Origin of the sequence: Promicromonospora sp. NPDC057138, from assembly GCF_042670845.1 — a bacterium.
GTDB lineage: Bacteria > Actinomycetota > Actinomycetes > Actinomycetales > Cellulomonadaceae > Promicromonospora.
The window spans coordinates 3,650-61,320 of sequence record NZ_JBHUUX010000006.1 but is presented as its reverse complement, the minus strand read 5'-3'; the positions used below and the strand labels follow the sequence as shown (position 1 = coordinate 61,320).

50 protein-coding genes (1 of these 50 cut by a window edge) are annotated in these 57,671 nt (G+C 67.6%); 26 read left to right on the top strand and 24 right to left on the bottom strand.

Translation table 11 applies throughout. From position 1 onward, the window contains the following. Window positions 1–1,120, bottom strand: partial view of an RAMP superfamily CRISPR-associated protein gene (locus tag ACFT2C_RS06110; RefSeq protein ID WP_377206129.1) — the 5' portion only. Its footprint begins 980 nt before the window's first position; only the first 1,120 of its 2,100 coding nucleotides appear in the window; it begins with the start codon at window positions 1,118–1,120; its stop codon lies off the left edge, out of view. A 975-nt stretch (window positions 1,121–2,095) separates the two neighbouring features. Between ACFT2C_RS06110 and ACFT2C_RS06105 the strand changes: the two genes are divergently transcribed. From ACFT2C_RS06105 to ACFT2C_RS06085, 5 genes are all read left to right on the top strand, one after another. Next, window positions 2,096–2,734: a nuclease-related domain-containing protein gene (locus ACFT2C_RS06105; protein WP_377206128.1), complete on the top strand. Its 639-nt coding sequence runs from the start codon at window positions 2,096–2,098 to the stop codon at window positions 2,732–2,734. A gap of 9 nt (window positions 2,735–2,743) precedes the next feature. Beyond that, on the top strand, window positions 2,744–5,932 hold the full coding sequence (locus tag ACFT2C_RS06100) for an FtsK/SpoIIIE domain-containing protein (RefSeq protein WP_377206127.1): 3,189 nt from the start codon (window positions 2,744–2,746) through the stop codon (window positions 5,930–5,932). Continuing rightward, entirely contained in the window at window positions 5,929–6,576 is a 648-nt protein-coding gene (locus tag ACFT2C_RS06095; RefSeq protein ID WP_377206126.1) for an LPD29 domain-containing protein, read from the top strand. Before ACFT2C_RS06100 ends, ACFT2C_RS06095 begins: the two co-directional genes overlap by 4 nt. Window positions 6,577–6,759: 183 nt before the next feature. Beyond that, entirely contained in the window at window positions 6,760–7,233 is a 474-nt protein-coding gene (locus ACFT2C_RS06090) for a hypothetical protein (protein WP_377206125.1), read from the top strand. Between the two features lies 1 nt (window position 7,234). Then, window positions 7,235–8,197 carry a hypothetical protein gene (locus tag ACFT2C_RS06085; RefSeq protein ID WP_377206124.1) on the top strand — a complete coding sequence of 321 codons (963 nt, stop codon included), beginning with the start codon at window positions 7,235–7,237 and terminating at the stop codon, window positions 8,195–8,197. A 171-nt stretch (window positions 8,198–8,368) separates the two neighbouring features. On the opposite strand, the gene ACFT2C_RS06080 is transcribed toward ACFT2C_RS06085, so the two are convergent. Both ACFT2C_RS06080 and ACFT2C_RS06075 read right to left on the bottom strand, forming a co-directional pair. Continuing rightward, window positions 8,369–8,749, bottom strand: a complete 381-nt coding sequence (locus ACFT2C_RS06080) for a hypothetical protein (protein WP_377206123.1) — start codon at window positions 8,747–8,749, stop codon at window positions 8,369–8,371. 95 nt (window positions 8,750–8,844) lie between these two features. Then, entirely contained in the window at window positions 8,845–12,804 is a 3,960-nt protein-coding gene (locus tag ACFT2C_RS06075) for a helix-turn-helix domain-containing protein (protein ID WP_377206122.1), read from the bottom strand. A gap of 322 nt (window positions 12,805–13,126) precedes the next feature. On the opposite strand from ACFT2C_RS06075, the gene ACFT2C_RS06070 reads away from it, so the two are divergent. Next, window positions 13,127–13,972 (top strand): hypothetical protein, encoded by an 846-nt coding sequence (locus ACFT2C_RS06070; RefSeq protein WP_377206121.1) that lies wholly within the window; start codon window positions 13,127–13,129, stop codon window positions 13,970–13,972. Window positions 13,973–13,976: 4 nt separating this feature from the next. Here ACFT2C_RS06070 and ACFT2C_RS06065 read toward each other — a convergent pair whose 3' ends face one another. The 13 genes from ACFT2C_RS06065 to ACFT2C_RS06005 all read right to left on the bottom strand — a co-directional run bounded on the left by ACFT2C_RS06065 (window position 13,977) and on the right by ACFT2C_RS06005 (window position 26,729). Next, window positions 13,977–15,089: an AAA family ATPase gene (locus ACFT2C_RS06065; protein ID WP_377206120.1), complete on the bottom strand. Its 1,113-nt coding sequence runs from the start codon at window positions 15,087–15,089 to the stop codon at window positions 13,977–13,979. A 45-nt stretch (window positions 15,090–15,134) separates the two neighbouring features. Next, window positions 15,135–15,500, bottom strand: a complete 366-nt coding sequence (locus ACFT2C_RS06060; RefSeq protein ID WP_377206119.1) for a hypothetical protein — start codon at window positions 15,498–15,500, stop codon at window positions 15,135–15,137. Window positions 15,501–15,505: 5 nt separating this feature from the next. Further along, window positions 15,506–16,876, bottom strand: coding sequence for a VWA-like domain-containing protein (locus tag ACFT2C_RS06055; protein WP_377206118.1), 1,371 nt, complete (start codon window positions 16,874–16,876; stop codon window positions 15,506–15,508). Between the two features lie 300 nt (window positions 16,877–17,176). Beyond that, entirely contained in the window at window positions 17,177–17,770 is a 594-nt protein-coding gene (locus tag ACFT2C_RS06050) for a hypothetical protein (protein ID WP_377206117.1), read from the bottom strand. A 98-nt stretch (window positions 17,771–17,868) separates the two neighbouring features. Then, complete coding sequence (locus tag ACFT2C_RS06045; RefSeq protein WP_377206116.1) at window positions 17,869–18,423, bottom strand: hypothetical protein; 555 nt, start codon at window positions 18,421–18,423, stop codon at window positions 17,869–17,871. Beyond that, window positions 18,420–19,406 carry a hypothetical protein gene (locus ACFT2C_RS06040; RefSeq protein WP_377206115.1) on the bottom strand — a complete coding sequence of 329 codons (987 nt, stop codon included), beginning with the start codon at window positions 19,404–19,406 and terminating at the stop codon, window positions 18,420–18,422. Before ACFT2C_RS06040 ends, ACFT2C_RS06045 begins: the two co-directional genes overlap by 4 nt. A 70-nt stretch (window positions 19,407–19,476) precedes the next feature. Further along, on the bottom strand, window positions 19,477–19,737 hold the full coding sequence (locus tag ACFT2C_RS06035; protein WP_377206114.1) for a hypothetical protein: 261 nt from the start codon (window positions 19,735–19,737) through the stop codon (window positions 19,477–19,479). Then, on the bottom strand, window positions 19,730–20,617 hold the full coding sequence (locus ACFT2C_RS06030; RefSeq protein ID WP_377206113.1) for a hypothetical protein: 888 nt from the start codon (window positions 20,615–20,617) through the stop codon (window positions 19,730–19,732). The genes ACFT2C_RS06035 and ACFT2C_RS06030 overlap by 8 nt, the downstream gene beginning before the upstream one ends. Beyond that, the gene (locus tag ACFT2C_RS06025) at window positions 20,614–23,397 is read right to left on the bottom strand and encodes an FtsK/SpoIIIE domain-containing protein (RefSeq protein ID WP_377206112.1); all 2,784 of its coding nucleotides are present in this window, start codon (window positions 23,395–23,397) and stop codon (window positions 20,614–20,616) included. Before ACFT2C_RS06025 ends, ACFT2C_RS06030 begins: the two co-directional genes overlap by 4 nt. A gap of 400 nt (window positions 23,398–23,797) precedes the next feature. Next, a complete protein-coding gene (locus ACFT2C_RS06020; protein WP_377206111.1) occupies window positions 23,798–24,628 on the bottom strand; it encodes a hypothetical protein in 831 nt (276 codons plus the stop codon). A 2-nt stretch (window positions 24,629–24,630) separates the two neighbouring features. Continuing rightward, window positions 24,631–24,987: a hypothetical protein gene (locus ACFT2C_RS06015; protein ID WP_377206110.1), complete on the bottom strand. Its 357-nt coding sequence runs from the start codon at window positions 24,985–24,987 to the stop codon at window positions 24,631–24,633. Between the two features lie 15 nt (window positions 24,988–25,002). After that, window positions 25,003–25,911: a glycosyltransferase gene (locus ACFT2C_RS06010; RefSeq protein WP_377206109.1), complete on the bottom strand. Its 909-nt coding sequence runs from the start codon at window positions 25,909–25,911 to the stop codon at window positions 25,003–25,005. Beyond that, window positions 25,908–26,729, bottom strand: coding sequence for a GntR family transcriptional regulator (locus ACFT2C_RS06005; protein ID WP_377206108.1), 822 nt, complete (start codon window positions 26,727–26,729; stop codon window positions 25,908–25,910). The genes ACFT2C_RS06010 and ACFT2C_RS06005 overlap by 4 nt, the downstream gene beginning before the upstream one ends. 653 nt (window positions 26,730–27,382) lie before the next feature. On the opposite strand from ACFT2C_RS06005, the gene ACFT2C_RS06000 reads away from it, so the two are divergent. The 11 genes from ACFT2C_RS06000 to ACFT2C_RS05950 all read left to right on the top strand — a co-directional run bounded on the left by ACFT2C_RS06000 (window position 27,383) and on the right by ACFT2C_RS05950 (window position 38,454). Further along, window positions 27,383–27,637: a hypothetical protein gene (locus ACFT2C_RS06000; RefSeq protein WP_377206107.1), complete on the top strand. Its 255-nt coding sequence runs from the start codon at window positions 27,383–27,385 to the stop codon at window positions 27,635–27,637. After that, a complete protein-coding gene (locus ACFT2C_RS05995) occupies window positions 27,634–28,008 on the top strand; it encodes a hypothetical protein (RefSeq protein WP_377206106.1) in 375 nt (124 codons plus the stop codon). Before ACFT2C_RS06000 ends, ACFT2C_RS05995 begins: the two co-directional genes overlap by 4 nt. 59 nt (window positions 28,009–28,067) lie before the next feature. Continuing rightward, window positions 28,068–28,913: an HAD family hydrolase gene (locus tag ACFT2C_RS05990; RefSeq protein ID WP_377206105.1), complete on the top strand. Its 846-nt coding sequence runs from the start codon at window positions 28,068–28,070 to the stop codon at window positions 28,911–28,913. Beyond that, window positions 28,910–30,151 carry a methyltransferase, FxLD system gene (gene fxlM, locus ACFT2C_RS05985; protein WP_377206104.1) on the top strand — a complete coding sequence of 414 codons (1,242 nt, stop codon included), beginning with the start codon at window positions 28,910–28,912 and terminating at the stop codon, window positions 30,149–30,151. Before ACFT2C_RS05990 ends, fxlM begins: the two co-directional genes overlap by 4 nt. Window positions 30,152–30,209: 58 nt before the next feature. Further along, entirely contained in the window at window positions 30,210–30,404 is a 195-nt protein-coding gene (locus ACFT2C_RS05980; protein ID WP_377206103.1) for an FxLD family lanthipeptide, read from the top strand. A gap of 116 nt (window positions 30,405–30,520) precedes the next feature. Continuing rightward, complete coding sequence (locus ACFT2C_RS05975; protein WP_377206102.1) at window positions 30,521–33,571, top strand: lantibiotic dehydratase; 3,051 nt, start codon at window positions 30,521–30,523, stop codon at window positions 33,569–33,571. After that, a complete protein-coding gene (locus ACFT2C_RS05970) occupies window positions 33,568–34,815 on the top strand; it encodes a lanthionine synthetase C family protein (RefSeq protein ID WP_377206101.1) in 1,248 nt (415 codons plus the stop codon). Before ACFT2C_RS05975 ends, ACFT2C_RS05970 begins: the two co-directional genes overlap by 4 nt. Next, window positions 34,788–35,645, top strand: a complete 858-nt coding sequence (locus ACFT2C_RS05965; RefSeq protein ID WP_377206100.1) for a thiopeptide-type bacteriocin biosynthesis protein — start codon at window positions 34,788–34,790, stop codon at window positions 35,643–35,645. The genes ACFT2C_RS05970 and ACFT2C_RS05965 overlap by 28 nt, the downstream gene beginning before the upstream one ends. A 76-nt stretch (window positions 35,646–35,721) precedes the next feature. Then, a complete protein-coding gene (locus tag ACFT2C_RS05960) occupies window positions 35,722–36,783 on the top strand; it encodes a hypothetical protein (protein ID WP_377206099.1) in 1,062 nt (353 codons plus the stop codon). Between the two features lie 97 nt (window positions 36,784–36,880). Then, complete coding sequence (locus ACFT2C_RS05955) at window positions 36,881–37,690, top strand: endonuclease/exonuclease/phosphatase family protein (RefSeq protein ID WP_377206098.1); 810 nt, start codon at window positions 36,881–36,883, stop codon at window positions 37,688–37,690. Beyond that, the gene (locus tag ACFT2C_RS05950) at window positions 37,687–38,454 is read left to right on the top strand and encodes a GNAT family N-acetyltransferase (protein WP_377206097.1); all 768 of its coding nucleotides are present in this window, start codon (window positions 37,687–37,689) and stop codon (window positions 38,452–38,454) included. Before ACFT2C_RS05955 ends, ACFT2C_RS05950 begins: the two co-directional genes overlap by 4 nt. Before the next feature lie 86 nt (window positions 38,455–38,540). On the opposite strand, the gene ACFT2C_RS05945 is transcribed toward ACFT2C_RS05950, so the two are convergent. Next, window positions 38,541–38,828, bottom strand: a complete 288-nt coding sequence (locus tag ACFT2C_RS05945) for a hypothetical protein (RefSeq protein ID WP_377206096.1) — start codon at window positions 38,826–38,828, stop codon at window positions 38,541–38,543. 103 nt (window positions 38,829–38,931) lie between these two features. Here ACFT2C_RS05945 and ACFT2C_RS05940 point away from each other — a divergent pair, with 103 nt between their 5' ends. Continuing rightward, window positions 38,932–39,324, top strand: coding sequence for a hypothetical protein (locus ACFT2C_RS05940; RefSeq protein ID WP_377206095.1), 393 nt, complete (start codon window positions 38,932–38,934; stop codon window positions 39,322–39,324). A gap of 62 nt (window positions 39,325–39,386) precedes the next feature. Here ACFT2C_RS05940 and ACFT2C_RS05935 read toward each other — a convergent pair whose 3' ends face one another. Beyond that, window positions 39,387–40,766 (bottom strand): hypothetical protein, encoded by a 1,380-nt coding sequence (locus tag ACFT2C_RS05935; protein ID WP_377206094.1) that lies wholly within the window; start codon window positions 40,764–40,766, stop codon window positions 39,387–39,389. Between ACFT2C_RS05935 and ACFT2C_RS05930 the strand changes: the two genes are divergently transcribed. Together ACFT2C_RS05930 and ACFT2C_RS05925 are read left to right on the top strand one after the other, a co-directional pair. Then, window positions 40,765–42,105 carry an AAA family ATPase gene (locus ACFT2C_RS05930; RefSeq protein WP_377206093.1) on the top strand — a complete coding sequence of 447 codons (1,341 nt, stop codon included), beginning with the start codon at window positions 40,765–40,767 and terminating at the stop codon, window positions 42,103–42,105. The genes ACFT2C_RS05935 and ACFT2C_RS05930 overlap by 2 nt on opposite strands. Continuing rightward, complete coding sequence (locus ACFT2C_RS05925) at window positions 42,102–42,593, top strand: hypothetical protein (RefSeq protein WP_377206092.1); 492 nt, start codon at window positions 42,102–42,104, stop codon at window positions 42,591–42,593. Before ACFT2C_RS05930 ends, ACFT2C_RS05925 begins: the two co-directional genes overlap by 4 nt. A gap of 5 nt (window positions 42,594–42,598) precedes the next feature. Here the strand turns inward: ACFT2C_RS05925 and ACFT2C_RS05920 are convergent, their stop codons facing one another. From ACFT2C_RS05920 to ACFT2C_RS05910, 3 genes are all read right to left on the bottom strand, one after another. Continuing rightward, a complete protein-coding gene (locus ACFT2C_RS05920) occupies window positions 42,599–43,156 on the bottom strand; it encodes a hypothetical protein (RefSeq protein WP_377206091.1) in 558 nt (185 codons plus the stop codon). 62 nt (window positions 43,157–43,218) lie between these two features. After that, window positions 43,219–44,385, bottom strand: a complete 1,167-nt coding sequence (locus ACFT2C_RS05915) for a hypothetical protein (protein WP_377206090.1) — start codon at window positions 44,383–44,385, stop codon at window positions 43,219–43,221. Beyond that, on the bottom strand, window positions 44,310–44,762 hold the full coding sequence (locus ACFT2C_RS05910) for a hypothetical protein (RefSeq protein ID WP_377206089.1): 453 nt from the start codon (window positions 44,760–44,762) through the stop codon (window positions 44,310–44,312). The genes ACFT2C_RS05915 and ACFT2C_RS05910 overlap by 76 nt, the downstream gene beginning before the upstream one ends. 236 nt (window positions 44,763–44,998) lie before the next feature. Between ACFT2C_RS05910 and ACFT2C_RS05905 the strand changes: the two genes are divergently transcribed. The 4 genes from ACFT2C_RS05905 (at window position 44,999) to ACFT2C_RS05890 (ending at window position 48,666) form a co-directional block, all read left to right on the top strand. Beyond that, window positions 44,999–45,556 (top strand): hypothetical protein, encoded by a 558-nt coding sequence (locus tag ACFT2C_RS05905; RefSeq protein ID WP_377206088.1) that lies wholly within the window; start codon window positions 44,999–45,001, stop codon window positions 45,554–45,556. Between the two features lie 216 nt (window positions 45,557–45,772). Then, window positions 45,773–46,288, top strand: a complete 516-nt coding sequence (locus tag ACFT2C_RS05900) for a hypothetical protein (protein WP_377206087.1) — start codon at window positions 45,773–45,775, stop codon at window positions 46,286–46,288. A 541-nt stretch (window positions 46,289–46,829) separates the two neighbouring features. Continuing rightward, a complete protein-coding gene (locus ACFT2C_RS05895; RefSeq protein ID WP_377206086.1) occupies window positions 46,830–47,285 on the top strand; it encodes a hypothetical protein in 456 nt (151 codons plus the stop codon). Between the two features lie 835 nt (window positions 47,286–48,120). Further along, window positions 48,121–48,666: a hypothetical protein gene (locus ACFT2C_RS05890; RefSeq protein ID WP_377206085.1), complete on the top strand. Its 546-nt coding sequence runs from the start codon at window positions 48,121–48,123 to the stop codon at window positions 48,664–48,666. Between the two features lie 10 nt (window positions 48,667–48,676). Here the strand turns inward: ACFT2C_RS05890 and ACFT2C_RS05885 are convergent, their stop codons facing one another. The 3 genes from ACFT2C_RS05885 to ACFT2C_RS05875 all read right to left on the bottom strand — a co-directional run bounded on the left by ACFT2C_RS05885 (window position 48,677) and on the right by ACFT2C_RS05875 (window position 54,361). Next, window positions 48,677–50,158, bottom strand: a complete 1,482-nt coding sequence (locus ACFT2C_RS05885; RefSeq protein WP_377206084.1) for an N-6 DNA methylase — start codon at window positions 50,156–50,158, stop codon at window positions 48,677–48,679. Between the two features lie 121 nt (window positions 50,159–50,279). After that, complete coding sequence (locus ACFT2C_RS05880; RefSeq protein WP_377206083.1) at window positions 50,280–51,590, bottom strand: hypothetical protein; 1,311 nt, start codon at window positions 51,588–51,590, stop codon at window positions 50,280–50,282. Continuing rightward, complete coding sequence (locus ACFT2C_RS05875; RefSeq protein ID WP_377206082.1) at window positions 51,587–54,361, bottom strand: DEAD/DEAH box helicase family protein; 2,775 nt, start codon at window positions 54,359–54,361, stop codon at window positions 51,587–51,589. The genes ACFT2C_RS05880 and ACFT2C_RS05875 overlap by 4 nt, the downstream gene beginning before the upstream one ends. On the opposite strand from ACFT2C_RS05875, the gene ACFT2C_RS05870 reads away from it, so the two are divergent. Both ACFT2C_RS05870 and ACFT2C_RS05865 read left to right on the top strand, forming a co-directional pair. After that, the gene (locus ACFT2C_RS05870; protein ID WP_377206081.1) at window positions 54,306–54,842 is read left to right on the top strand and encodes an SLOG family protein; all 537 of its coding nucleotides are present in this window, start codon (window positions 54,306–54,308) and stop codon (window positions 54,840–54,842) included. The two genes, ACFT2C_RS05875 and ACFT2C_RS05870, sit on opposite strands and share 56 nt — an antisense overlap. 243 nt (window positions 54,843–55,085) lie before the next feature. Then, a partial coding sequence (locus tag ACFT2C_RS05865) for a tetratricopeptide repeat protein (protein ID WP_377206080.1) occupies window positions 55,086–57,671 on the top strand: 2,586 nt, incomplete at its 3' end.

Here is a 57,671-nt window from a genome sequence, read left to right as displayed (position 1 = left end):
GGCAGCTCGGGCACAGACTCTTCATGTCGTGGCACGCACGGTAGTGCTCTGGGACGCGGTCGGCCGCCGTATCCGCCGGGCTGTGCCGCCAAACCGTGGACAGCGCGACGCCGAAGATCTCCGTTGTCGCGTCGTCAAGCAGGTCGCACTCGACCCACACCATCTGCCCCAGCACTAGTCCGCGCTGCGCGATGTGCCGGCGGCCAACCTTGACGACCTCGGTCTCGAGCCCGTTGTCATCGGTCTCGGTGAACTCCTTCGAGACCTCCACGAGCGAGTTGCCGGAACTACGCTTCTTCACGACGTCGTCCGAACCAGCAACCGCGTAGAGGTACGACTCCCAGGCCCCTTCGGCGAGCACGACGTCACGGTCGTGACTCAACTGCCCCGCCGTCCACCACACGGCGCCCGTGCGGGTTGTCGGCTCCGTGACGAGGACAGCCCACGGCTGCTCACCACGCGGCACATCCGCCGCCTGGATAACGACCTTCAGCCCCGCAGGGTCCTCTACCCGATCCGGGCCGAGCCCATTGCCTTGTCGCGCCCACGGTGCTACCAGAACACAAATCCCGCTCGCCGGAAGCACTGGCCTGCCAACCCCCAGTTTCAGAGCCGCGAGGAGGGCCGCATGGTCGATCCGGATAGTCTTCCGGTCGCACACGTTGAGTCGCGTCGGACGACCGTCCACATCGACTCCCGACACCCTGGCCAGCCGCCAGCGACCACGGCGCCGCACGACCTGGTCCCGGTATCCGGGTCGGAAGTCCGCGTTGAAGACCCGAAGGCAGCCGCCCGTGATCGTCTCGTGGAGCGACCGGACAGCTCCCGCCAGGGACGAGCCGGGCAGGTAGGGGACAAGCCCGCCGTCGAACTGCCCCTCGAACACCCTCCGCGGCGCCCCATCGCCCTCGGCATCAACATTGCGGATCAGCAGCGGGCTGCGGGCCGTGATCGTCGCATCGATCGTGCCGCTGTACCGGTCCTCGCCGAACCGGTCTTTGCCGAGCTTGGCGTGACCGGCAGGTTCGAAGCGCCACTCCGGTGACCCCTCGGCCGCGAAAGACACGAACGTATACGGATTGATGAACCGGTCCGATCGGTGCTCAGCGCTGCCGGGCATCGTGCTCCCACTCGTCGACGGGTAGGGACTACCTCATTGCATGCCGTGTCGGACCACAAGGGCAGAACAGGGTGAACCCTGCATACGTCGAGACGGAACAGCGGGACGCGGATCACGATGGGAGGCGGGGTACCGCGCATGGAGCGACTAGTTCCGGGCATGCATGCGCTCCCGGCGTGCTGCAGCGGCTATCACAGGCGCGCTCGACCTAGGGCTTGATCATGGCGACTTGGTCGTGAGTCGGACCTGACGAACAACGTCTGGTCGGACCTGTTCCTATGCCCTTCGGGCTTTGGTTCCGACGGAAGACGGAAGTCGTCTTGTGTGCAACCGCATGCAATCTCCAGTTTCTATGCCCTACGGGCTCTAGTTCCGACAGAACCCTTCGCATTGGAAGGCTGCCGTGACCTGTGGCGATGCGGTCCGGCTGCGCCGGGTAGATGCAGGAGACGCTAGCACGGGTGTGAGCCACGCTCCAGGGGCGGCGACCATATCGACTGACCTGCGGTGATGTTCCGCGGGCGATCAAGCGCATTGCCGTCTCCGGGGGGAGCTCGGTTGCGGATCTCGACGGCGGATGCTCGGCATGGAACTCGGCGTCGGTAACCACGCAGCCAAGTCCTCGAGTGATCAGTGCGCGGTCGCCGGCAGCCTCCAGGAAGCGTGACAGCGCGGACAGGACCACCGATGTGGCTGGGCCGTGATCGTCACATCGATCGTGTTGCTGTACTGGTCCTCGCCGAACCGGTCTTTGCCGAGCTTGGCGTGACCGGCAGGGACACGAAGCGTTCTGTGAGGTGGGCGATCGCCTCTGGCCCTGCGGACACCTCGTCGCCGCCGCAGATTTGCTCCTACCCGAGCACGACCCGCGAGTCGTAGTCCACCGCCTCGAGTGCCGTCGCCCGGGGTGTCGCTGACCCAGTGTCAGCGGCTGGCGTGTGTACCCCGGCAGCGCCGGTGCGCATGTTCGGCAGCATGGAACAGCGCATCCACAGCGAGGGGCAAATCATCGGCCGACCGGGAGCAGGGCTCACGGGGGTGCCGTCATGGGCAGCGAATGCCGACGTCGCCCGCATCGGCCAAGCTGGCGAGCTCCGCACCGCAGAGATTCTCGACGAGGCCTCACGCCGCCACGGCATTGCCGTGCTGCACGACCTCCGCATTCCGATCCCTGGCATCAAGGCCAACATCGACCATGTCGTGGTCTCGGGCCGCCGTGTGCTCTTGGTCGATGCCAAGGTCTGGCGACCCGGGGTTTACTGGACCGTCGCTGGCCGCACATTCCGCGGCCTGCACCGGTTCTCGCACGCCGAGAAGAAGACAATGCAGATGGCGGCACGCGCGCTCCGCGCCTTCTTGCAGAAGCAAGGTATCCGGGCGGATATCGTCTGGCCGCTCGTCGTGGTGTGGCCATCTCGGGCCGGCACGTTCCGTCGAGCGCTGTTGCGCGTGCCGGGCGCCCGGGTGATCCCTGCTGGGCAGTTGGCGAGAGCGGTCGCGCGCTTCGCTGGCCGCCGGATGGCTGACCGGCGCATCGTGGACGCACTTTCGGCGCTCGTCGCCGCGCCGGCCTCACCCGGCCGCCGCCATCAGGACGCCCGTCGGGCAGCGTGAGCCGACCCCATGGCTACCAGCGCCTCGGTCCAGCGCGACATCACGCTCCCGGTCATTGCAGTCGCCACCACGCTCGCCGTCGGGGCTCACATGACCGGGTACCCGGCGACACCTGCGGTCTGGCTCGGCCTCCTCGTCGCAGGCTGGACGGCGATGCCCCCGCGGCTCAGCGGCCGCAAGAACGCCGATGGGCGGCTGACCCCGCTCGGACCCACCGAGCGGAAGGCCATGCTGAGCTACCGACAGGTGTCCGAGCTGCGCTGGCGGCTGCTGCTCCCGAACCCTGACTGGCTCCCCGGCTGGCCGATCCTCAGCTCCTGGCTCACCGGCATCGGCGCCGGCGTGCTCGCGACCTTCCTCCCACTGAGGACAGGCATCCCCATCTGGTGCCCGTGGTTCAACGCCGCCGCAGCGGCCATCGTCGTCTGGCAGCTCGCAGCGTCCCGACGCCGCCACGCCACTATCGACGAGGCAAGCCCCGGAGTCCGTCTCAACTCTCTGCCCAAGCTGTTTACGACCTGGCCGAAGGCGCTCGCGTACGGAGTCCTGGTCGCCGTCGCCGGAACGACCGCCGCGTTCCACGCTCTCCGGCTGCCGATCGCCCCGTCGGCTCACGAGCTCTACGGCCCGGCGGACGCTGGGGTTCTCACGGCCACCGCGACCATGATGGCCGTCGTCCTAGCGCTCAAGATCCCGTGGACGGCGACCGCTCTTGCGCCGTGGATCACCCTGATCGCGGCACGCGAGGTCTGGGCCACTCGATGGGCGGCCCTAAAGCAGGATCCAGCGCCGTACCTGGTGGCCTACGAAACGATCGGGCCGTTGGTGCTCTCCACATTCGAGGCGCCGGCGTCACACGGGGCCGCCGCGTTCTACCCGCTCGGCCCACGGTTGCTTCCCTCGCTGGGCGCCAACTCCAGAGCCGCGGTACTCGAGTCCCCAACCACCGACTCATCAGGTGCGCCCGTGCCCGGGTCCGCGCACCCAACGCGGTTCGAGATCCTCACCTGGGCCGACGACGCGATGCCCGACATCGCGGCGCCCGGTACAGACCCCCAGATCACACGCCTCATGGTGCGAGCCGCCTTCTCCGCCGCATCCGGCGGCGGCACCACGTTCCACTCGATGGCGCTCACCAGCATCGAGCGCCTCACCGCGCCCGACTCCCCCGCCATCTGGGCAACCCGGTGGGCGCCGCTCGGCGTCACCACGCTGCAGAACTACCGGCAGTCCCCCGCCCGCGGATCGGTCGGAGCCTCGATCGACGTCGGCGAGGTGGTCGACCACCGGATGAACGGCGGCGTGATGTTCCTCGGCGCGGTGTCCGACGACAACGTGCGGCTCCGCGACGATGCCGGAGTCACCCTGGACGACCTCGCGTGGGCGCTCGGCGAGGACCAGTGGCGCTCGCGATGGGAGCCGGTGCTGGGCCAGAGCGTCAACGCACCGACGCCGTACAAGGGCCTGACGGCGACCGCCCGGCTCGCCGACGGGCAGGAGCTGCACCTTCAGCCGTTCACGACGCTGCATGGGGAGTCGTCGGAGATCTACATGCAGCCCAAGTATGAGAAGGCGATGGCCGCGGCGATCCCCGGGTCGCCGGCGTTCTGCTCCTTCGCGTACTGGCCCCGCCCCTCGGCGGGCCACGGGAACGAGCGACACAACCAGGCCTTCGCCGTCGTGTGGTCCCAGGATCCCATGCCCGGACTGGCGGACCTGGCGCCGTGCCCGGGGGATGCGCCACGCTGGGTCGCCGCTGGACACGTCAGCCGGGCGTTCACCGACGCCCGCCTCGCCCGACCTGAGGTGCTCAAGGTGGCAGCGCTGACCGCTGCGGCGTCGCGTCACCACATCTGGCGGATCGATATCCGCCTGTACGGCGGTGTCACCCTGGCCGACGTCCGCGGTGCCGTTGCGCGGCTTCGGCAGTCGCTCGGGGTGCCCTGGCTGCGTGTTGCCACGTCCTCGGACGGGTGCACGCTGTATGCCGGGGCGGCGCCACGGCGGGCCCGACTGGCACGACCGCAGCGTGACGAGGCCACCTTGACCTCGCTCGACTGGGAGCAGGCTTGGCTGGACTCGGGCGTGACCGGCGCCGGCGCGCTGACCCCGTCCCTCACCGACATGAGCACGCTGCCCCACAACACCGACGTGCAGGTCCTGAACTTCTCGCTGCCGCCCGGGCTCTCGGTACCCGAAGTCAGGGACGGAACGAACCGGCTCAAGACCGCCACCGGGAACTCGTTCCTCGACGTCCGCGAGGGGCCCGCCGGAGCGTCGTCGGCCCGACTGCTCGTGTCGGAGCGTGACCCGCTGCCTGCCCGAGCGGTGTACGACTACGACCTCGCAGCGGACCTGGAGGGGCTGCCGTTCGCGACGGCCGTCGACGGCACGCCGGTCTGTTTCGACCCGCTCGTCTCGCCGCATCTCCTGGTCGCTGGTGCGACTGGTGGCGGGAAGTCGGTCACGCTTCAGGCGCTGTTGTTCGGCGCCATCGTCCGCGACTGGGACATCGTGATCGCCGACCCGTCGAAGGAGGCCGCGGACTTCGGCTTCGCCAAGGGCTACGTGCGGGCGATCGCGACCGACATCGAAGACGCGCTGGAGGCGATGAAATGGGTCTACGCAGAGGGTTCACGCCGCAAGCTGCTCAACGCCGAGCATGGCGTCGGCTCCTACCGCGAGCTACCTCCCGAGGTGCGGCCGAAGCCGCTGATGATGGTGATCGACGAGTTCACGTCCTTGATCACCCAGGACGCCGTGCCGCGGCTCCCCAAGGAGCTCGACGACCCGGACGCCGAGGTCGAGCGTGACCGGATCATGGCCGAGAACGCGGCACGCCTGCAGATCGGTGGCCTGGCCGGCCGGATCGCACGGGAGCTGCGTTCGGCCGGCGTCATCCTGGTGCTCGCGACACAGAAGCTCTCGGCGAAGATCCTGGACGGCATTCCGGGCAGTACCGACCTGCGATCGAACCTGGCCAGGATCCTGCTCGGGAACGCGTCCAACGGTGACCGGATGGCCGCTCTCCGACTGCCGTTCGAGGCTCCCGTGCTCGGCGAATATGTTCCTAAGGGCCGCGGCCTATGGGAGTCGGTCGACGCACCTGCGAAAGTGGTCCAGGCCTGGTACGAGCCGGGAACTCAGCCGGAGCTGGCACGGCGGCTGGCCGCGGCCCGCACTTCATCCGCGGCATGAGCGATCCCGCCCGCCGTCCACGCGGCGCACCCGACTCGGCCGGTGGCCAGTTCGCGCCGAACGCACGAGACGAGCAGTCGATCGAGCTCCCACGGCCGGTCGAGCGGATCGATGCGAAGCGCTCCGCCGCCGCGCTACGCTCCGACCTGCGCCGACGATTCCCCGGTACCCAGGTCTCGGTCCGGATGGCCACCGGCACCGCCTACGGATGGGTCGACGTCTCCTGGACCGACGGCCCCCGAGAGCTGACTGTCGGCCGCATCGGATTCGAGTACCAGTCCGAGCAGTTCGACGGCTCAGACGACGCCTACCGCCAGGTGAACACCCACCAGAGCACCCGCTACGGACTGTCCGGCGTGCTCACCCGGCGCGAGATCGGCACCGCTGGACAACTGGCGATAGACGCCTGGTTCCAGGCCGCGCGCATCACCTCATACGAACGCTTCGACCCCGTCAGCGGGGAGCGGGCAACTGGAGAACGCGGCTACGACAGCGAGCGGCCCCTCACCGAGGCTGAGTGCGCTCGGCTGCGCCTGCCGCAGAAGGTTATCGACTACTACCCCACGATCGGCCTCGCGGTGTCTTGGTACCACAGGCACCTAGACTTCACCGGTGACCAGCCCGTCTTCGAAGACTCTCTCTGACGTCGTAGGGCCGCGCCGCACTTCATCCGCAGCATGAGTGGACCCGCCCGCCATCCACGCGGTGCACCCGACTCCTCCGGCGGCCAGTTCGCGCCACACCCCCGAAGTGAAGGGGCTGTCGAGCTGAGGCAACCCACCGAGGTTGCCCGCGAGTCACGGTCGAGGTCCGCGTTCCTTTCCGACGTGTTCCGCCGATTCCCCGGCACCGAGTTCGCGACCCACCTGGCTTCGGGGTCCGCCGAGGGATGGGTCGAGCTGTCGTGGGACGACGGCCCTCGGGAAACCGCGATCCGGAGGATCGGGCTCGAGTACCACGGCGAGCACCCTTACCGCTCGGACCAGTCATCCACCCAGGACAATCTGAAGGGTCTAACCACGTTCCGTCGGATCGGAGTCGCCGGGCAGCGGGCAATCGATGCCTGGTTCCGCGAAGCGCACGTCGACGGATTCGAACGCTTCGACCCCGCCGGCAACCGACCGGCCCGCGACCGCGGCTACGACATGGGCCGAACGCTCACCCGCGACGAATGCACACGCCTACGCCTCCCGAAGGAGGAGGCACGCGGCAGACCCACGGTCGGCCTTGCGATCAACTGGTATCACATGCAGCTTGACTTCACGGGCCACGAGCCGGTGTTCGACGACAGCGAACCGTGACATGCCCGCACACCACCACGACATGACGGATCTCCCACGACGCCCTGCAGGTGCGCCCGACTCCTCCGGCGGCCAGTTCGCGCCCAACGTCCGCAGCGCAGCGGATCTCGACCTCGATGACGACACGGCCGCGATCTCGATCGAAGCGCTCGGGCTCGCGCCTGGTGCGACCGAGCATGTCGACGGGTACGACCTCCAGTCGCCGTACTTCGAATGGGCCGACATCGTCGCGGACGAGGACGGAAGCTGCTTTCGCGTCCGCGCGGGCGTCGCCCTCGGGGTCCGCGCGGGTCTCGCCAACCTCCTCGACGGCCATGATGACTCCGCCGCAGAGGGCTGGCTCACCGACCACGCGCTCCCCATCGAGGCATGGTTCGCCGACGAGTACGGCGTCCAGGAACTGTCTGGAGACGACTGGGACTTCCAGGACGCCGTCGTCGTCCTCGAAGGACTCGATCCGACCACTGGAACCGACGAGCTCACGGACCTCCTTGAATCGAGAACTAAGGCTGTCGCGCTGCACGATGACGCCGACCCGAGCAGCCCGGCCGGCCTGTGGCCGCGACTCACCGCACATCTGCGCGAGTTCGACCAGCAGGTTGACGACGCCATCTGGGCCTACACGAACGCGGCACTCTGGACCGACGGCGATCACATCGAGCAGAGGACGGACGGCGGCTCGTGGTCGCCTGACGACCTCGACCCCGCCAGCCGCGCCACGCTCGAGCACGAGGTGCGGCGCTTCCTGACGGTCCACCGCGAGTCGATCGCCCAAGCACGAGAGGCTGTCGCGGGATACGACGGAGCGCAAATCGGGCACGACCTATGGCTCACCCGCAACGGTCACGGAACCGGCTTTTGGGACCGAGGACTCGGAGACGCCGGAGACCACCTGAGCGACGCCGTCCGGGGCCACACCGTCGACCTGTCCGTCTCGAAGGACGGCGCGCTCGTCATCGAATGACCTCCGCACATCCGCGGACCATGCCCACGAATCAGACCGCGGCGACCGACCAGTGTCCAGCCCCAGACGGCCAATCACTGGTTGCCGCAGGGCTCAGTCTCAGGGAACTTCTTGACGCCGAAGGCTTCGAAAACCCCTGGTTCGACCCCGACGATCCGTTCCAGGCCGATCTCATCGAGAGCGAGCGAACCAGTACTTGATGCGGGGCTTGCCATCGACCCACTCGACAACAGGCCGTGGTTCTGACCGGAACGGCAAGGTCGTCCCTACCGACCAGCCGGCAGCAGCGGACTCGCGAACAATCTTCTCCAGGTCCACGCGGGTCAACTGAACGTCACCATCTGAGTCCCCAGCTTGGTCGACGGCCTCCAGGCTCTCGTTTACTCGCTCCGTGGCGTCGCCAAGTTCCACCTCAAAGCCGCCGGCCTTCGCTCGCCTGAGGCGAGGAAGAACGTCTGCGATCGGATGGCGGTACACAACCAGGACCACCACAAGGATCGCGGGCCAGATGAGGACAGTGACGTAGTCGAGGACCATGCGCGCGACGTCCATGTCTGAACGCTAGCCTCATCGTGGCCTCAGCCTGCGGGCAGACCGCACGATCGCCCGACGACGCGCGACAAAAGGCCGAACTGCTCAGCATTCCCCTAGCCGTCGTCGCCGAGACGCTCGGCCTCGGCATCGTTCCTACTGGCTTCTCGCTGGTAGTTGTCGGCGATGCCACGGAGCACCCGAGCGGTGCGTGGCCACTTGGTCGAGATCCGCGCGGCCATGTCGCGGTACTCCTGCTCGAGAGTGCGTTCCTGATCGCCCCCGTCAAACATGCCGCGACTTGTGACGCCGCGCTGATTCGTCCGGCCGATGTGGAGTCCGGTCTCGATCCGCGTGTTGACGAGGTTTTCGATGATGTCCCGCACCTCTTCGGCGGGCCAGACGCCGTCCGCCCCGTGTGGGCTTGAGGCAAGCACTTGTCCCACCTGCTCGTCCCCGATGGCTGCGCGTCCGACATCAGCCAGGGCAAGGCGGGCGCCGCGAACCCATTCCGTCAGGTGGTCGCCGTCGATCGTCCCGTCGTCGCGAAGGCCCGGCAGCGCGGGCCATTCCCTAAGCACGCTCCAGGCCAGGTGGCCATACGCCTGGTCCTGCGCTGTGAGCTTGCGCTTCGCTTCCCCATCCCCGCGGAACACGGCCTTTACTAGCTCGACAAAGTCGCCAGGGTCGCTTCTGAGCGCGCGGTAGAGAGCACCAGATGGCTCATGGTCGTGTACGAGTTCGAAGAACATGAACTCGAACGACGGTAGGTCGGAGTCGTCCGGTGCTTCGCGCTCCATGTAGTCGAGCAGCATCCCGATGAAGTAGCTGCTCATCTGTCGGTCATCAGCGGGACCGGTCGCGCCGATCACGGCGCGCAGCGCCCTCTTGACGAGCTCAACATCGGGCGCCTGCTTGCTGTCGAGCATCTCGCTAAGCAGGCCGACCGCCTGCCACGGGCGATCGTGCTCGAGGAGCAGATCGACCGCTTCGGCACGATCAGCCTCAGGAACCTCGTAGTGCACGACACGCTGCCAGTAGCCCGCCGAGAGTGACTCGTCGAGGGCGTCGACCTCTGTCCAGAAGGCCTTGGCGAACGGGACAGCAGCCATAAGCGATTCGCGAGCACCACCGCTAGCCAGGTGCGTGCTGTCCAGAGCGGACCGCAGCCAGTTCATTCCTTCTTCGGAGATCTTCCACCGCGCATAAGCGAGGGCGGCGTCTCGAAGGCGCGATACATCGGTCGCGACCCACGCGAGGATGTCCTCCTCAGGCGCGCCAGTCATCGTCGCGAGGTGCCTGCCAACAACCGTCGGGATCGGGACGTCCGCGATCAGTGCCTCGAGCTGGTCCAGGCCCTGAGAGAGCACCTCACCGATCGCTTCCCGCTGAAGTTCCGCGAGCTTGACGTCGTACCCGTCATCGCCGCGCTTCAAGCCGGATACGGGCACGCGCCATCCGAACAGCCTCGAGTAGCGGCGCGGATCGTTGGTCGGCGCGATCTCGGTGGCGACGTCCTTGAAGGGCTGGAGATCGTCCGCTGACATTGCCCAATAAGAGTCGGGGAACTCCTCGTGGCGAGCGATCTCACGGGTGAAAGCGTCCCACAGGTCATGCCGATCCTTCTCGGACCAGCTCACAGTCGAGGAGACCCGCCGGAAGGCATTGATGATCCTGGTTCGCTCGTGCGACGGCACGTTGTCGATCTTCGGAATCAGCTCTATCCAACGGTCAGCACGATCACCGACAGCGTCGACTGCGAGCCGAACCAACTCGCTCACGAAGCGGTCCCAGTCGGCATACGACACTGATTGCTTCTTCGGCGCCCAGTCACGGAAAATCGGCCCGCGAGGAGCGAATGCGCCCGCGTTTCCACTGGGCCACACGTTCAGAACCAGAAACCACCCCACGCTCGGCACGACCTGCAGCGCCCGTTCGATCACGGCGACTTTGTCTTCGACATTCCCGCCGCTGTGCGCGACCCACCCGGCCGTGACCTTCTGCAGGCTCTCCAGTGGTCGGTTGCTCAGGTGACCACCAGGATCGATCGCGGCCACCCGCGCCAGCAGCCCAGCCGCGCGGCCGAAGTGGTCGGGCGACCAGCAGAGCGTTTCGAGCGCCCAAAGCAGATTCAGATGCGGCGACGACGGCCCGAAGAAGTCACTGTCCCCGTCCTTGTCGCGGAACAGTGTCTTGAGAATCGGCTCTGGGCGTGCGAGGTCGACGTCGACGGCGTCCTGGAAGATCTCGGGTGCCGCCTCCGCCAGCGACGGAAGGAACGGAGCAAGACGAAGCCAAACCTCGCCGGCCGGGTCCTCGGACGCGCTCTCTAGCAGCCGCCCGACGATCTCGTCGACATGCGCCTGCATCTGAAAGCGCGAGGGAAGCTCACCGGCCGTCGCAGCCGCGAGGACGAGCCCCTCCGCGAACTGCTTCTGCAGCGTGCCCGAGTAGGCGGGAGCGGTCCCTGCCGCGCTCGCCGTCAGCCGGGCGACAGTGTCCATGCCGCTGAAGGGATCCTCAGCCAGGAGCACCTCGAGTACGACGTCCCGCCAACGCTCGAGGTCGGACAGCTCCATCTCGCGCAGCAGCAGGTACGCCGCTTCAGCCGGGGACGTTAACCGCCACATGCCACCCGACATGACGAAGGGAGCATCTGAACGCTTGGCGAGCGTCTTCAGAAGTCGCTCCACCTCACTCGCAGAGGCACCGGTCAGTTTCTCGAGGATCGCGGCATCACCGGGGTGACCAGTCCACGAGCCGGCCAGCACCAGGGGGGCCAAGATCGACGCGGTCCGGCTGTCCTTCACCCACTCCGGCGTCGCGAGCCGCGGCTCGCGAGCTATGGAGCGGAGGAATGCCGGCATGCTGCGCCGTGCCAGCGCGACCATGCCGTCGGGGGTTCCGGAGTCGAAGTCGATCCCCTTCAGCGACGCTGCGGCAACTCCACGGTCGATCTTGGGCAGCTCGATCGCCTCGCCGTTGCGGACGATGTCGTCGCTACCAGCGACCAGGATGACGCGGTGTCCTCCGTCTTCCGCTGCCTTGAGATCGACGCGGTCCTCGAACAGCGGGACGAGGATCATCTTCTGCGGCGAGGCCACCAGCCGGTTCCATGCCGAGGCGTCCGTCACCACAATGGTCCGGTTCAGCAGCGCTGGATCGGCGTCGAGCGCGGCGTAAATGAAGGCCAGCGATTCGTCACGCCACGGCGCCTTCACTGTCGCCACCGGATCTGTGGGACTTCCTGACTTCAGGAGGGTGATCAGCTCGCCGACCTCCTTGGTTCGTCCAGCCGCGAAGAAGTTCGCCGGGATCTTGTACCGGACGCGACCCTGGAAGGCCTCCCACCACTTCGATATGGTCTGCGCGTCACGTGGATGGCGTCCGAGGCGCTCGGAGATCCAGTAATGGACCGAAGGCGTCGCACGCAGCCAGCCCTCGAGGACATGTGCATCGATTGCCTTGACGCCTTTGAACTTCTTCTCCTTCGTGCGGTCCGCGGCCCATCCGCGTCCACGAGCCCAGTTCCGCGGCGTCGCAACGATTAAGACCGCATCCTTGTCCGCAGGAAGCCCCAGCACACGGTTGTCGTAGTCCGACTGTGCCTTGCCCTTGGAGTTCTTCTCGGTGCCAAACTCGAACCGGAGCTCGCCAGCCGGCAGGAACGCATTGCCCGCCGAAGTAGCGGAGCCGTCCCACCCGGGAGCGGCGACCCCCTCCTGGGCGCGGATGTCAACGTTCGAGATCCCCGGTGTGAGGGCCAGTAGTCGGCGTATCAGGTCAGGAAACGTTCCCTTGGCATCGCTACTTGCCGCCCACTGGTCGAGCTCCATTGCGGACACCAACTCGGGCTCGACCCTGCGCAGCTGCGGCGCGATCGAAGACGCGGGATTGCCTCGCTGCGCTACCAAGCGCATGACCTCCTCACGGGCGAACCTGTGCTGCTTCGCCCCGGGGAGGCGGGCCGACACCAGCGTTCCGCCGGTCACCCAGTTTCGGACGGTGTTCTCGTGCACGCCGAGCAGCCGAGCTGTCTCGGCCACGGTGAGGAACGGCTCCTCGGCCTTGTTCATTACAACAGCGTATCAGGCTGTGGACTTTGTGGGCTTTGTGGACTTTGACTGGCTGGCTCACGAGTTCCACGCACGGCCGACGCGCCAGTTGGCCTCACCAACGGCACGGCCTAACCAACCGCCACGGCGAGGTCACCATCGCCCACTGCGAGGTAGCACTCCTGCGGGCCATTGCCTGTCGCCCAAGCGATTAGGAACCACGTCCTGGCCATTTCCCGCCACGCCGCGCTCCCCGCTGGCACGTTCCCCTCCGTCATGTGCAACCTGTTCGCGCAGCACTTCTCTGCGTCAGAGCCGCGTCATCGACATACGGAGGCCGCCCATGCGCTCACTCGTACCAGCGCTGCCCTCCGCCGCGGTCCTCGCCCTCGCCGCGTGTGGCACCGGCCATGGGTCGCCGGCCGACGTCGCGGGGGGCCTCGGCAACGCCGCGGCGTCGGCGAATATCGAAGCGTTCGACGAACTCATCGTCGAGCCATCGGATCCGCGCGAGGCCGCCGTCGCCGACGAGGCCGTCACCAATGTGCCAGCTCTGGTCGACCCGGACTTCTCCGTCTCCAGCGACACCGTCCTGCTCGGCGGTGAGCCTTTCGGCACCGTGTCGGAAGACGGCGTCGTGCTCGGCTCGCCCGCAGTCGTTGTCGTGGACCCAGCCATGGGCTGGCAGATCGAAGGCGCTACGGCCGACCGCGCCGGCGACTTCGTGCTACTCCCGGGTGGCACGTACCGCCTGGTAGACACCAGGTATCAGGATCTCTTCGCTCCTGTCCTGGACGGCACACCAGTCGCGACCGATTCGGTCGAGCTGACGGTGAGCGCCGCGGACAGGATCTCACTGCGCTGGGAGCCTACGCAGAACGCCATCGCCGCCGCCCGCGGCGCCGCTGCTGCAGCCCTCACCTCATGCGCGGACGGGTGTCCGACGGCTGACGGTGTTGATCTGACGGCATCCCGCGAGGTCGAGGCCACAAGCTTCGTGCCCGAGACCGATCCTGATACCAGCACGACGATCACCATGACCGTCACTGGCGTTCCCGTCACCTACGATCAGCCGTTCACCTCGGCCGCCGACACCACCGAAGGCACCGCGACCTTCACGGTCCCGGTCACCTTCACCTTCACCGACGCCGACGCCACCGCCGGTGACGTCGTCGCGACGCTGGAGTAACTCGTCAGACGGCAGCAAGTTGGCCCGTCCGAGTGAACAGGTCAGCGAAGGCCGCCTTGAACCCGCCAGGGAGACCGTGCTGCGCATGTCGGTGATTCGCCAGTCGGCGCGCAAACGGCAGGGCGACGTCGGGCCTCCCCCCGTTCGCGCATGCAGTGGCCACGGCCATCCCCTGCTTCCACCTCTGCACGGTGCCGTCGAGGTCCACCACGGCAGCGATCGCATTCAGGAGGCCAAATAGCCGGTCCGGCCGCTGGCTGGACCAATCCACGCTCGCCGGGTCGGCGAGCACCTTGACCGGGTCAGCGAGGTCCGCGATAGCGAGCCAAGCAAGCAGTTCCGTGGCCGTGCCACTCCCGACCAGTGACCTGAGCAGCAGGTCTCGCAGATCCTCGTCGTGGGGCGGAACGAAGGAAAGCGCGTCGATCGTGTTCGCCCAGGACCGCTCACTAGGCCAAGCACCGGACTGTGCCACCAGGTCGTCAGGAATGGCGTCGAGCAGATCGGGTCGGTGCTGCAGGAACCCAGTAACCAGTGCGACGGCGCGCGCCCGGTCCGCCGGACTGCCATCGGTCAGGTACGAGTCAATGCGATGCACCGGGACCTGCGTAAACGACGTGCCCACATGAGTCATCCATTCGTCCCGGTCCACGTACCAGTCCAGGTGCGCGAACCGGTTGGCGACAGGGCCCGGCAGGTCTATGCCGTCGACCGCGATCTCGGGCGGGTTCCCGATCGCAATGATCGAGACCGAGTCCGGCAGCAGGAACTCCCCCACGTACCGCTCCTGCAGGATCCGCAGGAACGCCTTGAACGTCGACTGTGCCGTCGTGATCTCGTCAACGACGAGCAGGCCGGACGGTGCGTCAGCAAGGCGCACTGCCCACGACAACGGCGAGTAGACCACCTGGCCGCCGTCCTCCATCGGCAGTCCCATGAAGTCGACCGTCTCGCGCGCTGACGCGGAGATCGTCTCCACGTGGCGACCCCAAGCACGGCCGATGCGTTCGAGCTTCTTGGTCTTGCCTTGCCCTGGGTTGCCCATAATCAGGACAGGTACGTTCGCCCGAACCAGCGCGGCAAGAGCCCGCATCATGACTGGCGGCGTGCTCGGCATGAGTCCTCCTGATGAGTCACCCTGGGCCGCTGTTCGGCCCGTTCATCAGGACGGATGTGCGGCGCAGGCAGCGCGCGCGGCCCGGATCCCAGTTGAGTGCAGCACTTCCCGGACGAGCGCCCGAGCCCGCTGGATGCACTCAGTCCGCTCCGTGACCCCAGCGGCTCGGACCTCGTAGCCGTTCGCGGCAACGACCACCTCGATCCCGCCGGCCTGCTCCCACTCGAGCTGCACCACGCCGCCCTCGGTGGGGTAGATCCACGGCTCCGGCAACTGCTCCCGCTCAACCCACTGGATCATGCCTCGCGTCGCCGCCAGAGCCGCGTGCGACACCTCCGCTCCGCGTCCCTCACCCAGCCATCCAGGCATCAGCCCGGCCAGCTCTCGAAGCCGTGCGTCGTAGTCACGCATCGCGGTCACTCCTTCGTCGCAGGGACGACTACCGTCCGTATCCAATCGGGCACCTTGGCCACGACGTGCTCAGGGCTCGGGTGCACGATCGCAGCAACTACCGGGACGCACGACGTCTGCTGCGAGGGCCATGGCGTCTCGCCGTCGGTCATCACGACTATCACGCTCGGCCGGGGCTGCGCTCGCAAGGCATGGTCGATCCCAGTCCGCATGTCAGTTCCACCGCGCCCGCTGACCTCCGCCAGCCCGCTCGGCCTCCGGTAGCGGCGCGTGTCGTGGACGGCAGCGTCGACGTCGGCGATCACCAGGTCGTCTCCACGCACCCGGAGCCGCCTAGCGATGCCGACGATCTCACTGGTCACGGCGCTCAAGTCGGCCTCCGACATCGACCCCGACGTGTCCCGCACGACGTGAACGCGAGGTACCGGATCCATTAGCGCGGGTAGCACGACGCGCCTGCCACGCCCGTCCGACGTGAGAACTCGCGCATCGTGCCGCCGCCGGTTGCGCCGCTGGTACGACTCCGACATCGTGCCCGCCCGAGCACGCACCGCACCGCGCAGCACCCGGCCCAGCACCTGCTGCCACGGCACCTGGGCCGGAGTCAGCACCAGGTCGGCGTTCTCGACGAGCCCACCAGGCACCGTCCCGCGCGCCTTCGCAGCCGCTTCCCGGATCGAGACGGCCACGGCCACCCGGACGCGTTCGCGCTCAGCAGTGGTGGCCGGAGGCGCCGCACCCGTGAGGTCGTCGCCCTCGCCGAGTTCACACGGCGCAGGTGCGCCCCCGGAACCTGAGCCGCACCCGGCCCACCCCCCTCCCTGCCCGACGGCGTCCGCTTGGCCGTGAGTACCGACGTCACCTGGTCCGCGCCCCACCTGGGCGTCCGGGTTGTCGAGCAGTGTGTGCAGCGCGCGGAAGTAGTGGTGCGGCGTCCGGTGGTCCGGCTCGCCGAGCGTCGAGGGTAGGACGTGACCGTAGGGGTTCGCGTTGTCGAACATCTCGCAGCCGCCGTCGCGCAGGTCGTCGTTGATCGCCGCATCGGCGGCCACGTTCCATACCTGCCGCATGGCTCGGTCAACGCCCATGTCTTCGGCGAAGGTGGCGTGGTCGGCGAAGAGGTGGGAGCACTCGTGCAGCAGCGCTTGCCCGCAGTAGGCAGGACCGCGCGACGCGACGGCGTCGAAGTCGATGTAGCACCGGTATCTGCCGTCGACCGCGAACGTGCCCAGCCCTGGTGCGTCGACGAACCGCAGGTTGAACAGCATCGTCGCCATGTAGGGCATCCGCTCCAGCGCGAGTGCAGTCCACGCTTGGACCTGCTCGGACTGCTGACGAGTGAGCGGCCGCACGCGGGACTGCGATGCCATGGTCATGAGGTGCGGATGTGCGGCGTAACCACTTGTCGCTTGCTACCGAGGCGAGTTTCGAGAACGCTCGGTGCCGAGCGGGAGAAGCACCGCTGGCCGCCGTTAGTCCAACCTGAGACTACGTCTGGTTGGCTGCACGATCTACATTCCGGCTGCGGCCTGGAGATCGTCCCGCGTCAGGTTGCGTAGGTTGCCCAGCGCCCGCTGGAACTCGTCGTTGGCCTCCGTGACCACCGGCGCCGCCGGCGGGTTGCTGGCGTTGAGTCGATGCAGACGTTCGGCGGCATCGCACGACTCCGGTGTGGGCTAGGGTGCCGGATCTTCACCGCCGCCGGCGACATATGCGCCGTCCTCCAGCGCGCGCAGCACGCCCTTGTAGTTGAGCGCCCAACGCACGCCAGCAAGGTCCCGAAAGACCCACATCATGTCAGTTGGATCATCGTCACTGACCACTGTCGGAAACACCTCGTACTTCAGTGATTCTCCCGGTGGGAGCACCGGAGCCTCGGACGCCATCGCACTCGGTCCCCTGTCGGTGGGACTCAAGGTGACACCGGGACCGACATCGAAGATCGGAAGCCCGCTGTGGTTCGTGACGTTGAGGAACGTCTTGGGCGCCTTCGGCTCCTGCCCAGTGTCCGGCTCCCACTCCCACGACACTGGGACGTCAGTGTCAACCCAGACTGCAATCTGTCGGGCCTGCCGTTCACGCTCCCGACGAGCGTCTAGCTGTTCGGCCGTTCGCTGCGCTCCGCGCGCTATGTCACGCTCACTCTCTGCAGCCTTGCGGTCAACTCGTTCACGCGAAGCAAGCAGAACCGCGATACCCGCTGCGGCAGCCGCACCAAGGGCGCCGACTATCTCCCACGCGTCGTGGAACCATGCCCAGAACCCAGTCATTACCGCATGCTTCCACCCATCAGCCTTAGTGGAGGCTGCGCGTTCGGGTGAACACTGCTGAGCGCCCTCACTAGGTGAGCCGACAGACCAGCCCCTCCCTACGCGCTGAGCGCTGACTCGCGGCCAGCTACCTCAGCGGCCGACGGGCCAGGGTCAGACAGGACATCCCATTCGCCAAACCTCGGGACTTCCACCCAGTACGCGTCGTTGGCACGACCCGAAAACTCCGAGAAAGACTCCTGCCTCTGCACTACGTTCTCAATGCTGAAGTGTCCGGTGCCGTCCGGCAGCACCTCTGCCTCAGACTCAACGACGACATCGCTAAGACCATGGCGTTCGTCCGCGTCGGCGTACGCGTAGTCAACAGTCGTCAATCGCCACAGCCGCCCATCGAGCGGTTCATAATCGACTACTCGCGTCTTGGTGCCGTGCTCGTCGTAGAACTGAACGCGAGGCCCAGCGGAGCTCCAGCCGATGACCCATCGAGGCCGGGGGACGCCATCCGGGTCCATGCTGGCGCCATCGACGATCTCGATGTTGTCCCCCGCATCTACGCGCTGACGAGCAGTTTCAGGGTCGATCCACGCGTGCCCCGCGATCGGGCGCCGGTTCTTCTCGTTCCAGCGTGTCGTGTACAAGACGGTTCCGCTCACGACGGGCCTCCTGCGCTCTGGTTCGGGCTGTATGGACGGATCTCGACGCCGCGCTTCTCACCATAGTCAATGAGCCACTGAGGGATCGGTTGATCCTGAGGTGGCACGCCAAGAACCATGTCACCGCGCAAACGGCGTCCGATCAATCTGCCACCCCAGGCACTGATCTTCCTCTTGTTCCCCTCCGTGCCAGCAACGATGAGGTCACGCTGGAGCGGGTTGTACTTCCTGAGCATCTCGTTGACGTACCCCTTGGCCGTTGCCTTACTGACGTCCCATAGCTGAGCGTTCTTGAGGGAGACCACCTCACGTCTAGTCATCCCGTCCAGGAAGAACCGCTGCTTGATCTCACCCCTTTTGCCCACCTTGTTGATCGTGACTTCTGTCGCCAGGAAGTGGTGGGCGACGTCGTAATGGAACGCCTTCCCCCGCAGGATCCGACGCATGTGCTCAGGAACGTTCTCGCCGTCAGCCGCCGTCCGATACCAAGAGGCTTTGGCAGTGTCGGGAGCGTCGCGCCCCGGATAGGTGGCGAAGACCTTCTGCCAGCGTTCCTGCTCTGGCTTGGGGAGCTTGGCGACCTCTTCTACGAGCTCGTCGTCGGGGTCCAGGCCGGGTAGCAGGGACTCGAACGGCAATGGCTCGGAGACCGTGGGTCCCGCGCCGACCGGCCTGGCGGGAACGCGGTGCCCCGAGGCGGTGTCGAGGACAGCTTGTCTGGCCCAGCCCAGGGCGATACCGCTGGAGTCTTCGAGGAGCTCCGCGGCCCGGCGCACCGCTTTGGATGCTTCGGCAAGCTCGACGGCAGCGGCGCCGACGTAGGAGCGCGTATCACCGGCGGCGCGGTGAGACAGGACGCCCAAGAGGTTCGCGTTGCGGATGGTCGCGTTGTGGATCTCGACGAGGACGCCGACCTCTCCCCTGGCCTGTTCAAAGTAGGCAACCAGGTCGGCGGCGATGCGCTGCAGATCTGACTGCGCCACTCCTAGGCCCCCTTCTTCTCGGACGATCAGCGTTCAGCGTTCCGGCATGATCCGGCGACCTGTGTGGTGGTCAGAGGCCGTTCGCGTAGTCCCGGGTGCGGCGTGCAGCGGTCTGCAGGGCTGTGACGGCCTGGCTAGCGGCATCGCGCGCTGCGGCGAGGGTCGCGACGACTTCTTGGTCTGCGCGGGTGGAGGTACCGCCAATGAGTTTCTCGACCTCGGCGATGTGCCGGGAGAACTTGGTGCCGAAACGGTCAACGGTGCCGCCGGCGTTGTCGGCCTCGGTGGCCAGGGCGGTGAGCTGTTCCTTGAGCTGGGAAATGTCAGACACGAGAACCTCCAGAGTTCGGCGAAGCAGGACGGGACAGACCGGGACGACGACGCCGGGGACGGATCAGGACGATCAAAACGATCACGGCCGCCAGGATCAGGACGATCGTGGCGAGGATCGGTCCGACCAGTGTCACGGTCAGCACGACCCCGGCCAGCGTGATGGCGGCCGTGATTCCGGCGGCCAGAGGGCCGCGGCGGCGGCCGAGCATGGTGGTGGCGAACACGAGCAGGACGGCGGCAATGGTGGCGAAGGTATTCGTGCCCAGCAGATTCATCCAGACCAGGGTGGTCACGGCCGCCAGGGCCACGATCCCGGTCGCTAGCAGGCCACGCCGGCGGTCGGTCTGTGCGGCGCGGGCGGTGGCCAGGTCGGCGGCGGCACGGTTCAGCTCGCTGGTGATCTCGGCCATCGTGGCCCGGGCGCCAGCGACGTCGTCGACCTGGGCAGTGATCATCCCGGTCCCCGCACCTTCGGGTGTCACGCCCGTGGTCTCCAGGACGCGGTTCACGCGCGCCTCGAACAAGCCCAGTTCGGTCTCGAGCGATTCCCTGTCGGCCGTCGCGGCGGCAACGTTCCGCTCCGCCTGGTGGACGGCCTCGGCGCCGGCGCGCTGAACCGCTTCGTGTTCCTCTTGCGCAGCAGACTCGGCGCGGCCCAGCCGGTTGAGCCCAGTCTGGTAGGCAGCCCAGACCGCCTCCACATCCACGCCGGCACCAGCGTTCGGGCGCGGGACCTCGGCCGTCGCATCGGCTGGTGCCTGGGGCCCACCGCTGTTCCTCCCTGCCTGATCGGCCGGCTGGTGCGCATTGTGGTTGGCGGCCCCGGATGCGTTAAGCGGGGAGGGCTCCGGGTTCCACGGGTTGGCTGGCCGGTTCATGATTCCTCGCCCCCGTTCTCCGTAACTTCGGGGACGTGCTGCAGGCGCCTGATCAGCGCGGTGGCGTCCTGGTCGGTGAGGGGTGCGAACGGGACGACGTGAGTGGGCTCGACGCCGATCCCGTCCCAGACCAGGGCTCGTGCCGGTTGGGAGTCCCATTTCAGCAGCGGCAACCCGGTGGCCTGGCGGACGCCGTCGGCGGGGTGGCGCAGGAAGACGTAGGCGGCGATGTTCGCCCGCCGGTAGCCGAGCTGGTCGGTGATCACATGAAGCCGGTTCCACCACGCGAACGTCACCACACCCGCTGCGGGTCCGTCGCGAAGAACTTCGTCCAGGGCATCGGCCGGGGTCTCGATCCGGTCCTCGGCGCTCTCCTTCATCCCGGGCAGGGCATGCATCCCGATCCCGACCAGGATCATGCGCCCGGGCACAATCCGAGCATGCACCTGCTCGGCCAGGGCGAACAGGCGCGCGGTGATGGCGGCCGGGGTGGTCAGGTGCTCGACGTCGCACCCGGCAGCAAAGGCAACATCCACCAGGGCACGCTTCCCCGCCGCGGTCGACTTGTCTGTGGCGGTGGCGTCCAGGATCACGACTCGTGGCCGCGCACCGCTGGACGCGTCTGCGGCGCCTGCGCCGGTGAGAATCGCGGACAAGGTCAGCCCGGTCAGGACACCGAGCGCGTCGGTAGGCCCGTCGCCGACGACCATGACCCCGGCCCCCGGCTCGTGCGTGACGGGGATCGCGGTGGGCTCCTCGGTCACCGCAACCGGCAGCCCGGCCCAGGCAACCGCTGGCCCAGGCAGGCTGACGCTCGGAGTGCCCCCACTGGGTGCGCTCACAGAAGTGCCGCGCAGGGACGTGGTCAGGGCGGTGGGCAGGTGAGCGGGATCGGCCAGGTGGAACACTCGCGGCGGTCGCATGCTGCTCCCGCCCGCACGTTCCCACAGCTGGCGTCGCAGGGCAGACAGGCGTTGGTGGTCGGCGTAGGCGATCTGGACCAACTGGTTGTCCTCGAGGTGCCCGTAGTTCGTGTTCACGATCGCCTGCCCGGGGAACCGCAGGCCCGCCGCGGCCGTGTTCCCGTTGCCCAGTACGACCTGGGAGTCCGAAACGGTGGTCTTCAGGGCGATCCTCGTGGGGACCTGCCCGAAGATCGCGTCCCGCTTCATGGTCAGCTTCGGCGTCCCGTCCAGGGTCTGCGTCGAGAACTCCAGGTGGATGCCGTAGGCCCGGCCGAGGCGCGCCAGTCGTTCCAGCAGGTTGATGGCTTCCTCGGCGAGGTCGTCGTCGCCGTCCAGGAGGACCTGGAACTCGTCCAGCACCGCCACGATCCGCGCGGGACGCGGCACTCCACCGAAACCCTCCTGGGGAAAGTCGGCCAGGTCGACGACGTCGGCGGCCTTGAACATCGCCGCGCGCCGGGCAAGCTCCTCGTTCAGGTGCCGCAGCACCGCGACGCCAAACATCCGGTCGGCGTGGATCCCGAGGACCTTCACGTGCGGCAGGAAGTACTCACGGCCGGCAGCAGGGCCCAGGCGCGCGAACTCGACGCCGTGCTTGAAGTCCAGCAGGTACAGCTCCAGGTCTGCTGGGGAGTACCGCACCGCCAGACCGTGGATCAAAGTAAGCAGGAAGTTGGACTTGCCCTGCCCGATCGCGCCGGCGACCAGGAGGTGCGGCAGGGGCGGGTTGCTGGTCCGCAACCGCACCGCGACCGGGTCCTGGTCAGTGAACCCGACCACCGTTTCGAGCCCGTCGACGACCGGTGTCCACCACTGGTCCGGTGGTGGGAGGGTGTCGTCGAACGCGAGGGTGGGCAGCTTCGCGTCGGACGTCCGGGCCAGGACCTGGCGCACGACGGCGGGAAGATCGCTGATCGGGTCGTCGGGGATCACCGGGGTATCGAAGACGTCGCTGACGAACAAGTCGTCCGTACCAGCGACGATCCCGGTCAGGTGGTCGAGCAGAGCGTCCGGGTCCACACCAGGTGCCGGCTCGGCGGTCCAGTCGTACGTCACCAGCAGGCTGATCCCCCGCTGCGCACCCGTCGCGGCCAAGCGGACCAGGTTCGTCTGCGCGGCCTGGTCGATCCCACGCGGGTAGTCCAGCACCACCAGCAGATGGTGCGCGTCCGCGCCCCTCGATCGCGCCTGGAGCTCCTGGAACGTCGCAGCACCGGCCTGCGCCATGCGGTGCCCACGCGCCGCGGAGGTCTCCACCAGCCGGGTCAGCACCCGTCGCACCTCGACGTCGTCATGCACTGCGCGGCCCACAACCTGCGGGAACTGTGCCGTCACCCCACCCAGCACGCCCAAGATTCCCGACACGGCCGGGTCCAAGCAGTCCACCCGCACCCCGAACGCCGACGAGGCGGCAACGGTCCGCAGCACGGCCTGCTGCACCACCCGCAACGCCGCCCTCCGGTATGCCCCCGGGTCCGAGTCCCGGTGCGGTTCCTCGGCACCGGCGCGTCTCGACGACGGCGCCGTCGGCCCATAACTGGTCCCGGCCCGGTGCCCTTCTCCGGAGTCGTGCTCGGCAGCTCCGGGTGCATCCGGTGCGGGCGAGTCCTCTTCTTCTGGCACGACGCACCAGCCCGCCGTTCCCAGCAACGGGACCACCACGGGTACCCCGGTCGTCGTCTCCCCCACCCGGACCTGTCCCGCCCAGCCTGCTCCCGCGACGAAATCCTGACCGCCCCAGCCAGGGTCGGTCGGTGCCAGGCCTGCGGCTCCCGGCGCCAGGATCCGGGCACTGTCGATCAGATGCTGCTCCACCACGTTCACCGGTTCATGCGCCCGAGCACCATGTAAGTCGTCGTTCGCCCTTCCGCTACCGCCGTTGGCAGCGTCACGGGATCCATGCGCCTCACGCAGGCGAACCTCCGCAGCTCGCTGGGCCTCGAGCGCGACAGAGCGCCCGTCCAGGACAAGCTGCCGGGCCGCGCCCGCCAGGCCACGTATTCGTTCCTCGACAATCCGCACCGGCTCCGCCTTGCCCGATCCACCGCCCGGGTTGTCGCCCGCCGTCGTCGTCCCCGGAACTTGCTGACTCACCAGTGCCGCCCCCGCGCCTGTCCTCGTTCCAGCATCACAACAGCCCATCAGGGCTGCGCAGGCCCAACACTCCCATATCACCTACCCGCCGTCGACGGAACGCGAATGCCAGGATCCTGGATCAGCGGACCGTCTGCCGGCTCGCACCATTCAGGTGATCCGCCCAGGCGCGTGCAGCGTCGACCATGAGCGCGTTCCAGGGTTGGGGGTCTTCATCAAGGATGTGGTTCCAGAGACGTAGGTACGCCTCAGCGAAGTGGCAGACCGCTCTCTCGGGGGCCGTCGCCCAGGCTGGGAACTCGCTGCGTGCCCATTCGTCGGCAGCCGAGGGCGTGTGTCCAGCTTCGACAAGTCGCACTGCGAGCGTGGCGATGTCGGCCCAGGCTGGGCCTCGGGTTGGCCAGGCCCAGTCGACTACGTGCACGGTGTTGTCACCAATGAGGACGTTGTCCTTGCCCCAGTCGGTATGCATGATGTCGTTGCCGGCAAAGAGCGAGACATCAACGCCGTCGCCGTCGAAGTCCGCGAGGCGCTTCTCGAGGCGCAGCATCTGTGGCACGTCTGGGCACGGGATCTTGTGTAGCCGCCGCACGGCGTCGGCCAGGAGAGGGAAGTCCAACGACCCCGGTCGGTAGTCAGCGCGGCGACCATCGACGTATTCGTAGCCCAGGAGGGACCACCCAGCCGTGCCTATCTGCCACAGCAGGCGTGGCGCAACGTCGGTGACGTACGGGTTGATCTCGACCTCCCGCTGCTGTTCGTCGACCTGGACGTGGTCCAGCGCGATGCCTTTGAGAAACACGCGCCCGCCGTCGGTGTGGAGCGTCGTCGCGATGGCCGAGTTGATGCCCGCGCCCGCGGTCTCGGCCCGGGTCACGGTTCCGATGCGAGCCTCGACGGCGCGGCGAGCCAGGGCCGGTAGGTCGATCCATTCGCGGCGGGACATCGACATCGTTACGTCTCCTGACGGGCTGGTGCGCTTGCGTCGTCGCTGCGCGGATGGGGATCGCGGACGCCAAGTATCTGGCGGACGCAGTGGTCGTCCATGGTCGGCCCACCGACGGCCTCGGCGAACGCCGTGCCGTCGGGAGTCTGGCTCCAGGCCGGCGCGTGGAGGATCGTCGCGTGGCGCCATGCGTGTTCATAGAGGCGGCGGGCGTGCCCGCGCCGCCGATGGTCGCGGTCGACTTCGATATTCAGGATCAGGCCCGAGGTGTGCACGGCAAGCTCAGCGACCTGCCGACCTTCGATGTGGAGCGACCAGAGGACGGCGTCGTATCCGTCAAAGCATTGCTCGCTCCGCGTGATCACTGATCTCCCCGGACCTCAGGCGCCGGTTCCGAGCCGGTCAGGTAGGCGGGTCAATGCATCGGTGAGGATGCGAGCCTCGAACCGCTGGGGGTCGTCGACGTCGGGGGCGTATTGCGCCATCAGCCGGTGCATCTCCTCGAACCAGTCTTCCAGCATGAAGCGGGTCCGGGGGTCGAGGCGACCGTCGCGAATTGCCGTCGTGACCAGGAGCTCGAACTCGGCTCGCATCAAGTCCGGCTTGGGTCGTTGCGGGTTGACCCAGTCGCCAGCCAGGACCGGCCGGAGTCGCTGTGCCTGCCGGTTCCAGTGCAAGAGCAGGGCCAGGTCGACCGTGAAGTCGTCGGGCAGGTCGGTCTGCCAGAGGTGACGCAGGGCAGCTCGCTGCCCGGACCAGGGCGTGTTACCAACCTTGGGCAGCATCTCGGGGTAGAGACGGCCAGCCAGTGGGGCGAAGAACCCGCACATCCACAGCTGCGGGTACAGGGGGCGCCAGTACAGGTCGGTGATCGTCGCGTCGGCGATGCCTTCGAGGATGGGCTCCACGAGCAGCGCGACCAGCGGCGGGTCACCGTAGTAGCGCACGTCCCCGTCTACAGCGCACACGACATCGTTCTCGGCGAGGTCCACTCCTGCTTTCAGCGCTGCGCCCTTACCGATCGGCGCGTCGACGACCCGTGCGCCGGCCAGCCGTGCGTTCTCGGCGGTCTTGTCCGTGCAGCCGCTGGCGGCCACGATCACCTCGCCTTCGACGCCGAGCCTGTCCAGGCTCGCGAACGCTTCGGTGACTACGGCTGCGATCGTCGGTTCCTCGTTGTGGGCGGGGATCACGACGCTGACTGACAGGTCGAGTCGGTGCAATGTCGCCTCGGGCCTCAGGTCGAGGCCAAGGTGGGGGTCGATTTCTGGTCGAGCAACGGCGTTCACTGGTCTGCCTTCGGAAGAGGGGTTACGAACTCCATCTGTGTGCTGTCCGCGGGGTACTGCGACAAACTGACGCACACCACCCTGTCCTGGGTGTCACGCATCAGGTCGCGGCCGACGAGAAGCGGTTCGCCCGGCGACATGCCCCACCGGGCGGCTTCCACCGTGTCTGGCGCTCGCGCCGTGATCGTGTCGACGACCTCGGCAATCTCGATGCCTACGGTCGAGAACTGGTGCTGGGTAGAGCCGGGCCACGGCTCGTTGGACGAGTCCAGGAGGTCCGGGTTGGACGAGATGAATGCCAGCGGAATCCACGAGACCGACCAAGCGATCCGGTTCCCGCGCTTCCCAGTGGTCTCGTACTCGCGACGCAGCAACGGCGTGCCAGTCTCGAACTCCGGAGTGGACTCGTCGGCAACCACTTCGCGGTACGTCACGTTCAGCGTGGCGTCGTGGAGGCTGATGCCAGTCGTGTCCTCCAGGGGGCCTTGGACCCGGCGCTCTTCCTCAGGGAGGCGGATGCGCTCCTTCTCCAGGTGGTGCTGCCGGTTACTGCGAGTGACTCGGGTACGGCTGCCGCGGACGACAGGGCGTTTTCCCTGGGAACTGGTGATCAGGCCCTGCGCCTGCAGAACGCTGATCGCGCGTCGCGCAGTCTGCTGACCCGCGCCGTACTTCTGCACGAGCTCGCTGAGCGACGGCAGTTCGTCGCCAGCCGCAAGCTCTCCGTTCTGGATCTGCAGCCGCAGGTCATCCGCTATCTGGATGTAGCCGTGCTGCTCGGCGGGCGTGCGCTCTGGAGCGCTCTGATCTGTAGCCACAATCGCATCCTAGACCCTTGTCGACAAAGCGTCGATGTGCTGTTACGTTGAGCACACATCGACGCTTTGTCGACAAAGTTGCAGGTCTTCTGGTGGGAGATGCTCATGGGAGTCAGGCCGGATCGTGAGTTTGTCGAGAGCCTGCGCGTTGCGTTCGAGGCGCAGATTCGCCTCCATGCGGCTGGGCAGGCGCTGGTCACGACGCACGGCTACGTCGAGCGCTCGGGGTACACGATGCCGACGACCAGCTCCACTCGGGGCGCTGTGCTCAACGTAGTCGTGATCGAGGCTCTGTCCGGCTCCCACAGCGGAGCAGCCACCATGGCCCAGCACCTAGGCCTGGATCGTCGCGATGACACGGCGGGTCCTGGCGCAGCACTGGCCGTGTGGGTCGGCTGGCTCCCCGAGGACTCACGTGTCCACCCCACCTCAGTGCGCCTGTACGCACCGTCACAAACCGACGAGGACGCTCCGGACACAGAGAGCAACCACACGTCGGCCGACACAAGCCGAGGTGTGCGATGAGCGCCCGCGGCATCCCCGGTACGAGGAGAGGGCCGGCGCGAAGCGCCCCAAAGGAGAAGAGCCCGATGGGAGTTCAACCTCACCAGCGCGACGAGACAACGGGCACTGCGGACCAGCTCACGTTCGCCATGGACGTCGCCGATGACGCCCTCCGGGCCGTGGGACCGGACCACATCGAGATCGTCACCTTCAGCCGTGGTCGGATCTGTCTGCAACCCGTGAACCTGGATGACGGCGAGCAGATCGCGCGCACCCTCGGTTGTGACTTCCCGCTTGATCACCGCATGTTCGTCCCTGGGCACACCCTCTGGACCGGACAGATGGGGGGCCTGGAGGTCCAGGTTCGGTCGGTGCTGCGTCAGCCGACGGTGGTGGCTCCGTGAACGAACCGAAGCCGACCGCCGTCGGGTACGTCTGTGGTCCTCCCGGTCGAGAACTTGAGCAGCAGCACACAGCCATAGCTACGTATACCGAGGTCGAGGGCCTGGCCCTGGCGGATGTGCTGCATGACGAGTCCGACGCCTGCACCATCAGCCAACTCGCCGACGCCGCACGTCTCCACGACGCCACGCGCGTGATCCTTCCCGCCGGGGTCCGCCTCGCCGAAGCCCGCCAAGGGATTGACCGGGACCTGGCGGAACAACGTGCGGTCTGCGTGGTGGTCGGCCTGCCGGATGCCGACCGTGCCGCGTACCCGACGCTCACCTTCCCCGTCCTTGCGCGACCACCACGCCATACGGAAGTGATCCCATGACCACGACGAACACCACGTCAGCGCCCGGCGCCGAGGCCCCACAGCTGAGGTCGGCACCAATGGTGGCACCAACCGCGATACCTGCACTGATCGCGTCGGATATCGACGGCACCCTCCTGGTGACCGGGCAGCCGCCGTCGTCCGCGGTCGTCGAGATGATCGCCGCCGTCCGACGCGTGGGCCACCGCGTGGTGCTCACGACGGGGCGTTCACTATCCGGCGGACTGGCCGCCGCCCGGGAGCTGGGCATGGCCGACGGTCAGATCATCGCGTCCAACGGCGCCGTCGTCGCCGAGCTGACCGGCGGCTCGTACCAATTGATCGACGTACACGGGGTGGACGCCAAGGCTGTCGTCCGTCTGGTCACCGACACCCGGCCGGACCTGCGGATCGCGGTGGAGATCGTCGGTGTCGGCTACCACGTCAACATGCGCTTCCCGGCTGGGCAGCTGAACGGTGACCAGGTTACGGTCATCCGGCCCCGTGACCTGTGGGCCGAGCCAACGCCCCGCGTGGCGCTGTACGGCGACGACGCCGACCTCCTTGTCCCCACGCTGCGTGCGGCGGGCTTCACCGCGATCGCGACTCGTCCTGACTGGGTCGACATCACGGTGCGCAACGTCTCCAAGGCCACCGCCGCCGAACGCGTCCGCCGAGACCTCGGCATCCCGATCGAGCGCACCGTTGCGATCGGCGATGCCGAGAACGACATCGAGCTCCTGCAGTGGGCCTGGCGCGGCGTGGCCATGGGCCACGCCGACATTCGGGTGCGAGAAGCCGCGGACGAGGTCACCGAGAGCATCGGGCAGGAAGGCGCCGTGCGGGTCCTGCGGTCACTGTTGACCCCGGGCGCCGCAACAGGAACCGCCATGCAGAGAACCGCAACCACGAGAGGGATGAGATGACGGAGCAGACGTACGTGTCCGACGGACCAGTTGACAGCGAACAGGCCCGGGACCTGCGGGATGGCATGGTCGCCGCGTTGCAGACGCAGGGTGTGCTGCACAGCCCGGAGGTGGTCGCCGCAATCCGGACGGTTCCGCGGCATGTGTTCGGGCCGGAGGACGGGCTGGAGTCGGCGTACGCGTTGCGGACGGTGCTGCATCGCACTCTGGACGAGACCGGTGTCGCGGTCAGCATGATCTCGGCCGTCGATATCCAGGCGTTGATGCTCGAACAGGCTCAGATCGGTCCCGGCATGCGGGTGCTCGAGGTGGGGTCGGGCGGGTACAACGCGGCGCTGCTGGCCGAGCTGGTCGGCCCGGACGGGCAGGTCACCACGGTCGACATCGACCCGCGCGTGACGGAGCGCAGCGTCCAGTACCTGGCTCGGGCCGGGTACGAGCGCGTGAATGTGGTGCTGGCTGACGCGGACGCGGGTGTCCCGGAGCACGCACCGTACGACCGGATCGTGGTCACCACGTCGGTAGCCGACCTGCCGCCGTCGTGGATCGAGCAGCTCGCACCCGAGGGCCGGATCGTGGTGCCGCTGCGGATGCGGGGCATCACCCGGGTCGTCGTGCTGCGCCGTGAGGGCGCCGGTCTGGTCGGTGCCGAGTACGAGCTGGCGCAGTTCGTGCCGATGCGTGGCGCGGCCAGTCCCGCCGAGCGGTACCTGGAGCTGGCCGACGGCGTGACGCTCCTGATCGACTCCGACCTCCCGATCGACCCCGGCGCGCTCCGCGGCTCCTTGGCGCAGCCGCGCGTGGAGGCGTGGGGCGAGGTGACCGGTGTCGAGCGGTTCGACGGGCTGCACCTGTGGCTGATGGTCAACGAGCCGATGTTCGGGATCATCACCGCGACCAAGGCCGCCGCCGAGGCCGGGCTGATCGCGCATGCGTGGCCGCTGGGCCTGCCGACCGTCCTCGACGAGAGCGGCGCCTCGTTCGCGTATCTGTCGCTGCGCAGGTTCGATGACGGGCTGCGGTTCGGCGCCATGGGGCAAGGGCCTCGCGGGCAGGAGATGGCGGACCGGCTCGTGTCCCTTATCGGCTCCTGGGACGAGAGCAACCTCGACGCGACGATCGCTGTCTACCCGGCCGGCACGCCCGACGACGCGATCAGCATCAGCGGTCGCGTACGGGTGCTGGACCGGCCCCGAAATCGTGTGGCCATCACCTGGCCCACGCCGCAGGAGTCCTGACCCGGGCATCTGCGCGATCCGAGCACCACCCCAGCAGTACCGAACAAGGAGAACAAACATGGTGATGCCCCTGAGCGCCGCTCCCGCGTACTCGCCGCTGAGCGGTACCCCGGTCACGCCCGTGGCCAGCGGCGGGTTCGACCTGGACATCCGGGTCGTGGAGTCCGGCCCGATCGTCGAGGACCTGTACCAGCTCACCAACGACAACTGTGGCACGACCTGCGAGACCGCCTGCACGAGCTGCCCCAAGTAGTTCCGCTCGACGTAGTTCGGCAGTAGTTCGGCGGTAGTTCCGTACCAGTTCCGCACTGACCCAGGCGTGGGAGCCGGCCCCAGACCGGCTCCCACGCCCTGTGAAGGGAGCGAGTCATGTTCAAGGCAGTGGACGCTGCGTTCATCCGGATCGGAACCTGTTCAGCACCCACCGCGCCGCCTGCCCCTGGCTCGCCCGCCGGCGCTGTGCGCGCGTGGCTGACCGACGCCTGGCGTGAGCCCTTCGCCGACGCGGTCGAACTCGCCAGCCCGTCCCTGGCCAGCCGGGTACGGAAGATGCTCGACGACCCCGCCACTGCGGTCAGTGACTTGGACCGCGTAGTCCGCGCCGTCGGACGCTACGCACGACGCGCGACCAGCCGCGTCACACCGTTCGGCTTGTTCGCCGGAGTCGCGCCAGTCGCATTCGGCACGACGACGAAGGTCCGGGTCGGAGACGAGCACACCGCTCACCCACGGCCCGACGGCCAGTGGATCGCCGACGTCGTCCAGCGCTTGGAGGCGGACCCGACCATCCTCCGGCGCCTGATGATTCAGGCGAACGAGCTGGCCTTCGTGCGCGACGGTCGCCTGGTGCTCGACCACCGACCCGATGGCGGAAGCCCCCGGCACCCGAACCTCACCGAAGTCTCGGTCGCCCTGACCGAGCCCGTCCGGCAGACCATGGCGGGCGCACGAGAGCCCATCGGCTTCGTTGACCTCGCCCACGCAGTTGCCGACGCTGTCCCGGGCGCGCGGCGTGAAGACGCTGAGCGCATGATCGCGGCACTGGTCGAGCGTGGGTTCCTGGTCACCGGTCTGCGCCCGAGCGCTGCCGCAACCATCCCGTTCGCCCACATCGCTGCACAGCTCGACGGAGCAGAGCCGCAGAACGTGTCGTTGGTAACCGAGGCGCGCAACCTTGCCGAGCGCTTCAGTCCGGCACCCACCGTCACTCTGGGCCCTTCCTGGCGGAAGCTAGCCAATCAGATGCGCGCCTTCCAGCCTCACGACCGACCGGTCGGGGTCGACACCTTGGCCGACGTCGACCTCACGATCCCGGCAACGGTGATCGAGGAAGCAGAGCGTGCCGCCGACCTGTTGGTGCGCCTGGCGCCCGAGCCGGACGGCCACCCTGAGTGGCGCGACTACCAGTCCCGGTTCCTGGAGCGGTACGGCCCGTATGCCGTCGTGCCGTTGCTCGAACTCCTCGGAGACACCGGTCTGGGCTACCCGGCCACCTTCCGAGGCACCCGCCTGCCCGCACCCCGGCACTCATCGACCCGCGACCGCGATGGCGTCCTCGCGGCCCTCGCACAGCGCGCCGCCCTGGACGGCCAGGTGGAGATCAACCTGGACGACGGGTTGATCGAGCGTCTCGCGCCTGAGCCGCCGCGCGCTGTGCAGACGCACGCCGAGCTGCGGTTCGAGCTCCAGGCAGCCACAGCCGAACAGGTCGACGCGGGAGACTTCACGCTTGCCGTCGCTGGGGCTTCGCGCGCGGCCGGGACGACGACCGGCCGCTTCTGGCACCTCCTCGGCGCTGACCCGGCCACGATCCGGGACGCCTACCAATCCCTGTCGACGTCCACTCGTGGCGCCGTGGTCGCGCAGGTGGTGGTGCGCCCACTGAATGTCCGTGCGGAGAACGTCTCGGCCAGCCCGATCGTCCTGCCCTACGTCATCTGCCCCGACGGCGTGACGCCACCCGGTGTGGAACCGATCCGGCTCGACGACCTCGCCGTCACAGCCGACCGCGACGGCCTGACCTTGATCTGGGCCAGCCGTGGGGTGGCGGTCGAACCGGTCACGTTCACCGCGATCGAGCTGACGCAGGCCGCACACCCCCTGATGCGGTTCCTCTGCGAGCTCCCGACAGCACGGGCGGCGGCCTGCACCGCGTTCGACTGGGGTATGGCCGCCGCGCTGCCGTTCCTGCCGCGCGTCCGACACGGACACACCGTCCTGTCGCCGGCCCGCTGGATCGTGACGAGCGACGACATCCGAGGCACGGTGTCCGACGACCCGCAGGTGTCCTTGGACGGGTGGCGTGACCGGATGATGGTGCCCTCCGGTGTGCTACTGGTCCACATGGACCGCCGCCTTCGTCTCGACCTCGACGACGTCGTCGACCGTGGCTTGCTCCTGGACCACCTGGCTCAGAACGACAGCGCCGTCCTGCACGAGGCACCGCCACCCGGTGCCCTCGGCTGGATCGACGACCAGCCCCACGAGCTGGTCGTCCCGCTCGGTTCCGACACTCGTCCCCGCCCGTTGAACGTTCGTACCGCACTGACCTCCGGTGGAACGACTGTCACTGCGCCGCACATGCCGTTGGGCGGGGACTGGCTCTACGCCAAGATCTACGGCTATCCCGACAAGATCGACGCCGTCCTGATCGACCACCTTCCCACTCTGCTGGACGACCTCGGTCCGGGGACACGGTGGTGGTACCTGCCCTACGCCGACCCGGACCCGCACCTGCGTCTCCGCCTCGAAATCACCGAGAGCACAGCTGCACACGTGGCTCAGGAAACCAGTCGGTGGGCTCAGGACCTGCGCGACCGGGGCCTGGTCAGCCACCTCGTGCTGGACACCTACCAGCCCGAGACCGGCCGGTTCGGCACCGGCCCCACCCTCGCGACGGCCGAACGGTTCTTCGCCGCCGACTCAGCCGCCGCCCAGTCGCAACGCGCCGCCACCGCCGGGATGCCGCTGGAGGTCCGCAAGGCCATGACTGCCGCGAGCCTGGTCGGCATCACCGCGGCCCTGACTGGCGGGCCGGACGCGGCGGTGTCCTGGTTGCTGACGAACGTCCCGCGAACACCGATCGAGGCGCCCGAGCGCACTACCCGCGCCCGCGCGATCACCTGGACCTACCACGCCCTCGACGAGCACCCGAGCTCCGACCTGCCGCATCGCGATCCGCAGATCGCGGCGGCATGGCAGAGCCGACAGGCCGCCGTGGCCGAGTACCGGTCCGCGCTCCTGGGACTGGGTGCCGACCCGACGGTCTGGATTCCGGACCTGCTGCATCTGCACGTCATCCGCATGCTCGGCCTGCTGCCCGGCGCCGAAGAGGAGTGCCTGCACCTGGCCCGCGCAGGTGCCCTCGCCTGGAACGCCCGCCGACCCCACCACATGCCCCAGAAGGAGACGCGCACATGACGACCTCGGACACCACCCAGACCGGGTCGATCACTGGGATAGCGGGCGATCTGGTCGCCGAGATCGCCCGGCGACTCGCGGACCCGGCGCGTTTCCGTCACGGCACCGGGCGCGCCCGCAGGCAGTCGCTTGGCGGGGGCGCGGCCGGGATCGCGCTGCTGCACATCGAGCGGGCCCGTACCGGGCACGGCGACTGGGAAACCGCCTACGCCTGGCTGCGCGAAGCCTCCCGCGAACCCCTCAGTGCCGGAGTCAACGCGGGGCTGTTCTATGGCGCACCCGCCTTCGCCCTGACCCTGGACAGTGCGGCGGACGGGGCTGACTTCTCCGGGTTTCTGTCTCGGCTGGACCAAACGGTCGCCGCGGTCATCCGGCAGCGTCTCCAGCAGGCACGCGCTCGATTGCGGTCGAGACTGACGCCGCCGATGGGCGAGTACGACCTCATCCGCGGCCTGGTCGGGCTCGGCGCGTACCACCTACGGCGCCATCCCGAGCATGACCTGACCGTCGAGGTCCTGGACTACCTGGTTCGGCTCACTGAACCGCTTCCTGGGCGTGAGGACCTGCCCGGGTGGTGGACGCACACCGCGCCCACGAAGGAGACAGCGGGCACCGCCCGGTTCGCCGACGGGCACACCAACCTCAGCATGTCCCACGGCATCGCCGCCGCCCTGGCCGTCCTCGCACTCGCACTACGGCAAGGCGTACGGGTCCGCGATCACGAGGCTGCGATCGAGCGGATCTGCTCCTGGTACGACACCTGGGAGCAGCACGACACGACGGGTACCTGGTGGCCGAGCATCCTCACCCTCGCCCAGGTCCGCGGCCACGAACCGCTCCCACCACGGCAACGCGCGTCCTGGTGCTACGGCACCCCCGGCATCGCACGAGCGCTCCAGCTCGCCGGCCTCGCCACCGGCAACGACCAACGGCGCCGGTCCGCGGAGACAGCCCTTCTGAACGAGGTCCGCAGCGCGGAGAGCCTTTCGGCCATCACCGATGCTGGGCTGTGCCACGGCCTCGCGGGCGTACTGCACACCACCTGGCGCGCCAGTGTCGACGCCGCCACACACGACCTGGCAAGCGAGGTAACCCGCCTCGTCCAAGCGGTCGTCGAGCGGACCGATCCGCTCACCGAGGAGACCGAGTTCCTCGACGGACTCGCGGGCGTCGCGCTCGCCCTGCATACCGTCACGACAGATCACAGGGAGGCGCAGTGGGACACCTGCCTGCTCCTGAACTGACCAGAACGACCACCGAGCCGCCCGACGTCGACCCGATCGCGACCGCAAACGCGACGACCGGAAACCAATGGCATCAGGTCAACCTCCGGTTCCCCGACCCGAACGACGTCGAGCAGACCGCGGTGAAGGTTCTTGTGCCTTTGCTGCGGGACCTCGACGTGGCGGACTGGTTCTTCATCCGCAAGGCGCCGTGCTGGCGGGTCCGCTTCCACGCCGACCCTGCGACCTCAGCCCGCCTGCACGAGGCGCTCGACGGTCCCGCTGTGCGCGGACAGATCAAGAACTGGACGCCGTCGGTCTACGAACCGGAGACCCGGGCGTTCGGCGGCGAAGCGGGGATGCGGGTGGCGCACGAGCTCTTCGTCGACGACACGGCCCACGTCCTGGCCTACCTCGCCCACCGGCAGGCCCGGCCGAGCGGACCCGACCAGCGCGAGCAGGTCTCGATCCTGCTCGCAGCACTGCTGCAACGCGCGGCCGGACTGGACTGGTACGAACAAGGCGACGTCTGGCAACGCATCGCCCACCACCGCACGACCGCCACCGCGCCAACCGCCGAAGACGTCTCCGCGACACGACGGCTCCTGAGCGCCGACACCACACGCCTGGTCGAGAAGAACGACGCGCTCGCCTGGCTCGCACCCTGGGCCGCCGCCCATAAGACCGCCGGGCACCGGCTCCGAGAGCACAACCAGCACGGAGAGCTCACCCGGGGCATCCGCGCGGTCCTGGCCCACCACGCCCTCTTCGCCTGGAACCGCATCGGCCTCGGCCCCCAGGCCCAAGCGCGCATCGCGCATACCGCAGCCGCCGCCGCGTTCGACGACTGACCCGCTGACCCACAGGACTCATGCCATGACCACCACAGAAACCAGCCTCACAGCGTTCGCCCACTGGTTCCCGCTCGTGCCCCGCCCCCGCCCCATCGCGCTCCCGGTCGCCGAACGCATCGCCGCCCTCCAGGCCGCCGCGGAACGAGCCGGACAGGACCACGGCGACCTTCCCGCTGCCACCGCCGTCCTGAACAAAGCAGCGCTGCTGCTCAGCGATACCGGGCACCCCGATAACGCCCGCGATCTGTGCTGGCGTCAGTTCGACATCTTCCGCGAACACGCACCGCTACCTGGAACGCTGGCGACATGGGCGTTGCAACCAGTGGTCAACATCGCCCGCCTGCACATCCGCGACCAGCACGGCAAACAAGCCCACACCATCCTGCGCACCCTCCACCACGCCGCTACACACCCCGGCGTCGTTGTCATCGACGGAGTACCCATCGACCTGGGCCAGCTCGCCACACCCGACGCGGCACCCGAAGTCGCCCGCTTTACCTGGACCACCCTGCTCGCCGACGGCACACGAGCCCTGACAAGCGCCGGCCGCTGGGCCGAAGCAACCGCCTACGCCGAACAACACCACGGCGTCGGCGAACGACTCTTCGACGGCCGACAAGCCGCCATCCTCGCCCAGCTCGACGCCGGCGATCCCGACCACGCGCTTGGCCTGCTGGACGAGACCCGCATCGAGGAGCCCTGGGAACACGCCGTCGCAGCCTGCCTCCGCAGTATCTGCCTGACACGCTCCGGTCGGCCCGCGAGCCTGAGCCTGGACGACGTCGTCGGGCTTATCATCGCGCTCGATCCCGCACCGGCGCTCGTCGTCTTTCGGATCCGCGTGACCCTGCTCCTGCTTCAGCACACCAATGCTCGGCCCGGTCAACTCATCGGCGTCCTGGACAGCCTCGTCGCGCACGCCGACGGATACACCGCACGCGACCTCCTCGCCGCCGACGGCGTCCTCGCAACGCTCGCTGACGCCAACCGTCGGACACTCTCCGCGGTCCTGGACGCATCGGTGACACAAGCGGCTGTGGCGCTCGACGGCGTCGAGCAGATCATGGATGCCGCAGATACTGCGGAGCAGGCGTTGCGGCGGTCCCTTGGAGGAATGGCGCACCCGAACCCCTAACCCGAACGATGCCGCGTCTAGATCCAACGGCACGTGATACTCCTGCGACGCACGCAGGACAACGCACATCAACGAAGGGATGGTCCGCATGCGGGTAATGAGCTACAACCTCCTCAACGGTGGCCGAGACAACGGGAGTGACGAGCGGTGGCGCACCGCGGCCGAGGTGATCAACGACGCCGCGCCGGACGTGCTCGTGGTCCAAGAGGCTCGCGGCTTTGACGCGGATGGCGGGCGTTACTTGTACGCCGCCGAGCACGATCTGGGGATGCGTGGCCTGCTTGCGCTCGCGCCCAGCACCGGGCAACACACCGCCGTCTTCTTCAAGACCGAGATCCGACCGTTGCGCTTCGACCCGGACGCCGACCACTTCCACCATGCCCTGGCGCAGGTCATGCTCCTCGTCCCCGGCTTCGACCAGCCAGTCACGATCGCCAGCATGCACCTCTCACCGTTCAGCCCGGCCCTGCGGGCGGCCGAGGTGGGATGGCTCGCGGGCCTGGCCGCCCCCGACCTGTATACGGTCATCGCTGGAGACGCCAACTCCCTCGCGCCCGGCGATCCCGAGCCCGCCTGGGAAAGGTTGCCCACCCACCTCCGCGTTCGCCACCTCCAGCCCGCCGCACAGGGCCAAGCTCCGGCCGCAGACCGCTCCACGCTGGCGTATCTGCATGCTGCTGGTTTCATCGATGCCGCGGCCGCCCAAGGCCAGACAGCGACTCCGACCGTGCCCAGCGCGGGCTTCCCCAAGGCTGAGTTCGTCCCGTTCCGCTCCGACCACGCCCTGCTCAGCCCTCGTCTCGCGCCGGCATTGACTAACTATCGGGTCATCGACGATGCGCGCACCGCCACTGCCTCGGACCACCTGCCGTTCGTGATCGAGCTGGACCCGGATACCGTCCGATGAGCGTGCCACGCCACGCCGGACGGCACTCGATACGTCCAGACCTGGAAGCCGTCATACCGACATTCGGACTGCGGGTGCGCTGGGATGACTTGGAGCTGCGCCTGGCCGACGATCCCGAACTGCTCGCACTCGCCGAACTCGCCGCCGACGGCGTGCACGGCCCCGATGTCTCCCCGTTCTCGAGGCCCTGGGCCCAAGGCACGCGCGAAGAAGTCAGGCGAAGTGTCGTGACCCGTCAATGGATCCGCCGCGGTCGGATCGCTGTTGATGATTGGTCGCTCGCGCTCGGCGTGTTCCGAGACGGCGAGATCATCGGCACGCAGGCCGTCTCGGCGAAGGACTTCCAGGTCACCCGCTCCGGGCACACCGGGTCCTGGCTCGGGCTCCGGCACCAGGGCCAAGGCATCGGCACCAGGATGCGCCTCATGGCGTTGCACCTCGCGTTCGAGGGCCTTGATGCCGCAGAGATGCTCAGCGAGGCTTTCGAGGACAACCCTGCATCGAACGCAGTCTCGCGCCGACTCGGGTACACGGCGAACGGGTCCCGGGTCACGGCCCGCGAGGGGAACTCGGTGGTGGAGAAGGGCTACCGCATGACCCGCCAGCTGTGGGACGCGCGCCCCGAGAACTTGCGCCCCGAGATCATGCTTGACGGCCTCTCACCGGTCCGCACGTTCTTCGGAATCGATCGGCCGGATCACGCCGTATCTGAAGCCCCACCAGTCCCCGGCACCACAGGGGAAGACGAACACCGCGGACCATGACACGACGTCCGAGAGCTGGAACCGTTCGGATCCGGCACGTCTGCCGCCGAGGCGAACCGAGCGCGTCAGGACCGTAGCGTGCTGGGCTATGTCTCACGGATGTGATCGTGGTGCAGCCACAGTGTCTTGATGAATCGTCGGTCATCGATCAGCTCGACCTGCCTGAGGTCGCCCGTCTTGGCCAGGATGACGGTCTCAATCTCCTGGAGGCCGTCACGCTCCCACACCACCTGCGCGATCACGGAGTGCGATCCATGCCAAGCCTGCTCCACGGCCCGCTCGGGAATGAAGCACTCGTTGAGGACGCCCTGCCACAGATCACGATGCTCCGTCCAAGCCAGCAGCGAACGATCGATGGAAGCGCGGCCGGTCATGACATCAGTATGCACCCCGCGCTCGAACATCTGTTCCCTCAAAGCTATGTCAGTCCAGCAGGCTCGCCATTGACACAATCGAACGGTTGTTCGATGGTGAGGTGTGAGTCGCACCAAAAAGTCCAGATTCCGTGGCCTGTACGGGCACTACTCCGAAGCCGCGCGCCGAGGCGACTTGGCTGAGCTGCTCGACCTAGTCGCCGCCCCCGACCTGGACCTCGAGCTGCTTGCCGTGATCGCCCCCGGGATACGCGACAAGGATGCCGACGCACAGCTCATTCACCGCGTGCTGGACCACCCTGCCTGCAGCGAGGCCGTCGCAGCCCGGTATACGACCTACCCCGACCCGGACGTGAGGCTGCGCGTGGCCACGTTCCCGGGCATCGGCTCCTCCGCTCTGGAGATGCTCGCGGTCGACGCCGACGACCACGTCCGCGAGGTCGCCAAGCGCCGACTGGCCGCCACGGACGGCCGTCGTCCCGAGCGCCGCGCCTGACCGCCCCACGGCACGTTGATCAGGCGAGAGGTCGCGACCCTGCCGGGCTCGGTATCAGCGTGCTATTTCTCTACGATGGCAAGGCCCTCTTCGGGTGCCCCGGCAATCAGCACGTCCAGCGGAACCTCCCGCGCCGCCAACCCGAGGGCAGCGTCTCCGGCCCTTCGGGCTTCCGCCCTCTGTGTCCATCGGGTTGCCAACGTGTCCGTCCGGAACGGCAGGTATGGGGCATCCATGACGTAGAGCTCGCGGGCGGGCCGCTGCGCCACGGTCTCGATCAGCCGCGACAGGCGCCCTTTCCTGGTCGCGCCGGCGACGCGAACCGTGACCAGATCACGACCGGCGACCGTCTCGACGTGCACGGACAGCAACGTGGTCTCAACCCACTCGTCCCCGTCACCCGCCCGCGGGTCGACCAGCAACACCTGCTTGCCCGGCCGTAGCCGAAACGGGAGCGAGACCGACGCCGTGAACGAGTCCTCGTATAAGTTCAGCATCCGCAACCGAGAGACCGTACCGTCGAGTGTGCCCCGTTCCAGCAGAAGCGGGTCCGCTGTCAGGATCGCTCGCGTGGCGGCGTCGGCCGCCGCAGCCCGCCCGTAGACGGTCACCGCTGCTCGAAGCCCCCGGAATCGCGCGGCGGTCAGTGCAGCGGACTCGCTCCTGAACGCGTGCCCGGCCCACGTGGTGCTGGTGCTCCCGTCCCGTGCGCGTTTCGCGAGGTACCCGAGCAGTCCCGGTCCGCCCTCGCTCGGCGGGACGCCGAACGCCCGCTGCCACGACGCCAGCACGCCCCCATCCAGCCCAGCGGGAAGCCAGAAGCTCCGGGACAACGCACGGGTCAGGACCACCACCCGTGTCGAGGCCACAAGGCCGAGCGCGAGGTGCAGGCGGAACGGGAGCGAGCGCGCCATATCCCCTGCGCCTCCGGTGCCCACCCCTCGGCGTGCCCACGCTTCGGCAGCACCAATAACCCTGCGCATCGTCGCATCGTCGGGGACCACCAGCCGACGCGGGCGCTCCAAGTCCGGATAGACACCGCTGCCGCTCTCCTTGTCCTTCTCGGGCATCACGAGCGCCTTGTCGAGCAGGCGGGCGGTCAGCCTCGCGGAGCGGCCGGGCTCACCCAGCAGGCACGTGCGCAAGGTCCCGCGCCCGTCTGCCCACACCCCGACGTCGTCCACCGATCCTCCTACTGCCCCGCCCTGACCGAAGATGCCCGGCGCCCGTGTTCGCCGCATTGGCGTACCGGCGTCGCGGGCATCTGCGCGGCGTGCCGCGTCGTACTGCGCGATCGTCATGCCGCGCTTGGGATCGGTGGTCGTCATGTCGTGCGGATGTGCGGAATTGCAAGCCCGAAGAACCGCCGACGTGTCGGTGGCCAGCCGTGTGCCGCACATCCGGCACCTACTCCCCCGCACGACGACCCTGAGGATGACCATGGCTCTCGGCGCAAGCCTCGACGATCTCGGCATCGCGCTCCCCCGCGCGGAGGCGACGCAAACCAACTCGCACGCGGAGCCGGAAGCGGTTGCGCTCGTCCCCGGTTCTCCCCTGGCTCGGGTGCTCTATGAGATCTGGTCCGGCCGCCCCATCGTCTTGGTCGACTCTCCGCCTGGAGCGGGCAAGACCACGCTCGTCACGGACGCCGTCGCGCATCTCGCTCGACGCTCCGACATCCACGTCGTTGTCGCGGCGCCGACCCGTCGCGGCGCGATCGACCTGGCCGAACGGCTCGGCTCGGCGCTTGGCAATACCCCTGACGGCACCCCGCGTGTCGCACTCGGCTTGTCGCTCAAGCCCCATGAGGAGATCACCGAGCGGGTCGCTACGGAACTGACGCGGCAGACCGTCGTGGTCCGGACCCTTGCGTCCGCGCGGATGAACGCGCCGCGTTGCGAACTGTTGGTCGTCGACGAGGCATACCAAACCGTCTTCGCCGACGTGGCACTGGCCGCCGAGCGCGCTGACCAGGTCCTGCTCGTGGGTGATCCTGGCCAGATCGGCCCAGTAGAGCAGGCGAACACCTCCATCTGGGCGGGCATGGCTCTGGCCCCGCATCTGCGTGCGCCCGAGGTCTTCCGCCAGACCGACGACGCCTTCACCACCCGGCTTCCGTCGACCTTCCGGATTGGGTCTGACGCAGCACGCGCCATCGCGCCGCTGTACGACTTCGCGTTCGACTCCCGGCGTCCCGACCGCTGGGTCGAGTCGGGCGGGCAACGGCTCACGGAGATCGGTGCCACCCAGATCCCGCCCGCCGGAAACGACGGCGAGTTCGATCTCACCGTCCTGGACCAGGTGGCTGCCATCGCAGCCGGGTACGTCGGTCTCTGCCTGTATGAGGCCGTGCCCGACGGCGGCCCGAGTTCCCGCCCCATCGAGGCAACCGACGTCGCCGTCGTGGTAGCACGGTCCGGCCAGGAGGCTGCAGTCAGAGCGCTGATGCGGCGCACTGGCGGTGAGATGGACGGGATCACGGTTGGCACGGCCGACCGCCTGCAGGGCGGGCAGTGGCCGGTCGTTGTCGCACTCGACCCGCTCATCGGCGCCACCGACGCGGACGACTTCCGCGCGGGGCCCGGGCGGCTCTGCGTCATGGCCTCACGCCACACGACGCATCTGCAGTGGATCCACGACGTCCGCTGGAACGACCTGCTGGACGCGGCCGCCGCTGTCGACGACGATCGCCGCGCCGACGACGCACGCAAGGGGACCACGGTGCGGCGCGCCTTGTGCGCCCGACTGAGCGGCACGCCACCGCACACCATCCGGGCATGAACACGACCAGGCGTCCTCGTGGCGCACCTGACTCCACAGGTGGGCAGTTCGCTCCGACACATCGAGCCGACGCAGCAGTCGAGCTTCCAGCGCCCGTGGCTGACGCCCCGGCAGAGGACGTGGTCGCCGTCGACCCGAGCGTTCCGTATCCGGGCACATTGATGAACAGCATCAACGCCTCCCCTGAGGACACGGACAACCTGGGCTGGGCCTTGATCAAGGCCGGCGTCGATGCAGGGACCGACCCCAGCGGACGGCTCATGGACGATTGGTTCCAGACTGACTCCCCGCGGGAGGTCGCGCATGTCGCCACTCGAGCGCTCCTCGGCCGCGACGACGATCAGGTCGCCGAACTCGTCGCGGGAGATGACTGCCTTCGCCCTCGCGACAGCGGTCGCCGTGCGAGCTTCATGACCCACGAGCTAGCGGGAGCCGTCCGCTGGTGCGAGGATTACGCGCGGTCGCCCAGGGGCGAAGCCGCCCCGTGACCCGGCTATCCGAGCAGTGGCCACGCCGCGAGCGCACCGACGGCAAAGCCCCAGGCGAAGCCGGTAGCGACCTCGATCGGCTTATGTTCTCGCTGCGCGAGCCGCGCCGCGCCCACGATCGCCGCTAGCACAAGTAGCCCGACCGTAAGAGGCGGAACGATCTGTGTCATGACGCCTGCGATCACGCTCAGTGCACCGACGTGGATCGAAGCCCGTACCAAAGGGGTCACCGCCGTCAGTGCGATGACGCCGGCGACGCACGCGCTCAGCATCGCGATCAACAGGTCCGGCGCTCCCAGCAGAAATAGCGCCCCGACGGCGCTGACCTCCAGGACGACGACGCCGGCCATCGTGGCGAATCGCTGTGCCCGCGGGCGTACCCAGCGTGACTCCAGGACACCGCGCTTAGCCAGGGCGTGTACCAGGCCTGCCGGGATGAGCGCGCACAGCAGAAGTGCAGTCGCTCCGTAGGCGATAGCCACTCCAAGCCCGCGCTGAGGCAGCGTCGCGGCGATGCCCATCGCGACGACCGTGACGGATACGACGTTCGCTGGTTCGAACACCGTCGACACCCAGCGTGCCCACGCAGGCGCCGTAGACGGGCGAGTGTCACCGACCCGCGCGCTCATGCTCCAACCACCTGCTCTACGACGCGCTGGCGAGACTCCGGCGTCGTCCTGTCTCGGAATGCCCTACCGAGGCGGCGCAGCGCTTCGTCATCGGACAGCCAGGTGCTCCAGTCCTCGCTCCGTGCCGGCTGATCGTCCATGCCGCGCCGCGCCGCAGCGATGTCGATCTGGTAGGCGAGATGGACTTCGCGCGAGGCGTCCCCGACGGCTGCACGGACATGTTCGACGTCGGACACGCTGGAGTACCGCGCCAGAACCGCCAGAGCGTCCATGATCTCGATCGTGGCGTGATACTCGGCGAGGCCGACCCGCGACGAGTCCAGGCGGGTCTCGGCCACCGCCGAGGCGAGATGATCGTGCAACGCACGCAGGTCCTCTTGCCGTCGACGCCTGCGAACTATCGCGAGGACCAGGTGCCCAATACCGCCGATGCAGAGCAGAACGGTGGACACCGTGATCAGCGCATTCGCAGTCTGCCCAAGGGGCGACTCACGCGCGTGCGAGCTTCCCGATGCGTGATTGATCAGGGAGACGACTGCCCAGGCGGTTCCGCTCGCAGCCCCGAGTACGGCGATCGCCATGCCCCACCCGTACCGCAAGCCGTGGGCTCTGCTCGCGCGCAGCGCCGACACACCGAACGCGCCGGCCGCCAGCCCGCCGGTCACGCAGTAGATCAGCCAGTACAGCGCCATCCACGGCTTCTGGCTGGTCTGATTGGTCAAGTCGTCGTTGGTCCACGGGTCGTTCGCGATGAACAGCACGAGCATCGCAATCGCTGCAGCAGCCGCGGAAGCCCACAGCAGCAGAAAGTTGGTCCCGCGGCCTGTCAACGCAGTGTGGACCCAGGCGATGATCGCGACGGCACCGACGGTGAACGTGAGGTGCTTGACGACTTCGTACGTCGCCGACGGCGCCTTCGCGATGAGTAGCTGCTCGACGGGGTCCAGGCGTGCCAGTGAAGCGACCGCAAGGAAGCTCAGACCGACCGGGAGCGCCGAGTCACCACCGTGTGCCTTGCGGCTTCGCAGCGCAGTGACCACCGCGGCGGCGGCGAAGAACAGGAACCCGAGCAGCGTAGCCGCCGCACTCACGAGAACGTGCCCATGGCCGTCAGGCGTGCCGCGACACCCCCGCCGGACTGGATCGACATCATGAGCGTGCACGCCAATGACTCGACGCGGTGCTCTGTCGGATCGTCGTATCCCGTGCGGTTGGCACTGTTGCGCTCCTGGCGCGGATCGTCCACAGCCTCCAGGATGTGCATCAGCTCGTGAGCGACGATGAACTCTCGGTGCCGGGGGCTGAGAGCCGACTCGGAGTTCACGATGATGCGATCGCATCCGGGGAATCCGAGCCACATGCCGGAGAGCCCCTCACCCAATGGTTCGTCGATGACCTCGATCCGGTGCGCACGCAGGTCCCTGACGATGTGGATCGCTTCATCGAGCGATCGCGCCGTATCGAGCCCACTCGCCACCAGCGTGGCGTACTCGTAACCCTGGGCACCTCTGCTGCGGTCTGTTCGGTCTGGCTTCACCACTGCCCCTCCCCCACGTGCCGAGCTGCGATGGGGGATCACCCTGGCTACGAGGTTTCACCCACCACTCACAGATTCTCGCTCAGATTGGCGGCGCATGCGCGTCAACTGACGGAATACATCTGTCGGTGTGTCCCGTGGGGAACGTGACACCGGCCCAAGCCGCACATCCACGCGGCATGACGATCACTGCACTTCGCAAGCTCGCCGGCGCCCCCGACTCGAGCGGCGGGCAGTTCATGGCCGATGCACGTCCCGAGGCTTCGTCGATCTCGCTTGCCCCGTACGACCCTGAGCAGGAGCTGCCCGACGACGCGATCCTGCGCGCGGCCGACACTCTGCATTCCCTGCTCGGCAGTGACGCCCGCGACAAGTTGATCAAGAGGCTGCTCGCCGCTCGGGCAGCAGAGATGGAACACCGGGGCATGGGCGCGAACGTGGCAGCAGACGCACACGTCCCCGACGACTACCAGTTCGACACGGCGCTGCCAGTCTGGCCTGACGACCTCCTGCTACCCGAGGTGACCGCCGTTGAGCAAGGGCTGAACGGCGTCGAGATGTACGTCTCCGTCGATCGACGCCACGCGGTCGTCAGGCAAGAGCACAACGGCGGGGTAGCCGTCGCGTGGGGTGCCGAGGACGACGCCGGCCCGGAGTTCACGACTGAGCAGCTGGAATCGGTGACCGCCTACCTGCGGGCCTTGTACGACCGCGCGGACCAGCTGACCGTGGAGGTCGAGTCCTTCGCCTTCGACAGTGTCCGCGAGAGGATCGCGAGCATGCTCGACCAGGGATGACACCTCGTACACCAGGTCGGCGAAGCATTGCAGCTCAGCTATCGGGTTCGCACTCCTTAAGGCCGTGTTTCCCAACCCCGTCCGATACACGGCCGAGCGTTCGGGAGGCTGGCGTCGAAGCGACGACGCAGCAGGCACGGCTTGACTACGCTGGTGCATCTGAGGTTCGTCAAAGCTGCCTTGACGAACCTCAGATACGCCAAGTGAACTTGACGCATGGCGGACGACAATGATGTGACGGCACCGAACCCCCACCAGTTCGACATACTCCGGCTCGAAGAGCTCACACACGCGGTTGACCCTCGAGAGATTCCCGGAGAGCCGGAGTACCTACGTGCCGCTGGGCCCATCGCCAGCCAGTACCTCGAGGTGTGGGAGACCTACGAAGCGCGGGCCAGGCACGCCCGGGCACTCGAACGACCGAGGTGGTATCCGGACCCGGCCGCCGATGCTGCCCTACGTCGTCGGCTCGATGACATGCCCAGGGTGCCTGCGCTCTACGCGCTGGGCGCCAACGCCGCCGTCGTCCAATATCTGATCGACGGCCGTTGGCAGGCCATGCAGGCAGCGCGCGAGGACGGCGCCACCTGGGAGCAGATCGGCCGGGCACTGGGGATCACCGAGCAGGGCGCTCAGGATCTCTATAAGCAAGGAGGAACCGACCAGGACACGACTCCTTCTCCTGAGCCCGATCGTGAACCGACCCCCGACGAGCACACAGTGCCGGAGTAGGCGAGTTCGTCGTCGCAACCCCGTACGAGGGCGAAACTTTCACCGGCGTGACTCTGGAGGACGAGCCTGCCAGGCTAACTGATGGTGAAGACGAGTAGATCTGCCAATCGGCACGGGTCGCCTACGTCCGGGCCAGGACCATTCACTCCCGCGCATCGCAGCAGATCGGCGGGCAGCTCGCCGGCATCGCGAGCGGGACCAGCTAAGGGGCTGCCCCGCACTTCACCGGTCCATGGACCCCGACACGAACCAACGACCCGTGGATGCACCCGGCGCTGAAGCACCCGCTGGTCCCGGCGCCGTGACACCGGTTGATCCCGAGATCTCGCCAGCCCTGGCCAAGGATCGTCACCCGCGAGCCATCCAATGCTGCCCAGAGGTCGAGTACGACTCCGCTCTGCGCTGCGCCCGCGCCGCCGGCCACCGCGGCCCTCACCGGATGCGACCGGTTCGATCGGCGGTCCGCAAGCCTCGATGGTGACACTGACCCGCCGCCCGCATGAGCCCGGTATCCAGAATCCCAACCGCACTCCACCCAAGCATGAACACGTCCGTTCCCTCGCGGCAGCCGGCCGGGTCGCCTGACTCCACCGGCGGCCAGTTCGCACCGTCCCCGCTGCCCGAGCCGCAGTTCGCCGTTGATCACCTATCCAGCACGTCGGCCCTTCCGGCAGCCGACGTCCCCGCACTGCGCAACGCTCTGGAACATGCCGGCATCTATCCCGTCGCCGACCCCTGGGGCGGCATCCCAGGCGCAGACGACTACTGGTCGGACGACGTCGTCGAGACCACTACGACAGCCGTCACGGCGCTTCTCGGTCACCCTGATCCTGAGATCGTGGAACGCGTCGCAGCCGACACCGAGTGGTGGACGTCCGACCGGCTAGAGATCGGTGTCCACTTTGATGTGAGTGAGCTCGCCCGGGCAGTGCGTCACTATGCAGCGCCGTCTCCGCCATCACTTGCGACGATCGACCTGAACACAGACCATCGCTGATTCGCGACCAGGCCCGGAGCGTCTTCCTGGAATCGCGCGCCCTCTACCAGCTCGCCGAATGCAAGACCCTCGCAACCTAGGTGCTGGCCGAATACCCTGACGCTGCCTACCTCACCCTCGAGGACTCCGACCAGCCCGGCGGGACCTGGCTCACCGGCGACGTGATCGGCACCAATGGCCACGTCCTGGGCGACCTCGAAGCGCTCGATGACGAGCATTGGGGTGCGATCGACGATCTGCCGCCCCACCCGCCCGGGCGGGAGCGCGCTGATGGCCAGTTCCAGCCCGACACCCGGTTCGACTTCAGAAAGTGGCGCGGAGCACACCGGGACGGAGCGCAAAGACCCACGCGCCGCCGCAGTCCTCGACCTACGAGCGGGCCTGTGACGCCGGCGGCCCAGGTTCCAGCCGAAGTCCCAGCGGCGCGCAAGCCAAGTCGGTCAGGCGCACTGCTCGCCTCGAGTGCTGCTGCGACAGCCTTGAGCTCAGCCAGCACCTCGGTCAGGTCCTCGACGATCTCGCGGGCGATGATCTCAGCGCTGGCGAGTTGTCGAAGTCTTCGATGGACGCGTCGCGCGGCCACGTGATGTCGCAATTGACCTTGTACCGGCATTCAGTGCGTCGTAGCTGAACGACTTGAACCGCTCGAACTCGACACTCGGCTTGCACTCAAGCGTAGAGACGTCCGCCGATTTGAGAGGGCGGTTGATCGACCGCATCAGACATCTTCCAGTCCGCGATTCCCACTTTGGTCGCCTGGTCAGCACGAACACGCGTCCCCGCGCAACAGTTCCCAATTCTTACACTCACCGCCGCCTCCTGGCAGGATCAGCGCATGACGTCCTATCTGCTCGTGGTCGGCGACCGCGAGGCGCTCGGCTGGATTCTCACGGAGGGCCGCACTGCGTTCCCTAGCACGCGTCGTTCCGAGGTCGCCGCGCTTGAGGAGGGCGACGAACTGTTCCTGTATACAACCCGCACCTGCTTCAAGAATCCCGGCCGCGATCGTGGGCGGGTCATCGGCACTGCAGCCGTCCTCGGCCCGGCCGTCCCTCTCGACAAGCCGGCGAGGTTCGGCGACCGTGAGTTCCCGATCGGCTGCAATCTGAGTATCGGTCCACTGACCCCTCTTCGCGAGGGCATAGAACTTGCGCCGCTGGTCGACGAGTTGGATGCCTTCGGGCGATCTGTGCACGCTTGGTCCGTCCGGATGCGCCGCCCCCTTGTTCGGCTCTCGGCCAGCGATGCAAGCCTCCTGCGCGGCCTCCTTGATGAGGTACCGCCTTCCGACAGCATCGACGCCTACACCCGCTGGTGGTCGCAACACGGCGGCACGGCCGACACGCCCAAGGACTCGTCAGGTCCCTCTGCTCGCCTTTGACCTGGTGGCGTCATGCAGGCGCACTGTTAGCCTCTAGCGCCGCAGCCACGGCTTCGAACTCAACTAGCGCCGCAGTCAGGTCCTCCACGATCTCGCGGGCAATGATCTCAGGCGCCGGCAGGTTGTCGAGGTCCTCAAGAGACTCGTCTCGCAGCCAGGTGATGTCGAGGTTGACCTTGTCCCGTGCGATCAGCTCGTCGTAGTCGAATGCCCTGAACCGCTCGGACTCGACACGCTCCTCACGCGACTTTTCCGGGACATAGCAGGCGACGAAGTCGTCCAGGTGGGCTCGGGTCAGCGGGTTCTGCTTGAGCGTGAAGTGCTTGTTGGTCCGCAGGTCGTACACCCACAACTTCTGCGTCCATGGCTCCTCGGACGCGGGCTTCTTGTCGAAGAACAGCACGTTCGCCTTCACACCCTGGGCGTAGAAGATCCCGGTGGGCAGGCGCAGCATCGTGTGCAGGTCGAAGTCATTCAGCAGCCGGCGCCTTAACGCTTCACCAGCACCGCCTTCGAAGAGCACGTTGTCCGGCAGGACGACGGCAGCGCGCCCGTTGATGTCCAGGATCGTGGCGATGTGCTGCAGGAAGTTCAGCTGCTTGTTGGACGTCGTGACCGTGAAGTCCTGCCGCTCGATCTCCCGGTCCTCACTCGCCTCCTGGCCATCGGCCCCGACGTATCGCAACGACGACTTGGTCCCAAATGGCGGGTTGGCCAGCACCACCGACCACCGACGCCCCGGGTCTGCGGTCAGGGCATCCTTCACCTCGATCAGCGACTCACCATTGGCCTCACCGATGCCGTGCAGCAGCAGGTTCATCGCCGCCAACCGCGCCGTCCCGTCGACCAGTTCGACGCCATGGGCGAACCCATTGCGCAGGTGGTCCCGCTCCGGCGGCGTCATCGACTCCGCACCCCGGGCCGCGAACTCGTGCGCAGACAGCAAGAACCCGCCCGTACCGCACGCGGGGTCCACCACCGTGTCCGCGACGGTGGGCCGCACGCAGTCGACCATCGCCGAGATAATCGACCTGGGCGTGAAGTACTGCCCCGCCCCAGAGCCCTTGTCCGAGGCACCCTTAGCCAGCAGCGACTCGTACGCGTCGCCCTTGATGTCAGTGCCGGCCTGCGACCACTGCTCCTTGTCGATCAGATCGTGAATCAGCCGCTTGAGCTTCGCTGGGTCCTGAATCCGGTTCTGCGCCTTGCGGAAGATCGTGCCCAGCGTCCCCGGCTGCTTACCTAGCCCCTGAAGGATCTGCGTGTAAACCAGCTCCAGCTGAGCGCCCTCGGCGTCCAGCAGCCTCTGCCACGAGAACTCCTCCGGCACGACCTGTTCTGGCTTCAGCTTCCGCGTCGCCCGCTCGTGCGCCATCTTCAAGAACAACAGGAACGTCAACTGTTCGGTGTACTCGATGACGCCCACACCGTCGTCCCGCAGCACGTGCGCGTACGACCAGATTTTGTCCACCAACCGGCGAGCGTCAGCCACGGCTCTTCCTTTCTCCATACGGGGATATCCCGCGACCGTCGTGCATTGCGCCGTTACTGGACACCACGATTCTCCCAGTCTGTATAGCTCACGCCATCGGCAGTTGCCCAACTTCTACCGCTCACCAGAGCATGGCCTCTTTCTGCCCAACGACGGATACGAGTTCGGGCTCCACCGTCGCCGACGTCTCGTCTGCCAGTTCCAGATCCGAAAACCGGCCCGTCAGACGTCCTGAAAACGCGGCCGCCAGCAGTGAACGACGCAGGTTGGCACTTCTCCGTTCCGCGGCATCGAGGGCGCGCTCCATGCCTCTACTGGACCTGACTCCCTTTTCGATCGCATCAATGACAGCGGCCTGTTCGTCCTCCGAGGAGTTCGGGACAGACACCGACAGCAGAGCCTTCTGGGAGATATTGTGCATCGACTCCTTGGTCCCCGTCGCAAGGGCGGTGATCTGGTGTCGCACACGTGGTGACTGCAAAACCTCGTTCAACCACTTCGCGTTCACGCCCGGCCTGGGCACCAGCCGAAGGCTCTTGTCGCTCAATAGCAGCCGCGACCGAACGTCTCCGACAAGTACGCTGGCCCCGACGTATGCGGCCGTGTTCGCACGGCTCACCAGCAAGTCGCCAGGAAGGATCTCGTACCGGGCGTCGGCCTGGTCTGCGGGAATGCGCTTGTTCTCGTGCGCCCGGAACTCACCCCACGTCATCGCACTTACCTTGATGACCCCCCACTCATCAGGACCGGCTGGTGGAGCCGCGCCGCCAAGTGACCTGCCGGCCCCAACTCCACTGACCATCCGCGCTAACGGCACCATTGGGCTGCCGGGGGCGTCTACCGCCTGTTGGCGCAACGACCTTTGGTACGCAACGAGCCGACGAGCTGAGGTCGCAATCCCGTTGTCCGCGGCATCGAGGCGGGAGAGGTGGTCTTCGAGGATCTCGACGATCCTCTGTTCCTTCTCCGCTCCAAAGCGCGGGACCCGGAACTCACGAATATCTCGCAGAGTCACATGTGGCAGTTGCGTGCCCGTGGCCGCGCGCCTGAGATGACTCACAAATTCGGGACTGCTGAGCCAGTAGCTCAGGTATCGCCCGTCGACCTTTAGCGGCCGTATCCGCGCAACACGCTGCACCAGGAGCGCTGGGAGGTCCTCAGCCCGTGCGGTCGCGAGTTTCAGCCCTGCGGAGATGATCGGGCGGTCCATCCCAAGAATGAGATCGCCCGGTTGAACGAGAAGGTGTTCGTATCCTGCAAGAAGCCCATCTGGCCAGGTCCGTGTCTTGGTCCAACGCAACGCACCGGGCTCGATGTTCTCACCGCGCAGAAGCCGGATCCCCTCTCCTGGCCCCTTGAAGTCACGACTGGTGAACGCTGGGCCCGAAACCACCTCGCAGATATCGCTGACCGCATCTGCCCGAACTGTCACGCCGTCAGCTCCTTGTTGAGTTCCTCGAGCAGTTCGCCAGCGCCGTCACCGAGATCGCGCAGCGCGCCGTCGACGCCGCCCCGATCGGTGAAGGGTGCTTCGTCGAGGTCGTCGGCGGTGATGCCGGCGGAGTTGGAGATCACGTCGACCATGCGGTCGAGCCACCACCTTTGCGTGTCAGAGAACCTGGTCCCGGCCTGCTCCTGAGCAAGGAGCCACCCGGAATAGCGAGAGGCGACTAGCTCCGCGTAGGGCACGAGCTCGTCAATAGCTCCGAGCGTAAACCTGACCAGTGACACAACGTCGGTCAGCCGCGACCTGTCCCTGTGTCGGACCCTGCCAGCGTCAACCTGCTCGTAGGCGGCCCAGATCAGGTCCGGGGTCCAGTTGTGCGGGGGCCGGGCGATGCGGTCAGCGAGTTCCTTGATCGCGGCGAACGGCACACCTCCAGCCTTGGCCTCGTCCAGGATCTGGATCGCTGTGATCTCGTCGCGGTGCTCATTCAGGTACTCCGTCCACGACTCGACGACCGACCTAGCGCGATCTGGGTCCACCACGCCATGCGCATCGAGTAGCACGTCGGGCGTGACCTCGTCGATGATCTGGTCGTGGCTGCGGCGCATCTCCAGGATCCGGGCGCGCAGCTCCGGGTTCGCGGCCAGCGGTTCGATCGCTCTCTCGATCAGGTCATCGACAATCGCATTCGGGTCGCTTCCAGTGCCTGCGGCTTCGACCGCGGCAGCCTGCATGTCGGGGTCGACGGCGTCGACAAGGCCACGCACCACCCGCTTGAGCGGAATATCGGTGAGAGCGTTGAGCTCGGTCCGCTCGCCGTCGGACAACTGCAGCTCCAGCGCCGCCAGTCGCGAGGCCAGGGTGGCCACCTCGGACTCCGTGATCGTCAGCGATGCGGCCTTCTTCAGCAGCTTGTCGAGGGACGCGCTCCGGTCCCGGTTCAGAGGCGGCTCTACGAAGTCGTGCTCGGTGACGCCGACGGCATCGACGATCACGAACCGCGTCTTGGTCGTGGCGGCAGCGTCGGGAGTGACAGCCTGGAAGTCGGCCGCGGCGATCGTGCGGGCACCGCGGCCCTTCATCTGCTCGAAGTAGTGGGCCGTCTTCACATCTCGCATGAAGAACACGCACTCCAGCGGCTTGACGTCCGTACCAGTGGCGATCATGTCCACCGTCACGGCGACACGCAGCTTCGCCGACGTGCGGAACGCTTGCAGGGCAGCCTTGGGGTCGCGGGCGTTGTAGGTGATCTTCGCGGCGAAGTCGTTGCCCTTGCCGAACACCTCGCGCACCGTGGTGACGACTTGCTCGGCGTGGGCGTCGTCCTTGCAGAAGATCAGCGTCTTCGGCACCGCCGACCGTCCGGGGAAGATCTCCGTGAAAAGCTTCTCGCGGAAGGTCTCCAGGACCAGGCGGATCTGGTTCGGGTTCGTCACCGCACGGTCGAGCTGGGGGCTGGTGTACTCCACGTCCTCGTCCAGGGCCTCGATGCGCTGGACGCGGGTGCGGCGGTCGATCTTGGGGACCACCATCCCGGCCGGGAGCAGGCCACCCTGCTCGGTGACCTGGGTCTTGATGCGGTAGATGTCGAAGTCGACATTCACGCCGTCGGACACCGACTCCTGATACGTGTATTGCGAGACCAGGTTCTGGCGGAAAAATGCGAACGTCTGCTTGCCTGGCGTGGCCGTGAGTCCGACGACGTGGGCGTCGAAGTAGTCCAGCACCCCACGCCAGACACCGTAGATGGAACGGTGGGCCTCATCGACGATGACCAGGTCGAACGTCTCGGGTGGCAGATCAGAGCTGTACTGAACCGTGACCGGCTTGTCGGGGACGAATTCGTCGAGCTGTGGGTCGTCAGAGTCGGGGACGTCCTTGCCGCGCAGCACCGAGTGCACGCGCTGGATCGTAGAGATCACGACGTTTGAGCTGGCGAGCATGCCAGCTCCAGTGAGCTTGTCGACGTTGTAGATCTCTGCGAACCGACGCCCGTCGTCCGGGGTCGTGTAGTTCTGGAACTCAGCGAGAGTCTGGTCGGCCAGGTTGTTGCGGTCCACCAGGAACAGCACCTTGGAGAACCCGCCATGCTTCAGCAGTCGGTAAGCGAGGGTGACCGCAGTGAAGGTCTTGCCGGCACCGGTCGCCATCTGCACAAGGGACCGATCGAATCTCTGCTGCGAGAGCGACTGCTCGGTGTTGTTGATCGCCTCGACCTGCGCCGGCCGCAAGAGCGTTTCGTCCAACGGCGGCATCGCCCGGACCTTTGCCCGCCATGTCGACTCGCCCGGCGACTCGTCAGCAGCACGAAGGAAGCGAGCCAACGCCGCCGGCTTCGGGAAACTGAAAACCTTCCGGGCGCGCGGGTCCGGATCCAGGCCATTGGTGAAGTGCGTCTCCGTGCCAGACGCTTCGAACACGAACGGCAGGCGGTCCTCAACCAGGGTGGCGCGCTTGCGGTGCTGTTCCGGCAGGCCGGTGGCGTACATCGCGGACTGCCACTCCACACCGGACAGCGTGGTGCCCACCGGCTTAGCCTCGATCACCCCAACTACACGACGGTCCACGTACAGCAGGTAGTCGGCGCGGCCATGCCCCGCCGCCATGATCACCTCGCGAACCGCGATTCCCTGGCCGGCGAACAGGTTCAGCGCACTGCCGTCCTGAACGATCCACCCGGCGGCCTCGAGCTGGGCGTCGATGCGTACACGGGCGCGGGCCTCCGCCGGAAGGCGGGAATCATCATCGGCTGCCACGTCCGCGAGTCTACGGGGCGCCCAACCTGAACACCCTGGTCAACGCACCATACGCACTGCTGTCACCCGGGTGAAACCGAGCGCGTCGGGCACCGCACATCGACATGTCATGAGCGTTCCATCGCGGGTTGTAGTCGGCACACCCCCAGCAACGGTCGCCGAGCCGGCGGTGCCCGGGTCGGCCGACCACCGCCGTTCGGCAGCACGGGTGCTCGTGACCGGATCGCGCGACTGGTCGGACGAGGGCACGATCCGGTCAGAGCTGCAGGCATGGTGGAACGAGAACGGCCGACCCTGTGATGCGGTACTCGTCCACGGTGCCTGCCGGACTGGGGCCGATGCGATCGCTGACCGCATCTGGTCAGCCCAAGGCCTTCCAATCGAGCGCCACCCCGCCCCGTGGAACGCGCTCGACGGCCAGGGCCAGCGGCTCGGTCGCCGTGCCGGACCGATCCGGAACCAGCAGATGGTGCGTATGTAGGGAGTCCATCGAGTTGTCCCTTCTGCGGCGTTGTTGTCACCCAGTCGGTGGCCGTAGGGCCACAGATGGCCCAGGTCTCGAAGGGCTGCTGGCGCGGAGCGTGCATTGAAGTTGTCGCTTTCCTCGGTCATGAGCGGTTCTCTTCGTGTCGTGGGGCGCGGTGAGATCCCGAGGTGTCCTTGGGCTTGGGCGGCATTGGTCCCGTCCAAGAGGTGTGAGCGACCTGCCGGATGGGTGTGCAAGATGGGCTTCCTGCAGCCGAGGGCCCAGGGGCTCATTTCGGCGTCCCGCGTTTCGCGATGGTTGTTGCTGGTCGTGGCGATGGGCGTGGCGCTACGGTTGCTTGCCATGCGGCCATTGCGTCACGCGCGTTTCGGGCGTCAGCTCACCGTGTGGGTTCCGGTCGCTGTCGCGGTCGGTGCCGCGGTCTGGCTCGGCCTGCTTGCGCTGGTTCCCGAGGAAGCTCCGCCGATCGTCGTGGCGGCAGTTGCTGTCGCCACTGCGGGACTGACCTGGATCGTCGAGCAGCCGTTCGAGCGGTCCAAGAAGCGGCGTGAGGACGAGGAACGCGGTGCCGAGGACGCCCGTCGGGAACGGGAGGCTGAGGCCGCCCGGGCCGAGGCCCGCAGGACCGAGCTTGCCCGGCGCCAGGTGCGGGTTCCCGCGGGTCCGGCGTCCTTGCTGTCACCAGCCCGCAGACTGGTCCCGTTCCTGGGACGTGACCGGGATCTTGCCGATCTGGTTGTTTGGTGCACGACGGCTGATCCGCGTTACCCGTCGGATGTGGGGTATCGGTTGATCACGGCTGCTGGTGGTGTCGGTAAGTCGCGTCTTGCCGTTGAGCTCAAGGGTGCCCTTGCCGACCTGCCTCTTGATGTTGGGCCCCGCTGGCAGTCGGTGACCGTCGGTCGGGACCAGGAGGCCGGGTTCGTCGCCGACGCGCGCGACGCTTACCCGGACCAGCCGCTGCTGGTCGTAGTCGACTACGCCGATGCCCGGCCCTACCTGAGGGGCCTGCTGGAGGAAGCTTTGGACGTCGACGGTACTGTCCGCGTCTTGATGCTCGCCCGTACCGCGGGTGCCTGGTGGGGCGAGCTGACCGGTGTTCCCGGCGACCTCGGGGCGCTCCTGGCCCCAGCGTGGGCTGGGGCCGATCTGGCCGATGTGGATGTATCCGCACGGGTACTTATCGATGCCGCGGCGCAGGCGTTCGCCGGTGTCTTGGACCTGCCGGTACCCGTCGTAGGCGTCACCGGTGCGGAGGGAGCCCGCGCCCTGGATCTGACGGCTGCGAGCCTGGTAGCCGTCCTGCGTCAGGACGGGCCCGGGTCCGGTGCGGAACAGGAGACCGTCAGCGTGGCGGACGTCCTGGACGAACTGCTGCGTCACGAGGCCGGGCACTGGGAGACCACCGCCCGGTCGGCCGGTTTGGGCGTGTCGCTGACCGGACCGATGCGCGAGGTCTTGCTTGCTGCGGTCGCACTCCTCGGCGCTGACGACCAGGAACAGGCGACCGAGCTGGTCGTACGTGTGATGCAGACCTTCAGCGGGCAGGGCCCCAGTACTGACCTGCCCGACTCCGAGCGGGTCGCGTTCTGGCTGAAGTCGACCTACCCATCCACCGACCCCCACAGGTGGGTCGCCCCGCTCCAGCCGGACCGCCTCGCCGAGCACCTCATCATCACGACCCTCCAACACCCAGACGATCACACCGGCCAGCGACGCAAGGCGGCCCTGCTGGAGAACCTCGCCGCCGCACAGGCAGTCAACGCGATGACCGTGCTCGCCCGCGTCGTTACTGACGCTGCCCGTCACGACCACCACGCCACGATCCGTGACCTGGCCGACGACCTCGCCGCCCACCTGCCCGCCGACGCCACGACCCTCCAAGCTGTCGCTGCCGCGATCCCCTACCCGTCAGCCCGCATGGCGCCGACCGGCCTGCTCCTGGCCCAACGGCGGCTCGAGCTTGCGCGCGGCCACCCAGAGAACGAGCTGGACTTCGCCAGGTCGCTGACCAGCCTCGGCACCCAGCTCTCGGGGGTCGGGCGTGTGGTGGAGGCGGTGTCGGCCACCGAGGAGGCCGTGGCCACCTACCGGCGTTTGGCCGAGGCCAACCCCGACCGGTACGAGCCCGATCTCGCCAGGTCGTTGAGCAACCTCGGCGTCTCGCTCTGGGAGGTGGGGCGTGTGGTGGAGGCGGTGCCGGTCATCGAGGAGGCCTTCGCCGCCCACCGGCGTTTGGCCGAGGCCAACCCCGAGCAGTACGAGCCCGAACTCGCTACCTCGCTGAGCAACCTCGGCGTCCTGCTCTCGGAGGTGGGGCGTGTGGTGGAGGCGGTGCCGGTCACCGAGGAGGCCGTGGCCACCTACCGGCGTTTGGCGGAGGCCAACCCCGACCGGTACGAGCCCGAACTCGCTGCCTCGCTAACTAACTTCGGCAAGGACCTCTGGAAGGTGGGGCGTGCGGTGGAGGCGGTGTCGGCCACGGAGGAGGCCGTGGCCACCTACCGGCGTTTGGCGGAGGCCAACCCCGACCGGTGCGAGCCCGAACTCGCTGCCTCGCTGAGCAACCTCGGCGTCCTGCTCTCGGGGATGGGGCGTGTGGTGGAGGCGGTGTCGGTCATCGAGGAGGCCGTGGCCACCTACCGGCGTTTGGCGGAGGCCAACCCCGACCGGTACGAGCCCGATCTCGCCAGGTCGTTGAGCAACCTTTGCCCCAACCTCTCGGGGATGGGGCGTGTGGTGGAGGCGGTGCCGGTCATCGAGGAGGCCGTCGCCACTCACCGGCGTTTGGCCGAGGCCAACCCTGACCGGTACGAGCCCGAC

Bases quoted from the DNA above. Each gene is read 5' to 3' on its own strand.
- ACFT2C_RS06105 (WP_377206128.1), top strand. From the start codon at position 2,096: ATGGAACAGCGCATCCACAGCGAGGGGCAAATCATCGGCCGACCGGGA.
- ACFT2C_RS06100 (WP_377206127.1), top strand. From the start codon at position 2,744: ATGGCTACCAGCGCCTCGGTCCAGCGCGACATCACGCTCCCGGTCATT.
- ACFT2C_RS06095 (WP_377206126.1), top strand. From the start codon at position 5,929: ATGAGCGATCCCGCCCGCCGTCCACGCGGCGCACCCGACTCGGCCGGT.
- ACFT2C_RS06085 (WP_377206124.1), top strand. From the start codon at position 7,235: ATGCCCGCACACCACCACGACATGACGGATCTCCCACGACGCCCTGCA.
- ACFT2C_RS06080 (WP_377206123.1), bottom strand. From the start codon at position 8,749: ATGGACGTCGCGCGCATGGTCCTCGACTACGTCACTGTCCTCATCTGG.
- ACFT2C_RS06075 (WP_377206122.1), bottom strand. From the start codon at position 12,804: ATGAACAAGGCCGAGGAGCCGTTCCTCACCGTGGCCGAGACAGCTCGG.
- ACFT2C_RS06070 (WP_377206121.1), top strand. From the start codon at position 13,127: ATGCGCTCACTCGTACCAGCGCTGCCCTCCGCCGCGGTCCTCGCCCTC.
- ACFT2C_RS06065 (WP_377206120.1), bottom strand. From the start codon at position 15,089: ATGCCGAGCACGCCGCCAGTCATGATGCGGGCTCTTGCCGCGCTGGTT.
- ACFT2C_RS06060 (WP_377206119.1), bottom strand. From the start codon at position 15,500: ATGCGTGACTACGACGCACGGCTTCGAGAGCTGGCCGGGCTGATGCCT.
- ACFT2C_RS06055 (WP_377206118.1), bottom strand. From the start codon at position 16,876: ATGACCATGGCATCGCAGTCCCGCGTGCGGCCGCTCACTCGTCAGCAG.
- ACFT2C_RS06050 (WP_377206117.1), bottom strand. From the start codon at position 17,770: ATGACTGGGTTCTGGGCATGGTTCCACGACGCGTGGGAGATAGTCGGC.
- ACFT2C_RS06030 (WP_377206113.1), bottom strand. From the start codon at position 20,617: ATGAACCGGCCAGCCAACCCGTGGAACCCGGAGCCCTCCCCGCTTAAC.
- ACFT2C_RS06020 (WP_377206111.1), bottom strand. From the start codon at position 24,628: ATGTCGATGTCCCGCCGCGAATGGATCGACCTACCGGCCCTGGCTCGC.
- ACFT2C_RS06000 (WP_377206107.1), top strand. From the start codon at position 27,383: ATGGACGTCGCCGATGACGCCCTCCGGGCCGTGGGACCGGACCACATC.
- ACFT2C_RS05990 (WP_377206105.1), top strand. From the start codon at position 28,068: ATGGTGGCACCAACCGCGATACCTGCACTGATCGCGTCGGATATCGAC.
- fxlM (WP_377206104.1), top strand. From the start codon at position 28,910: ATGACGGAGCAGACGTACGTGTCCGACGGACCAGTTGACAGCGAACAG.
- ACFT2C_RS05980 (WP_377206103.1), top strand. From the start codon at position 30,210: ATGGTGATGCCCCTGAGCGCCGCTCCCGCGTACTCGCCGCTGAGCGGT.
- ACFT2C_RS05975 (WP_377206102.1), top strand. From the start codon at position 30,521: ATGTTCAAGGCAGTGGACGCTGCGTTCATCCGGATCGGAACCTGTTCA.
- ACFT2C_RS05970 (WP_377206101.1), top strand. From the start codon at position 33,568: ATGACGACCTCGGACACCACCCAGACCGGGTCGATCACTGGGATAGCG.
- ACFT2C_RS05955 (WP_377206098.1), top strand. From the start codon at position 36,881: ATGAGCTACAACCTCCTCAACGGTGGCCGAGACAACGGGAGTGACGAG.
- ACFT2C_RS05950 (WP_377206097.1), top strand. From the start codon at position 37,687: ATGAGCGTGCCACGCCACGCCGGACGGCACTCGATACGTCCAGACCTG.
- ACFT2C_RS05945 (WP_377206096.1), bottom strand. From the start codon at position 38,828: ATGACCGGCCGCGCTTCCATCGATCGTTCGCTGCTGGCTTGGACGGAG.
- ACFT2C_RS05930 (WP_377206093.1), top strand. From the start codon at position 40,765: ATGGCTCTCGGCGCAAGCCTCGACGATCTCGGCATCGCGCTCCCCCGC.
- ACFT2C_RS05935 (WP_377206094.1), bottom strand. From the start codon at position 40,766: ATGGTCATCCTCAGGGTCGTCGTGCGGGGGAGTAGGTGCCGGATGTGC.
- ACFT2C_RS05925 (WP_377206092.1), top strand. From the start codon at position 42,102: ATGAACACGACCAGGCGTCCTCGTGGCGCACCTGACTCCACAGGTGGG.
- ACFT2C_RS05905 (WP_377206088.1), top strand. From the start codon at position 44,999: ATGGCCGATGCACGTCCCGAGGCTTCGTCGATCTCGCTTGCCCCGTAC.
- ACFT2C_RS05900 (WP_377206087.1), top strand. From the start codon at position 45,773: ATGGCGGACGACAATGATGTGACGGCACCGAACCCCCACCAGTTCGAC.
- ACFT2C_RS05895 (WP_377206086.1), top strand. From the start codon at position 46,830: ATGAACACGTCCGTTCCCTCGCGGCAGCCGGCCGGGTCGCCTGACTCC.
- ACFT2C_RS05890 (WP_377206085.1), top strand. From the start codon at position 48,121: ATGACGTCCTATCTGCTCGTGGTCGGCGACCGCGAGGCGCTCGGCTGG.
- ACFT2C_RS05870 (WP_377206081.1), top strand. From the start codon at position 54,306: ATGCGTACACGGGCGCGGGCCTCCGCCGGAAGGCGGGAATCATCATCG.